We start from the raw sequence: 55,653 nt of genomic DNA on the forward strand, positions 1-55,653 counted from the left end.
GCTTGGCGAGCGCGACCCGCAGTTCCGGATCTACCCTGTCCAGCGTCATTGGCCCGGTGATCGGCTTGCTCATCGGCATCTCCCTTTGTGGGAGATCAGTCTTGCCGCCGCTTGTCCCAGTGGTCCAGTTCGTACGCGATCGAAGCTTCGACCAGGCCCTCCCAGATCGCACCGATCGCCTCGACGGGCAGGTCCAGCGCCTCGGCCCGAGCCTTCGCGTTGGCGATCACCTCGGCCTTGCGCCCCTCGTCTCGCACATGCCCGCGGTCTGGTTTGATCCGTGCGGCCGCGCGCATGTAGGCGAACCGCGTCGCAAGCATGTCGACCAGCTGGTTATCGAGCGCATCGATGGCGGCGCGCACTTCACGCATGGACTGGCAAGCATCGGGCGGCAGCGTAGTGTCGCTAGTGAATGAGGACATGGCGCAAGCCCTAGCTTCCACGCCCGCAGCCGTCGAGGGGGCCGCGTGCTTGACTTTCGGGCGCTGCACGCTAAACGCGCGCCTTCACTTGGACCTCGCCCGTCACAGCGGGTGGGTTCGTCCGTTCGGCCCCGCACTCCGGTGAAGCGGTGGCCGCGCTCTAAACGAGCGGTGCGACCCGGAAACTTTGGACGGGGCCACGGTGGCGCCGTCAGCAGATAGACGAAGGACGACTTATGTCGAAGCGCCATAGCGCCAAGCACAAACTCGATCGCCGCATGGGCGAGAACATCTGGGGCCGTCCCAAGAGCTCGGTTAACCGCCGCAGCTACGGTCCCGGCCAGCACGGCCAACGCCGCAAGAGCAAGGTGTCGGACTACGGCATCCAGCTGCGCGCCAAGCAGAAGCTGAAGGGCTACTACGGCGACGTGACCGAGAAGCAGTTCAAGGCGACTTACGCCACTGCCTCGCGCATGAAGGGCGACACCGGCCAGAACCTGATCGGCCTGCTCGAGCAACGCCTGGACATGGTCGTGTACCGCGCCAAGTTCGCGCCGACCATCTTCGCCGCGCGCCAGATCGTTAGCCACGGTCACATCCGCGTCAACGGCGTGAAGTGCAACATCGCCAGCCGCCGCGTCTTCGTGGGCGACGTCATCAGCCTGGGCGACAAAGCCAAGGAAATGGCGCTGATCATCGAAGCGCAGGGCCTGGCCGAGCGCGAAGTGCCCGACTACATCTCGCAGGACGGCACCGACAAGATCACCTTCGTGCGCGTTCCGACGCTCGACGAGGTGCCTTATCCGGTGAAGATGGAGCCCAATCTGGTCGTCGAGTTCTACTCGCGCTGATCTGAGTTCTCTCACTCTGAAACACGTTGGAGGCGGCCTTTGTGGGCCGCCTTTTTCGTGTGTGCGCATGACCTCCTGGCCGCGCTATCGTTGCCCCTACGGGCACGAGAAAGCCTGCCGGATCAGGTGGATGCGGGGAACCTGAACGCGGCTGAAATGTTAACTCGATATCATGTCCAAGTATCGCTTCATCACCCCTCACCGCGCCGGCAAGTGGTATTCCGATCTCAGCCTCGCAAAGCGCTTCGCCCATGTGATCGGTGCCGGCTTCCTCGACAATCGCAGTGGTGAGTTCGTCGCTTATCCGGGCACGAAACTGGAAGTCGCCGGAGCGATGCTCCGCGACTGAATCCCCACGCGGGCCCGTTCGGCCCCGATGACATGAGCGCGCCTCACCCGCTCATCCTCCTTTGAGGGGGGATACCTGGACGGGGTCCACTCACGCCAGCGTAGCCGCGCTGTATGGGGCTCTTCCCACCTGAACCCTGCCACTCAGGGCAAGCAATTACGATGAGGCCTTAGCCTCTCGGATTTGCGCCCCAGCTTCGTTCAGAGGTGAAGTCGCGGGCTGAAGCTCTACAGTCCTAAATTCTTGCGCAGGAACGCGTCGCTTTCGGAGAGAAGGCGCTTGCGAGCAGCGGCGTCTTCCAACTGGTGATCGAGGCCGGTGAACTCGACCAAGGTGACCTCCTTGCCGGCCGATTGCAGGCTGCTCCGCATCAGCCGCGACTCGCCGATGCCCACGTTCTGGTCCAGATCGCCGTGAAACATCAGCACCGGCGCCTTGAAGGCCCGTGCATTCTGCGCAGGTGATCCCTCTCGCACGTGCGGACCCTGCCCGATGAAGCGCGAGACCAACGCGCCCGAGGTGTATTGCGAGGCCTCCTGGCGCCAGCGCTCCAGATCGGTCACCGGTGCAATCGCGACGATCGCCTTGAACAGGTCCGGATCGAGCACCGCACTCTGCAAAGCAGCATAGCCGCCATAGGACCAGCCCACCGCCGCCAGCTTGTCGGGCGCAGCGATGCCCTGCGCGACGAGCCAGCGCCCGGCGTCGTTCACGTCTCCGACCGCCACGCGCCAGGATTGAAAGCCGTTCTTCTGGTACCAGGCCGAGCCATAGCCTGAGGAACCGCGATAGTTGGGCTGGATCACGGCATAGCCGCGCGCGGCATAGAACTGCACCAGCCAGTCGAAGCCCCACTCGTCGCGTGACGATGGTCCGCCATGCGGCATGACGATCGCGGGCAGCCCCTTGCCCGTGCTGCCCACCGGAAGCGTCAGATAAGCAGGAATGCTGGTGCCGTCGGCCGCCTTGTAGGTGATGTGCTTCATCGGCGCGAGCGTCAGGCCATCGACCGCGCTGCGCATCGGCAGGATCTCCTCCAGCTTACGCGATGCCTTGTCGTACAAGTACACCATTCCCGGATTGGTATCCGACGCGGCGACGATCAGCAGCTTGCTCTCCCCGTCGCTCGCGTCCACGATGTTGACGAGAGGCTGACCCGGCAGCGCCTTGCCCAGCGCCGCACTCAGCTTGCGCAGTTCCGGGTCGAAATACTCGGTCGTGCGCCGCTCCGTAGCGTAGCTGGCGCCGACCACGCGGGCGTCGCGACCGATGCGGATCAGCCCGTCGATGTCGACATCCGGACGGGCCAGCACCAGCTCCTTCTTCAGCGAAGGATCGAGTGCGATGCTGTAGAGCGCCTGATAGCCGTCCTTGTCGTCAAAGCCGTAGACCACGTTCTTGCCGCTATCGACGGCATAGGGATTGAAGCCCTGCCCCTCGCCCTCGACGCTCACGATGGAGAGCGGGGCCCACTCGCGCGAGTTGAGCGGACGGTAGGAATAGCGAACACGGCCGGAGAGGTATCCAGTGCCAGCAATCGCCTGCGAGCCGACGATCCGGATCGCGCCATGTCCATCCGAGATGTACTCCACGGCATCCTGGCGTGCCCGCTCAACGATGGTGCGGCGCAAGGTCACGGTATCGAGCGCCTCGACACCCAGGCCCTTGGCATCCGATCCGATGTACGAGCCGGTCGTCCGATCGGGCACGAACTGGCGCGAGACGAGCACGGTGCCGGGCTGTTGCGCAACGTCCCAGTCGAGCACGGTGCCGCCGTTCTGCATCGTCCCTTGCGCGTTCAAGCTGTCGCGCGCAGTCAACTTGACCAGCTTGGTACCGTCGGCATCGATGGCAAGGTTGCGGGTATACCCCAGGAGCAGCCCCGCATCGTTGATGATCCCGTGAACGGTGCAGACGATGCGCTGATCGGTCGACCAAACGCAGGCGGTCAGCTGCCCGTCCTTGCGGTCTGCACGCATGATCGACTTGAGCGTGCTGTCCCCCGCGCGATCGACGACGAGCAGAGCCTGGCCGGTCGCAGTCGGGGCAATGATCGCAATTTTGTTGCCATTGGGAGAGATGCTGATGTCCTGGATGCCCGGCATCGCACCGAAGCGCGCAGCCAGATCGCTCTCCTGCGCCATGGCGGCGTACGGCACCAGTGCAGCGCCGGCGAGCGCCAGCGCAAATCGCTTCATCTTCATGGAATTCCCCCGGTAGTCGCACGCCAATTTGCCGTAGCCGCGCACCGGGTCAATCACTTAGTGCCGCATTTTCAACCGGTACGCAGGTAATCCCGGCGAAATTGGACCGCGAATCCGGCAAAACGCTGTTCCCCGATGGCGTCGCGCATGGCTTGCATCAGTTGCTGGTAGAAGCTGAGGTTGTGCTCGGTCAGCAGCATGGCGCCTAGCATCTCGCCCGACTTGATCAGGTGGTGCAGGTAGGCCCGCGTGTAGGTTGTGCAGGTAGGGCAGTGGCAGCGATCGTCCACTGGCCCCGTGTCCTCGGCATGCTTGGCGTTGCGCATGTTCAGCGGGCCGTTCCAGGTGAAGGCTTGGCCGTTGCGGCCCGAGCGCGTGGGCAGGACGCAGTCGAACATGTCGACGCCGCGCTCGACCGCGCCAACCAGATCGTCGGGCTTGCCCACGCCCATCAGGTAGCGCGGGCGGTCGGCGGGAAGCTGGCCGGGCGCAAAGTCCAGCGTCGCGAACATCGCGTCCTGTCCCTCGCCGACTGCCAGGCCACCGATGGCGTAGCCGTCGAAGCCGATCGCGGTCAGCGCATCAGCGGATTCGCGGCGCAGGCCTTCGTCGAGCGCGCCCTGCTGGATGCCGAACAGGGCCGAGCGATCCGCGTGCTCGCCGCCGGCGTCGAAGCCGTCGCGGCTGCGCCGGGCCCAGCGCATCGACATCTCCATCGATCGCGCGATCGCATCGCGGCCCTGCTCGACCTTGGGGCATTCGTCGAAGGCCATGACGATGTCGGAGCCCAAAAGCCGCTGGATCTCCATCGAGCGCTCGGGGCTGAGCAGGTGGCGCGAGCCGTCGAGGTGGCTGGCGAAGGTCACGCCTTCTTCGGTAATCTTACGCAGATCGGACAGGCTCATCACCTGATAGCCGCCGCTGTCGGTCAGGATCGGGCGGTCCCAGTTCATGAAACGGTGCAGTCCACCCAGGCGCGCCACTCGCTCGGCGCCGGGGCGGAGCATCAGATGGTAGGTGTTGCCCAGGATGATGTCGGCGCCCGTCGCGCGCACGTCCTGCGGCTTCATCGCCTTGACCGTCGCCGCGGTGCCGACCGGCATGAATGCGGGCGTGCGGATCTCCCCACGCTTCATGGCAATGCGGCCGGTGCGGGCACGCCCGTCGGTGGCGTGGATGTCGAACGCGAAGCGAGTCATGAAAGTCAGAAGCCGTAGACGAGAGTGAAGCGTGAGAGGGTATCTGTCTGGCGAGAGCCGTCCGGCGGGTCGCTGTCGTGCTCATAGCGATAGGAGACCCGCGCCTTGAGGCCCTTCAGCATGCCGGCCTCGATCGCGGTGGTCGAGGTAAAGGTGCTGTTCCGGTCTTCAATGTAGGCGCTCGCCTGCTGGGTCAGGCGGATCGCCTTGGTGGCTTTCCACGCGAAGTCGAGCGAACCGAGCGCCGAGGTCGTTGTGCGCGAGGGTTCGTCGACGAAGTTCGTGAAACGCAAGGCCGGGCCGCCTTCGAACGAAAGCTTCAGGTCGTCGGTGTTATAGACGCGGTAACCGAAGCCGGGCGAAAGGGAGTAACGGCTGGTGTAGCCCTGAAAGCGGTCGTTCTCGTACTGCACCAGGCCATAGGCGTAGAAGCGGTCGCTCAGCGTGTAGCGGGGGTTGTACGAGGCCAGGTATTGCTCTCGCGAGACGACGCCGCTGGTCTTCTGGTAATCCGCGGTGAACTGCAGCTTGTGCTGCCAGTAGACGCCGACCCGCTCCAGCTTGAGGCCAACCGAGACACCTGCGCTGCTGGTGTTGCCAGTGGAGTTGAAGGCGCCGATCTCGCCCTCGCCCTTCCATAGCTGCAGCGGCCGCGCGGCGAGCACCCGCTCGCGCTCGTTCTCGGCCTTTTCAGCCGCGACGAGCTTGTGGGAGTCGTCAAACTTCTGCTTCATCGCGTCGATTTCGGCGGCGTCCTGCGGCTGCGTCTCCTTCGCAGCCTTCACCACCGCGTCGACCGCCTTGGCGTCATCGGTGCGCATCGCCGCTTCCAGCATCGCGCGCACGGGTCCGGGGAGTTCGGCGCGCGCGGGGGTGGCGGCAGCAGCGAGGCAGCAGGCGAGGACAGCGATACGGGCGGACATGCCCAGGGATTCTACCCGCTTAGTTACGCAGACGCCACCCGGTGCGGAAAATGAACGCGATCAGCGCCACGCAGGCTGCGAGGAACGCTAGAGTCAGGCCGAGCGAGACCCAGATCGACACGTCCGACGTGCCGTAGAACGTCCAGCGCAGGCCGTTGACGAGGTAGACCACCGGGTTGGCCATCGCGACCGTACGCCAGGGCTGGGGCAGCATGCTGACCGAGTAGAACGTACCGCCCAGGAACGTCAGCGGCGTCAGGATCAGCATCGGCACGACCGACAGCTTCTCGAAGCTGTCGGCCCAGATGCCCAGGATGAAGCCGAACAGCGAGAAGCTGGCCGAGACCAGCAGGATGAAGCCCAGCGCATAGAACGGGTGGACGATCGTGTAGTCGACGAACAGCGTGGCGGTGAGCAGGATGATCGCGGCCAGGATCAGCGACTTGGTGGCCGCCGCGCCGACGAAGCCGACCAGCGTCTCGCCGACGCCAACCGGGGCGGAGAGCAGCTCGTAGATCGCGCCGGTGAAGCGCGGCATGTAGATGCCGAAGCTCGCGTTGCTGGTGCTCTCGCCCAGGATCGTCAGCAGCAGCAGGCCGGGCACGATGAACGCGCCATAGTTCATCCCGTTCATGCCGCCCTGCATCTGCCCGCCGATCGCCGCGCCGAAGACGACGAAGTAGAGCGAGGTGGTGAGCACCGGCGCCAGGATCGACTGCATCGCCGTGCGAAAGGCGCGCAGCAGTTCCTGCTTGTAGATGGTCCAGGCGCTGCGGGCGTTGAACAGGCTCATGCCGCTTGGCTCCCGCCTTCGACGAGATCGACGAAGATGTCCTCCAGACTGGATTCGTGCTGGTCGATGGCGACGTAGTCGATCCCCTCGCGAGTGAGCAGCTTGGTGATCTGCGCCACGTCGGCCTTGCCCTGCCCGGCGCCGTCACCGCCACGATACGTCAGCGTGGAGTGGTCCTCCGACAACGTAACGGAATAGGATGACAGCGACGGCGGCACGGCACCAAGCGGTTGCGCCAGGGCGATGTGCGCCTCGGTGCGGCCCATGCGCTTCATCATCGCGTCCTTGTCGTCCACCATCAGGATCTCGCCCTGGCGGATGATGCCAACCCGGTCGGCCATCTCCTCGGCTTCCTCGATATAGTGGGTGGTGAGGATCACGGTGGTTCCACGCTCGCGCATCTGGGCGATCTGCTTCCACATGTCGCGGCGCAGCTCGACATCGACGCCGGCTGTCGGCTCATCCAGGAACAGCAGCTCGGGCTCGTGCGCCATGGCCTTGGCGATCAGCACCCGGCGCTTCATGCCGCCCGACAGCGCGCGGATCTGCACGTCGCGCTTGTCCCACAGGCTGAGTGACTTGAGGATGCCCTCGATGCGCGCCGGATCCGGCGTGAGGCCGAACAGCCCCCGCGAGTGCGTGACTGAGCGCAGGACCGGCTCGAACATGTCGGTCGCCAGCTCCTGCGGCACGAGCCCGATCCGCGCGCGCAAGGTGCGCCAGTTGCGCCCCATGTCCTCACCAAAGGCACGGATGGTGCCGCCGGTCGGACGCACGAGGCCACAGACCGCACCGATCAGCGTCGTCTTGCCCGCGCCGTTTGGCCCCAACAGGGCAAAAATCTCGCCCTTGCGGATGTCGAGATCGACATTCCTGAGAGCGGTGAACCCGCCCTTGTAGGTCTTGGTGAGATTGCGGATTTCAAGAATGGGTTCCATCGCGGACATAGATGGCTCGCAGGCCGCTATGTTCCAAGCTCCCTGCCGCAATATGTCAGGGGAGCAGCAGCGACGAGTCCCCGTATGAGTAGAACCGGTACTCGCTTGCGATCGCATGCGCATAAACCGCCTGCATCCGCTCCAGTCCCATCAGCGCCGAGACAAGCATGAACAGGGTCGAGCGCGGCAGGTGGAAGTTGGTCATCAGGCCGTTGATGGCGCGGAAACGATAGCCGGGCGTGATGAAGATCGAGGTGTCCCCTTCGAAAGGGGCGATCGTGCCGTCTTCATGCGCGGCGCTCTCGATCAGGCGCAGGCTGGTGGTGCCGACCGCGATCAGGCGGCCGCCGGCGGCACGCGCGGCGTTGAGGCGGGCGGCGGTGGCCGCGTCGAGGTGGCCCCATTCGGCATGCATGCGGTGCTCGGCGGTATCCTGCGCCTTGACTGGCAGGAACGTGCCCGCACCAACGTGCAGCGTCAGCGTCTCGCGCGCGATCCCGGCGGCGTCGAGGGCGGCTACAAGCTCAGGCGTGAAGTGCAGCGAGGCAGTCGGGGCGGCGACGGCCCCATCACGGGCGGCAAACATGGTCTGGTAGTCGCTGCGGTCCGCCTCGTCGGTGGGGCGCTTGCCAGCGATGTAGGGCGGTAGCGGCATACGCCCGGCCCGCTCGAGCAGAACCTCGACTGGTTCGTTGCCCTCGAACATTAGGGTCCAGCTCCCGTCCTCGTGCCGCTGCTCGGCGATGGCGGAGACATCGGCGGGAAAGGCGATGCGGTCGCCCTCGCGCAGCCGCTTGGCGTTACGAACGAAGGCCTGCCAGCGGCGCAAGTCGATCCGCTTGTGCAGCGTCGCGCCGATCCGTGCCTCACCGCGCTGGCCTTCGAGCTGGGCGGGGATGACGCGCGTGTCGTTGAACACCAGCACGTCGCCCGCCCGCAGCAGCGAAGGGAGATCGTGCACGTGGCGGTCCGCGAACGGCGCCGTCCCGTCCACCACCAGCATCCGTGCAGCATCGCGCGGTTTGACCGGACGCAAGGCGATGCGCTCGGGCGGTAGCTCGAAATCGAAGAGGTCGACGTCCATCGGTCTGCTTAGGGCGTAGCGAGCCCTGCGATCAGTCCGAGCTAGACGTGCTGAGTTGCGCTGCGCTCGCTATCGGCGCCGCGGGGCTGACCGGAGCGGCAGGCGCCGACTTGTTCTCGCTCGCGAGCGAGGCATGCAGCACCTTGGTCGGGTTCGCAGGCGGTTCGCCGCGCTGGATCGCGTCGACGTACTGCATGCCGCCGATCACCCGGCCGAACACCGTGTACTTATGGTCGAGCGCGAAGCGCGGGTAGAACACGATGAAGAACTGGCTGTTGGCGCTATCCGGATCGTTGGTGCGCGCCATCGAGACCGTGCCGCGCAGATGCGGCATGGCGTTGAACTCGGCCTTGAGGTCCGGCAGCTGCGAGCCGCTCTGCCCGGTTCCGGTCGGGTCGCCGGTCTGCGCCATGAACCCATCGATCACGCGATGGAAGATCACGCCGTTGTAGAAGCCCTGCTTGGCCAGAGTCTTGATCCGCTCGACATGGTTGGGCGCCCACTGCGGCATCAAGCGGATGGCGACGCGGCCGCCGTCGGACAGGTCCAGCAGCAGCACGTTGTCTGGATCATGCGAGATGTCAGTGTCGATCACCGTGGGCAAGGCCGGCACCTCGGCAGTCACCGGCGCCTTCTTCTTGGCGTCCGCGGGTGAGCTGGCGAGCGCAAGCCCCATCATCATGCCCATCATCGTCGACACAAGCAGGCGGGATTTCATCGGCAACTCTCGGATCGTGCGAGGCATCTTGGGGGGAGCCGCGACTGGGGAACACAGATGCTGGCGCGATAGAACCAAGCCGCTGTCATGGCAATGAACGGAAACAATGCGTCGGCGTCAGATCGCTCGAGTCGTGCGGTCAGTAATCGCCCCGGCGCCCCAGCGTCTCGATCCGCCCGACGACGTCTTCGCGCACGGCGGGGCTGACGAACCTGGCGATATCACCGCCGAACAAGGCGATTTCCTTGACCAGCTTGGAGGCGATCGGCTGCAGGCCGACATCAGCCATCAGGAAGACCGTCTCGATGCCGGCATTGAGCTGCTGATTCATGCCGGCCATCTGGTACTCGTACTCAAAGTCGGCGACCGCGCGTAGACCGCGGATAATCACGCTGGCGCCCTGCACCTCGGCGAACTTCATCAACAGCGCATTGAACCCGACCACCTCGACGTTATCGAGGCCCATGGCCGCCACCTCGCGCTCGACCATGGCGATCCGCTCCTGGGGCGTGAACATCGGGTCCTTGGAGGGATTGGTGGTCACGCCCAGGATCAGGCGGTCGACGAGCTTCGACCCGCGCCGGATGATGTCGGCATGGCCCAGCGTAATCGGATCGAAGGTGCCAGGATAGACTCCGGTGCGCTGCCCCGACATCAATGATCCCTCTCAACGATATAGCGCGCCACCGCCCGCAGCAGGTCCGCCTCGGAGCCATGGTTCGCCAGGTGCGCCAGTGCCTGGTCGACCAGCATGTGCGCTCGCTGGCGCGCGGGTTCGGCGCCGAGGAGCGAGACAAAGGTCTCCTTGCCCGCGCCCGCATCCTTGCCGACCGCCTTGCCGGCCAGTTGCGCGTCGCCTTCGTGGTCGATCAAGTCGTCGACGATCTGGAACGCCAGCCCTATGTCCCGTGCATAGCCGCGCAAGTGGGTGCGCCCCTCGGGCGGCACGCGGCCCAGGATCGCGCCCATCTCCACGGCCGCGCCAAGCAAGGCGCCAGTCTTGAGCTGCTGCAGGCGGGTGACGGTCGGCAGGTCGAACTCGCTGGTCTCGGCGACCAGGTCCATCATCTGACCACCGGCCATGCCCTGCCAGCCGCTCGCGAGCCCGAGCGCACGGACGAGTTCGATACGCACGAACGGGTCCGCGCTGGTCGCCGGATCGGACAGGATCTCGAACGCGAAGTCATGCAGGGCATCGCCTGCGAGCACGGCGGTGGCTTCGTCGAAAGCAAGGTGCAGGGTCGGCTTGCCATGGCGCAAGGCATCGTCGTCCATGCACGGCAGGTCGTCGTGGATGAGCGAATAGACGTGGATCGATTCGATGGCGCAGCCCGCGCGCACCGCCGCGTCACGGTCAACGGCGTACATCGCCGCGGTGGCGCACAGCAGCAGCGGGCGAAGGCGCTTGCCCCCACCCATCGCCGCATAGCGCATCGCCTCGACAAGGCGCGCCCGCGCGTCGGCAGGCACCGGCAGCAGCAGGTCGAAGGCGTTGTCGATCTCGCCCGCGATGCGCGCCAGTGCGTCGGGCAGCAGCGCCGCGCTCACGTCTTGAGCACTTTCGTCGCGAACCGAGGCCAAGGCTCAGCGGCCCACGGCATCGAAAGGTTGGGTGGATGCAGGCAGACCATCAGGCCCTGCCACGATCTTCTCGATCCGCGCCTGCGCCGCATCGAGCCGCGCCTGGCAGTGCCGCCGCAGCGCCTCGCCGCGTTCATAGAGCGTGATCGAGTCGTCGAGTGGAACGTCGCCGCTCTCCAGCGCCCGCACCACGTCCTCCAGTGCGCGCAGCGCATCCTCGAAGCTCATCGCGGCGATTTCGGGCGTCTGGGTCATCGTGCGCAGCAATGGCGTTGCCCGCGGCGCGGGTCAAGCGGCTGCACGGAAGGACGTGGGGCATGGCAAGTGAGGCGTGGGGCCCGACTGCGGAGAGCTCTCCTCACCCTAGCCACCCCGCCGCTCTCCCGCTAAGGCGCGGCCCATGTCCGGAATCACCCCTGAGATCGTCGAGGCGCACGGCCTCAACCCCGAGGAATACCAGCGCGTGCTGGACGCCATCGGGCGTGAACCGAACCTGGTGGAGCTCGGCATCTTCTCGGTCATGTGGTCCGAACACTGCTCGTACAAGTCGAGCCGCGTGCACCTGAAGAAGCTGCCGACGACCGCGCCCTGGGTGATTTGCGGCCCTGGCGAGAACGCGGGCGTGATCGACATCGGGGACAATCAGGCCGCCATCTTCAAGATGGAGAGCCATAACCATCCCAGCTACATCGAGCCCTATCAGGGTGCGGCGACGGGCGTCGGCGGCATCCTGCGCGATGTGTTCACGATGGGTGCGCGGCCGGTCGCCAACATGAACGCGCTGCGCTTCGGCCGTCCCGACCACCCGAAGATGAAGCATCTGGTGCAAGGCGTGGTCCAAGGCATCGGCGGCTATGGCAACTGCGTGGGCGTGCCCACCGTCGGCGGCGAGACCAACTTCCACAAGGCCTATGACGGCAACATCCTGGTCAACGCGATGACGGTCGGCATCGCTCAGCAGGACAAGATCTTTTACTCGGCCGCTACGGGCCTGGGCAATCCGATCGTCTACGTCGGGTCCAAGACTGGGCGGGACGGCATCCACGGCGCCACCATGGCGAGCGCCGACTTCGATGAGCACAGCGATGAGAAGCGCCCGACCGTGCAGGTCGGCGACCCTTTTACCGAAAAGCTGCTGATCGAAGCCTGCCTCGAACTGATGGCGACCGACGCCATCGTCGCGATCCAGGACATGGGCGCGGCCGGCCTCACTTCGTCCTCGGTCGAGATGGCGAGCAAGGGCGGCGCGGGCATTCGCCTGAACATGAACGCGGTGCCCTGCCGCGAAGAGGGCATGACGCCTTACGAAATGATGCTGAGCGAGAGCCAGGAGCGCATGCTCATGGTGCTCCAGCCCGGCAAAGAGCCGATGGCCGAGGCGATCTTCCGCAAGTGGGAGCTCGACTTCGCGGTGATCGGCGAGGTGACGGATACCGGCCATATGGTGCTGGAGTTCGACGGCGAAGTGGTGTGCGACATCCCGCTCGGACCGCTGGCTGACGACGCACCCGAGTACGAACGGCCTTATATCACGCGCGAAGAGTATGCCGATTGGGCCGCGGTCCTGCCGCTCGGCGATGTGCCCGACACCACCGATGTCGCAGGCGATCTCGTCAAACTGATGGGCACGGCCGACCTCGCCTCACGCAGGTGGATCTGGGAGCAGTACGACAGCCAGGTCGGCGCCGACACGCTGCAGAAGCCCGGCGGCGATGCGGCCGTCGTGCGCGTTCACGGCTCGAAGAAGGCGCTGGCGATCAGCACCGACTGCACACCGCGCTACGTCTACGCCGATCCTTACGAGGGCGGCATGCAGGCCGTGGCCGAAACCTGGCGCAACATCAGCGCGGTCGGCGCAAAGCCGCTGGCGATCACCAACTGCCTCAACTTCGCCAATCCGCAGCGGCCCGAGATCATGGCGCAGATCGTCCACGCCTTGCACGGCATGGGCGAGGCTTGCCGCCAGCTCGACTACCCGATCGTGAGCGGCAACGTCTCGCTCTACAACGAGAGCAAGGCGACTGGCGGCGGCTCGGCGATCCTGCCGACGCCTGCAATAGGCGGCGTCGGACTGCTCGACGACCACGAGGGCATGGCGACGATCGCCTTCAAGGCTGAAGGCGAGACGATCGTCCTGATCGGTGGCGAGAGCGGGCACCTCGGCCAATCGCTCTGGCTGCGCGAGATCTTGGGCCGTGAGGAAGGCCCGCCGCCGCCTGTTGGCCTCTCGCTCGAGAAGCTCGCGGGCGATACGGTGCGCGAGCTCATCGAGCGCGGGCAGCTCACAGCGGTGCACGACTGCTCGGACGGTGGTCTGGCTGTCGCGCTGGCGGAGATGGCGCTGGCGAGCGGCATCGGCTTTGCCGTTGCTGCGCCGGAGGACATGGTGAGCGAACCGGCATTCTGGTTCGGCGAAGACCAGGCGCGCTATGTCGTAACCACCAACGATCCAGTTGCCGTGCTCGATGCGGTGGAGAGCGCTGGCCTGGTAGCCGTCGCGCTCGGCGAAACCGAAGGCGGGACACTCACCTTCCGCAGCGTCCACGGCGAGAGCGCGAGCGATCTGACAACCTTGCGCGGGGCGCACGAGGCGTTCTTCCGCGATTGGATGGACAGCTAAAGCCCTCGCACCCGCCAAGCCTGCCTAAGACGAAGCCAGCACGTTCACCGTCAGCGCCAGGATGCCGAGGTTGAACGCAAACGCGAACAGCCCGTGGAAGGTCGAGACGCGCCGCATCGCACAATGGGTAATGGTGATGTCGGCCGTCTGGCAGGTCATCCCGATCACGAACGCAAAGTTCACGAAGTCGGCGAACTCGGGCTCGTAGTCGCCGGGGAAGTCGAGGCCCCCGTGGTCACCGCCGGTGGCGGCCGAGTAGAACAACCGAGCGTAGTGGAAGGCATAGACTAGGTTGGCGAACGTCCAGCTCGACAGCAGGGTCGAGACCAGCAGCACGATATGCCAGACGTCCAATCCCTGCTTGTCGAGGATCAGGATGCCGAGCGCGGTCAGCACCACGACGCTGATCACCGCCGTCAGCACCAGCAACAGGAACTGCCCGGCGTCGTCGCGCTTGGCCTCCACGCGCATCTCGTCCGGCTTGCCGCTGCGCCACAGTTTGATGCACGAGAGGGTGAAGGCGAGGACCGCAAGGTCAAAGCCGATCAGGATCGCGATGTCGATCTTGACGAACCGGCTCAGCACCGCCGAGCACACCGCCAGTGCAACGAGAAACAGACGATAGCGCGGATGGCCGTTGCCGAGGAAACGAAGCGCTCCCCTGCCCCGGCCGCCGCCCTCGGCCACGTCAGCCGACCCAGTCGCGCATGGGCACGCCGAGCAGCTTGAGCACCTTGGTCAGGTCTCCGCGGTCGATGCGCCCGTTGGCGGCGGCGCGTGCCTTGGGTTTGGCGTGGTAGGCGAAGCCATAGGTCGCCGCCTCGATCATCGGGATGTCGTTGGCCCCGTCGCCGATCGCCATCGTGACCACGTCCTCGCCCAGCGCCTCGGCCTCGCTCAGCAGCGTCGCCTTCTTGACCGCGCTGTCGACGATCGCACCATCGAGGCCGCCACTCAGCTTGTCCGCCGCGACCTCCAATCGGTTGCCGACCACGTATTCGAAGCCCAGCTGCTCGGCGACCGGATCGGCGAAGTGGTGGAAGCCCCCGGTGACCAGCACCGTGCGGCAGCCGCGCGCCTTCAGCGTCGCCACCAGGGTCTTGGCGCCCGCCATCGGCACGATGCGGCTTGCCAGGCACTCAGTGATCGCGCTCTCGGGCAAGTCGGTCAGGAGTCCGACGCGCTCGCGCAGCGCGGACTCAAAGTCCAGCTCTCCCTGCATCGCGCGCTCGGTGATGGCGGCGACCCGGTCCTTGAGGCCGGCGAAGTCGGCGAGTTCGTCGATGCACTCCTGCCCGATCATGGTCGAATCCATGTCCGACACAAAGACGCGCGGAAACACGATATCATCGTTGGCGACCAGCATGTCGGCCGGCGCAAAGTGCTGGTCGAGCACGTCGAGCATGGCCGCTCGATCGTCATCCGGAGAGGTGATCTCCAGCGTCTCTCCACAATGATCGAGCATGGCGACGCCGGCCAGGCGCACGCCGCGTGCTTCCAGGTCCGCACGCGCCGCTTCGATCCTTGCGGACAGGCCTTGCGTGTCTGCTATCAGCCGAGCGATGAGCACCGAAACTTCCTCTGATTGGTTCGCGCGACCCGACCCGTCGCGGCCGCCGCTGGCGCTCATCGCAGGGCCGACCGCCAGCGGCAAGAGCGATTGTGCCGTCGCGCTGGCGCAAGCGCTTGAGGCGCAAGGTCGACGCGCGGTGGTGATCAACGCCGACAGCGCACAAGTCTACGCCGATCTCGAGGTGCTCAGCGCGCGGCCTTCGGCAGCCGATATGGGCGGCATTGAACACCGGCTGTTCGGCACCTGGGACGGCGCGCAGACTTGCTCCGCCGCAGACTGGGCGATGGCTGCCCGGCGAGAGATCGACGCGGTGCATGCCGAAGGTGGCGTGCCGGTGCTGGTGGGCGGGACCGGGCTCTATATCCGCACCCTGCTGGACGGGATCGCCCCGGTTCCGCCGATCGATGAAGCGGTGCGTGCAGAGGTTCGAGCCCTGCCCGTCGCCGACGCCTACGCGGCGCTGATCCGCGAGGATCCGGAGCGCGCGGCCAGGCTCGCTCCCGCCGACACGACGCGGGTTGCGCGCGCTCTGGAAGTGATCCGATCGACCGGGCAGACGCTTGGGACGTGGCAGGCGCAGACCGAAGGCGGCATCTGCGATCGGGTCAGCGTGCGTGCCGCCATCCTGCTGCCCGCGCGCGAGGCGCTTTACGCCCGCTGCGACCTGCGGTTTCAACGCATGATCGAGCGCGGCGCACTCAACGAGGTCGCACGCCTGCTGCAGCGACAGCTCGACCCCGATCTGCCCGTCATGCGCGCGATCGGTGTGCCCGAACTCGCCGCCTACTTGCGCAACGCGGCGAACCTTGAGGACGCGATCGCCCGCGGCGCTCAGGCGACCCGCAATTATGCCAAGCGCCAGTTCACGTGGTTGCGGCACCAGCCGCCGGCCGAATGGCCGCGCATGAGCTTCGAAGATTTCGACGAGCCGGATCACCTAGCAACAATATTACACTCTTTTGGGTTGACCGGACATATTTGATCACCTAGGCGCCGCCTAACCGCTCGAACATCAAGAGGCGGTAGGGAGAGGATGCGACCCGGCCCGCCATTGTGGTGCCGGGTCCATTTCATTAAGAGCCCGGTCAGCCTTCCGGCGGCCAAGGCGCAAGAACAGATCAGACGCCTCAAGAGTAAGGACAAGTGTTGTGAGTGAAGAGCGCAGCGGCGCGAACATCCTGGTCGAAAGTCTCGTGCGGCAGGGAGTCGAATTCGTATTCGGCTACCCGGGCGGCGCGGTACTGCCGATTTACGATGCTTTGTTCCAGGACGAGCGCATTCGTCATGTCCTGGTCCGCCACGAAGCCGGCGCGGCTCATGCGGCCGAGGGCTATGCCCGTTCCACGGGCAAGCCTGGGGTCGTGCTCGTCACCTCGGGCCCAGGCGCGACCAACGCGATGACCGGCGTGGCGGATGCGTTTCTCGACTCGATCCCGCTGGTCGTCATCACTGGCCAGGTCCCGACTGCGCTGATCGGCTCGGACGCGTTCCAGGAAGCCGACACCATCGGCATGTCGCGCCACTGCACCAAGCACAACTACCTGGTGCGGGACCCGGCCGAACTTGCGTCGATCATCGACGAGGCCTTCCAGATCGCCACGACGGGTCGCCCTGGGCCGGTGCTGATCGACATTCCCAAGGACGTGCAGATCGCCCAGGCCTTGTGGCACCATGGCGCGCCGCAGCGGCGCAACCGCTACTCGCCCAAAACCGAAGCCCCGTCCGCCGACATAGCGCTGGCCGTCGACATGCTCGCGGCGGCGACGCGCCCGGTGTTCTACACAGGCGGTGGCGTCATCAACTCGGGTCCCCGCGCCTCTGCACTGCTGCGTGAGCTACAGGAGAAGGTGGGCGCGCCGGTTACCTCGACGCTGATGGGCCTGGGTGCGTTCCCGGCTGACAGCAAGGACTGGCTCGGCATGTTGGGCATGCACGGCACCTTCGAAGCGAACATGGCGATGAACCAGGCCGACCTGATCCTGTGCGTCGGCGCGCGCTTCGACGATCGCGTCACCGGACGGCTCGACGCGTTCTCGCCTGACAGCAAGAAGATCCACATCGACATCGATCGCTCCTCCATCAACAAGACGGTCGAGGTCGACCTGCCCCTGGTCGGCGACTGCGCACTGGTGCTGGAGCAGATCCTGGCCGAATGGGGCGGCCGCAACGGCCAGGACCTTACGGCCTGGCACGCCTGCGTCGATCAGTGGCGCAGCCGCAACAGCCTATCCTACCCGCGCTCGGCCGAGGCGATCGCCCCCCAGTACGCGGTGCAACGCCTCTTCGAGCTGACGCGTGATCGCGATCCGATCATCTCGACCGAGGTCGGACAGCACCAGATGTGGGCGGCGCAGCACTTCCACTTCTTCGCGCCGAACCGCTGGCTGACTTCGGGCGGCCTCGGCACCATGGGCTACGGTCTGCCCGCAGCCATCGGCGCGCAGTGCGGCGCGCCCGACAAGCTGGTGATCGACATCGCTGGCGACGCCTCAATCCAGATGAACATCCAGGAGATGGGCACCGCCACGCAGTACCGCCTGCCGGTCAAGGTGTTCATCCTCAACAACGAGTGGATGGGCATGGTGCGCCAGTGGCAGGAACTTACGTACGAGAGCCGCTACTCGAACTCGTACTCGGACAGCCTTCCCGACTTCGTGAAACTGGCCGAGGCCTACGGCTGGAAGGGCATCCGCATCGAGGACGAGAGCCAGCTGGACGCCGGCATCCAGGCGATGATCGACCATGACGGCCCCGTCATCGTTGACTGCCTCGTCGCCAAGGACACCAACTGCTTCCCGATGATCCCCAGCGGCGCGGCGCACACCGAGATGCTGCTCCACGGCGACGAAGTGGTCGGCACCGTGAGCGACGAAGCCAAGGCGCTGGTCTGAGGACACTGATACCATGAAGATCCACAAGGCCGCGGAGGAGCGGCACGTCCTCACTGTGACCGTCGACAACGAGGCGGGCATCCTGGCCCGCATCGCCGGCATGTTCACCGCGCGCGGTTATAACATCGACAGCCTGACCGTGGCCGACATCACGGACAACCACTCGGTCAGCCGGATCACCATCGTCACGCACGGGCCGCAGAACGTGGTCGACCAGATTCGCCACCAGCTCGAGCGCCTGGTGCCGGTGCACAAGGTGGTCGATCTCACCGAGAACGGCCCTTACGTCGAGCGCGAGCTGGCGCTGATCAAGGTCGCCGGCACCGGCGAGAAGCGGGTGGAGGCGCTGCGCGTGGCGGAGATCTTCCGCGCCCGGCCAGTCGACACCACCACCGAGAGCTTCGTGTTCGAACTGACCGGCGCGCCCGACAAGATCGACAGCTTCGTGGCACTCATGCGCGATCTCGGCCTGGTCGAAGTCGGCCGGACCGGCATCGTCGGCATGATCCGCGGCGCCACCGAAGCCTGAACCCGTAACTCGAACCTAGTCCCAATCCCCTCGTCACCCTGAACTTGTTTCAGGGTCCATCTCTCCGGATAGCCCTGGGCCAGAAGGCGGGATGGATGCTGAAACAAGTTCAGCATGACGAATTCACGCAAGGAACCACCGAGATGAAAGTCTACTACGACGCCGACGCCGACCTGAATCTGATCACCGACAAGAAGATCGCGGTGCTCGGCTACGGCAGCCAGGGCCACGCCCACGCGCAGAACCTGCGTGACAGCGGCGTCAAGGAAGTCGCCATTGCCCTGCGTGCCGGATCGGCGACCGCCAAGAAGGCTGAGGACGCCGGCTTTAAGGTGCTGTCCAACGCCGAAGCCGCCAAGTGGGCCGACATCCTCATGATCCTGGCGCCCGACGAGCACCAGGCGGCGATCTACGCCGATGACCTGCACGCCAACATGAAGCCGGGCGCTGCGCTCGCCTTCGCGCATGGCCTCAACATCCACTTCGGCCTGATCGAGCCGCGCGCCGACATCGACGTGATCATGATCGCGCCCAAGGGCCCGGGCCACACCGTGCGCTCCGAGTTCCAGCGCGGCGGTGGCGTGCCCTGCCTGATCGCCATTGCCCAGGATGCGACCGGCAACGCGCATGACGTTGCCCTCGCCTATGCGTCGGGCGTGGGCGGCGGCCGCTCGGGCATCATCGAGACCAACTTCCGTGAAGAGTGCGAGACCGACCTGTTCGGCGAGCAGGCCGTGCTCTGCGGCGGCGCCACGGCGCTAGTTCAGGCCGGCTTCGAGACGCTTGTCGAGGCGGGCTACGCCCCTGAGATGGCCTACTTCGAATGCCTCCACGAGCTGAAGCTGATCGTCGACCTGATGTACGAAGGCGGCATCGCCAACATGCGCTACTCGATCTCGAACACCGCCGAGTACGGTGACATCACCATCGGCCCGCGCATCATCACCGAAGAGACCAAGAAGGAAATGAAGCGCGTGCTGGAGGACATCCAGTCCGGCCGTTTCGTGAAGGCTTTCGTGTCTGACAACCGCGCCGGTCAGCCTGAGCTCAAGGCCGCCCGCAAGGCTGCCCAGCGCCACCCGATCGAGGAAACCGGCTCGAAGCTGCGCGCGATGATGCCCTGGATCAAGGCCAACGCGCTGGTCGACAAGGCCAAGAACTGATCGCCAAGCCACGGGTGACACCACCCGAAACGCTTTGACATGGAACCTCCTCCGGGGCAGCAGGTTGCGCGAGCAACTTTGCTTCCCCGGAGGAACTCCATGCGCCGCATTCTCGCTTCCGTTGCCGCTCTCGCCATCATCGGCACCGCGCCATTGTGGGCTCAGGGTGCGCCATCCGCTCCGGGCCAGAAGAACGCCGCGCTGATCACCGGCGGCACCTATCAGGCCGATCCGGCCCACACCCTGGTCGAGTGGGAGCTGAGCCACCTCGGATTCTCGCCATACTTCGGCATCTTCGGAGATGTCACCGGCACACTGACGATCGATCCCAAGGATCCGCAGAACGCCAAGGTTTCGGTGACGATCCCGATCAGCAAGGTGACCACCGCCAACTCGGCACTCACCGCGCACTTGCTGCGCGCGCCCAAGGACGCAGCCGGCAAGCCCGACTTCTTCGGCCCCTCGCCCGCCGACGCGACCTTCGTCTCGACGTCGGTTAAGCCCACCGGCACGGGCAAGGCCAATGTGACCGGTAACCTGACGTTCAACGGCGTGACCAAGCCGGTGACCCTGGCGACCACCTTCTACGGGGCCGGCAAGATGCCTGCGCAGATGGGCGGCTCGGAGAACGTCGGCTTCGAGGCGACCAGCACCATCAAGCGTAGCGACTTCGGCTTCAGCAACATGGTGCCGATGCTGTCGGACGAAGTGAAGCTGAAGATCGCTGCGGCGTTCACCAAGAAGTGAGCCGGCTTGGCCTCGCTGCGAGCATGGCGGCATTAGCCACGCTCGCAGGCTGCGCGGCGCAAGGTGAGGCTCGCCCCGAGCCCGCCTCCACTTCGCCACGGCCGCCCCTGCCCGGCGCTCCTCCACCGCCGCCCCCTCCTCCTGCGCCGGTCGGAAGCGATGCGTGCGGCGCGTCCAAGGTGGCAAGTTACATCGGTGTGCAGCGAACCGATGAAGTGATCGCCAAGATCAAATCCGCGTCGGGCGCGCAGGCGCTCCGGGTGGTCGGTCCGCACGATGCCATGACGATGGACTTCCGCGAGGATCGTCTGACGGTGACTACCGACGAGGCCGGCCGCATCAAGACACTGCGCTGCGTCTGAATGTCCGTCGAACCGGGTCAAGCCCGGTTCGGCGCTGGCCAACTCCACCCTTTACTTTCGCGGCTCCGCTCGCCATAGGCAGCACCATGTCTCTCCAGCTCGGCCTCCTTCTGCGACTTACCCGCCCTTGGGCGTGAGACCGCGCGTCGGCTGATCGGCGCGCTCGGCGCCCAGGGGATCGAAGCCACACGCACCCGCCAGACCAAGGCCGCAGAATACCCGAGCGAGACACTCCCATGACCATGCTGAAAAACCCCTCGGTCAAGTACCGACCGTTCCCGCAAGTCGATCTGCCCGATCGCCAATGGCCCACCCGCACGATCACGCACGCCCCGCGCTGGCTCTCCACCGACTTGCGCGACGGCAACCAGGCGCTGATCGACCCGATGGGCGCGGAGAAGAAGACGCGCTTCTTCGACCTGCTGGTAAAAGTCGGCCTGAAGGAGATCGAAGTCGGCTTCCCCGCCGCCGGCTCCACCGAGTTCGACTTCATCCGCGGGCTGGTCGACACCGGCCGCATCCCTGAGGACGTGCTGGTCCAGGTGCTCACCCAGAGCCGCCAGGACCTGATCGAGACCTCGTTCGCGAGCCTGGCAGGCGTGCACGCGGCCATCGTCCACCTCTACAACGCGGTCTCGCCGCTGTGGCGCCAGGTGGTGTTCGGCATGGAGCGGCACGAGATCCGCGCCATTGCCGAGAACGGCGCCAAGGTCCTGCGCGACCAGGCGGCCAAGTATCCGCAGACCAAGTGGCACTTCGAGTACAGCCCGGAGACGTTCTCCACCGCCGAACTCGACTTCTCGCTGGAGTGCTGCGAGGCGGTGATGGACATCCTCCAGCCCAGCCCCGAGCACCCGATCATCCTGAACCTGCCGGCGACGGTCGAGGCGGCGACGCCCAATATCTACGCCGACCAGATCGAATACTTCTGCCGCAACCTGCCCAACCGCGAGAGCGCGGTGATCAGCTTGCACACCCACAACGACCGCGGCACCGGCGTGGCGGCGGCCGAATTGGGCCTGATGGCGGGCGCTGATCGCGTCGAGGGTTGCCTGTTCGGCAACGGTGAGCGCACCGGTAACTGCTGCCTCGTGACGGTTGGCCTCAACCTCTACACGCAGGGCGTCGACCCCGGCCTCGACTTCTCGGACATCGACGAGGTGATCCAGACGGTCGAGTACTGCAACCAGCTCAAGGTAGCGGAGCGTCATCCCTACGGCGGCGAACTGGTGTTCACTGCATTCTCCGGCAGCCATCAGGACGCGATCAAGAAGGGCTTTGCGGCGCAGGAAACGCGCAATGACCAGCTCTGGGCGGTACCCTATCTGCCGATCGACCCGGCGGACCTTGGCCGCAGCTACGAGGCGGTGATCCGCGTCAATTCGCAGAGCGGCAAGGGCGGCTTCGCCTGGGTGATCGAGCAGGATCAGGGCCTGAAGCTGCCCAAACGCATGCAGGCGCACTTCTCGCGCCATGTGCAGGAACTGGCCGACGAGCTCGGCCGTGAACTGCAGGCGAGCGACATCTGGGACGTGTTCCGGCGCGCCTACCGGCTGGATGGGGAACAGCGCTACCAGCTGATTGACTGGGATGAGGGTCGCACGTCCGATGGCACGCGCCTGTTCTCGGGCAAGATCGGCGTCGAGGGGCGCGAGCAGTCGGTATCGGGCCGCGGCAATGGGTTGATCTCGTCGGTCACCGCGACGCTGAAGGACAGCTTCGGCGTCGAGCTCGAGGTCAAGGATTACGCCGAGCACTCAATGGGCCAGAGCTCGGACGCACGCGCGGCGGCTTACGTCGAGTGCGTGCTGCCCGATGGGCGGACAGTATGGGGTGTGGGCATCGACGAGGATGTCGCCACAGCCAGCGTGCGCGCTGTGCTGAGCGCGGCCAACGCAGCTTGAACCGATCTCCTCTCCCCGCCGGGGAGAGGATACGGGTGGCTCAGCCCTTCTTCGGCAGCTTGATCTCGGCCGTTCCGGTGCACATCGTGACGCCGCGCTGGTTGACCATCTTGTGCTTGACGTGGATCAGGTTGCGACCTTCCTCATCCACCGTCTTGTCGATCACTTCGGCGGTCTGGATGGTCACATCGCCCGTCAGTGCCGGCCCGCGATAGTTGGCGGTCGAGTGCACCACGCCGCCGTGCTCGCCGGCCCATCCCGACAGGTAATCCGTCACCCAGCTGCCCATCGAGGCGCCGTAGCCATAGCCGCGCGGCATGCCGATCTTGCGGGCGAACTTGGGGAACAGGTGCCCGCGCGAGGGGCCGAAGTAGGCGCCATCGGTAAGCCACGGGTTGACCAGCATCATGTCCGGATCGTTCTCGTGACCCGCCATTTCGGGCGTGAAGCCCATCGCGAGGAGGTCCTGCTTGCGCAGGTTCATCGAACCCCAGGTGTTGACGATGAAGGCGCGCCACTCGGTGGTGAAGCTGGCGATCGAGTGCGGGCCGAACACGCGCTCGGGCAAGTCGTCGCCGACCTGGACGTCGTCCCACCAGCGCTCCTTGTGGCCGAGGTCGTGCAGCATCTGCACCCAAGCGAACTTACGGTCCATCAGCGCGTCGAGCTCCTCGTCGCCCCACTCCGGCTCGTCGAAATCGTCCTGGTTGACCTTGTCGCCGCCGGCCGCCGCCGAGTAGCGGATCGAGGTGGAGCGCTGCTTGGCGATGGGGTCGCCGTGCTGGTTGGCATAGTTGTTGTCGCCGCGCTGGAACACGGTCGGACCAAAGCCCGTGTCCTTCACGGTGTAGTCGAACGGAATGCGCGTATTGGTGATCGTGTCGCCGGCAGACACCTTCGCGTCGTAGAACCACCACTCGTCGCCGCCGAACAGCAGGTGCGAGTTGGGCAGGCAGCCGACGCAGGCCGGGGCGGCGCCGTGGCCATCGTCGGTCGCGATAGCGAAGCTTTGCGGCGCCACGATCTTGCCGTAGCGGCTCTCGGCGGCGAACTTCGGATCGTAGTGCAGCAGGTTGGGATAGTGCATGGCGTGCACCCAGCGGCGAATGTCGTTGTTGCCGATCGGCTCGCGCAAGGTCGAGGTGTCCATAACCTTGCCCAGGTAGTTGTCGATATCCGAGGTATCGAGCGTCTGCGTCGCCATGGTGTTCTCCCTCTCTTCCGGCCGCCTGTGTAATCGACAGTGCTGCCTATTACATGGTGCGTAGGCGAGGTCACGTGCTAACCGTCACGTCTGCCCGGCATCGCGCGTGCGTCTCTCGACAGGGCTGCGCGCGCGCACTATGCGACGATTTAACCGCACGATTAAACGGAGCCGTCGATGCCTCTGCCCGCGCCCTTCTCGCAGCTGCGCCTGCCGGTGATTGCCGCGCCGATGTTCATCGTGTCGAACCCTGCACTGGTCATCGCGCAAGTACGCGCCGGCATCGTCGGCAGCTTCCCCGCCCTGAATGCCCGGCCAGCAAGCCAGCTCGACGAATGGCTGCACGAGATCACCGAGGCGACTGTGGGATGCGCCGCACCCTTTGCGGTCAACCTGATCGTGCACAAGACCAACAACCGCCTGGAGGAAGACTTGGCGATCTGCGCCAAGTGGCGGGTGCCGCTGGTGATCACCTCGCTCGGCGCGCGCGAAGATGTGAACGCGGCGGTGCATGACTGGGGCGGCATGGTGCTGCACGATGTCATCGACGACGCTTTCGCACGCAAGGCGATCGCCAAGGGTGCGGACGGACTGATCGCCGTGGCGGCCGGCGCCGGTGGGCATGCCGGATCACAGTCACCCTTCGCGCTGATGCAGGAGATCCGCAGCTGGTTCGAGGGACCGGTCGCGCTGTCCGGTGCGATCGCCAACGGTCGCTCGATCCTGGCGGCGCAGGCGCTGGGCGCGGACTTCGCCTATATCGGCACGCCGTGGATCGCGACGCCCGAGGCGAATGCGGTAGAGGGATACAAGCAGGCCATCGTCGATGGGCATGCCGCCGACATCGTCAACTCGAACCTGTTCACCGGCGTGCACGGCAACTATCTGCGCACATCGATCACGGCCGCCGGCATGGACCCCGACAACCTGCCCGAGGGCGATGTCAGCACCATGAACTTCGGATCGGGCGGGACTTCGGCAGCCAAGGCCTGGCGTGACATCTGGGGCTCTGGCCAGGGTATCGGCGCTATCGAGGCGGTGGAGCCGGTGGCAGCGCGGGTCGAGCGAATGGCAGCGCAGTACGATGCTGCAGTCGCGGAACTGGCGGCGAAGACGCAGCGGGGCGATTAAGATCCTTCGCTGCAAGGGGAGGCGGCAGACGCGTAGCCGCTGACAAAGGGGGAGTCACCGCTGGCGGAGTGCTCGACGGAGAAGGTTGCACCCCTCTACCACCAGCTGCGCTGGCGGTCCCCCTCCCCTTGCAGAGGAGGATCTAGACTTCGGAGAACTCCACCACCGGCCGGCTCTCACGCGTGCCCTTGTAGCGCGCGTCCGGATCGTTGGCGTCACCGGCGATCACGACGTGGTCGTCATGGACTTCCAGCAGCGTGCCGACGAACGGGAACCCATCGAGGCTCCCGGTGACACGATAGCTGACGGTGTCGCCGGCCTTGAACGTCGCCGGATCGAAGTTGAACTCGAAGGGGCAGGCCTCGCCCGTCTCACCCATGCCTTGCATCGCAACTCTCCTTTGCCCGCCAGACTACCGCACCGAGCCGCACTGGATCAAACGCAAAAGGCCGCCCCGATCGGAGCGGCCTTCGGCATGTCGGCACTGAGGCGTTGCGCTTAGCCGACGATCTCTTCGGGCTTGAAGAAGTAGTCGATCTCGATCTTGGCGTTCTCTTCGGAGTCCGAACCGTGGACCGAGTTGGCTTCGATGCTCTCGGCCAGTTCCTTGCGGATGGTGCCCGCGTCCGCGTTCTCGGGGTTGGTGGCGCCCATGATGTCGCGGTTGCGCTTCACGGCGTCCTCGCCCTCGAGCACCTGCACGACGACCGGGCCCGAGATCATGAAGCTGACCAGGTCGCTGAAGAACGGACGCTCTTTGTGAACCGCGTAGAAGCCCTCAGCCTGCTCCTGGCTCATCTGGATGCGCTTGGACGCGACCACGCGCAGGCCGGCTTCCTCCAGCATCTTGGTGACGGCGCCGGTCAGGTTGCGGCGCGTGGCGTCGGGCTTGATGATCGAGAAGGTGCGGGTCACGGCCATGGGAGTTCCTTGCAGAGAGGCTTTTGTCAGGTTGCGCGCGCCCCTAGCCGGGTCGGCGCAGCGAAGCAAGGCGCAGGCTTACGCCGCCTCGATCCAGCGGCCGCCGTCCTGCTTCCAGAAGTGGCGCTCGGTTCCTTCACGCCCGCGCAGCTGGCGCCAGACGCCGCGGGCGCCTTCCACCGTGCGGTCGTCGAACAGCAGGAAGGTGCGCGCGAAGTTCGTCGCCTCCTCGCGCCAGGTGCCATCGGCTAGAGCGAGAAAACGCGCGCCGTTCGCCGGCTCGAGCCGGTCGGAGAGGAGCACGGGCTGGCGCTCATCGTGCGCCCCGCCGGCGCGACCGTTAGCGAGGAAGCTGTCCGACACGGCCCAGAGCCCCACACCGATCCGTCCGAGTTGCGCATCGTCGCTTGAGACCACCAGCATCCGCTCGCCCGCTTTTAACGTCGCGCGGGCGAGCAGCGGCAGGGCGACCTCCACCGGATCGCGCGAGAGCTGGTAGAAGTCGACGCGCATCGGGACGGCCGCCCTGACGATCAACCCTCGATCGTGTTGCGCACTAAGCGATCGAGCAGGCGCACGCCAAAGCCGGTCGCGCCTTTGTCCCAAGTGGCGCCGGGCTTGTCGGCCCAGACGGTGCCGGCAATGTCGAGGTGCGCCCAAGGCGTGTCGTTCTCGATGAAGCGCTTCAGGAACTGCGCGGCGGTTATCGAGCCACCGAAGCGGCTACCGACGTTCTTCATGTCGGCGATCGGGCTGTCGATCATCTTGTCGTAGGCGGGGCCCATCGGGAAGCGCCACAGCGGCTCGCCCGTCGCAGCGCCTGCTGCGGTCAGGTCCGCTGCCAGTGCATCGTTGTTCGAGAACAGGCCGGCGTACTCATGCGCCAACGAGGCGATGATGGCGCCGGTCAGCGTCGCCAGATCGACGATGCGCGTGGGCGCGAATTCGCGCTGAACCCAGGTCAGCGCGTCGCAGAGAACCAGGCGGCCTTCCGCGTCGGTGTTGATTACCTCGATCGTCTGGCCGGACATCGAGGTCACGACGTCACCGGGACGCTGTGCCTTGCCGTCGGGCATGTTCTCGACCAGGCCGCACACACCGACGACGTTCGCCTTGGCCTTGCGCAGCGCCAGGGCCAGCATGGTCCCGGCGACTGCACCGGCGCCGCCCATGTCCCACTTCATGTCTTCCATGCCCGCGGCCGGCTTGATGCTGATGCCGCCGGTGTCGAAAGTCACACCCTTGCCGACAAACGCGATCGGCTTCTCGCCGGCCACGCCGCCCTTCCACTCGATCACGAGCAGACGCGCCGGCCGGGCAGAGCCTTGCGCCACGCCGAGCAGCGAGCCCATGCCGAGGTGCGCCATCTCGTCCTCGTCGAGGACGCGCACGTCCAGGCCCGTGCCTTCGTACCGCGCACGCGCGCGCTCGACGAAGCTCTCGGGATAGATCACGTTCGCAGGCTCGGTCACCAGTTCGCGGGTGAACTCCACGCCCTTCGCCAGCGCTTCTTCATCAGCCCAGCGCGCATCGATCCCAGCAGGCGCGCCGATCACGTCGATCTGCTGCAGGCTCGGCTTGCTGTCGTCGCTCTGCTTGGTGCGGTACGCATCGAAGCGCCAGGCCCGCAGGCGCGCACCCAGCAGCAGCGCGACGGTTTCATCCTGCGACAGGCCTGCACCATCCAGGTCGATCGCCAGCGAGCTTTCGCCCGAGGTCAGGTACTTGCCGACCAGCGCGACACCGGCCTTCTCGGCGGCAGTGACGCGGTCCTCGGCACCAGCTTCGCCCAGGCCGGCCAGCACGACCCGGCGCACACGGCCATCCCGCTCGGCGAAGCCCTCGAAGACTTGCCCGGCCTTGCCGGCGAAGCGCGACTGGCGTGCCGCCTCGACCAGCACCGCTTCGAATTGCGCAGGCACGGCATCCTGGTTGACGAGATGCACGAGGATGCCTGCGCTCGACTTCGCACCGGCATCAAGGAATTGAATCTGCATGCATTCTCCTCACGGACTTCATCTTGTCTGGCGAGCGGGATCGTACCCGCGGCGGCGGGCTGTCGCAAAGGACGTACCTGCGCCTCACCGGCGGATTGCAGTTAAGCGCGGGCGATGCGATAGGCAAGCCATGCCCCCCGCCCAGCCGCACTCGCTGCAAGCCCATAACTGTCTCTTGCGGCCCCGCTGCTTGCGCTCGCTTTCGCTGAGTGCCTTGGCTGCGAGCCTGGTCGCGCTGGCGATCCCCGGATCGGCCTGGGCTCAGGATCTTACCCGGCCGCTGCCCGATCAGCCGATGTCAGTGCCGCCTGCCCCGCCACCGGCGACCAACGCCAACGAAGTTCCGGTCGCCTTCGCCGCCGACAAGGTCGAGTACGCGCAGAACTCGCAAGACGTCACCGCCACCGGCAACGTCGTCCTGCGGCGCGACGACCAGTCGGTGCGTGCGGATACGGTGACCTGGAACCAGCAGAGCGGCCAGATCGTGGCGACCGGCAATGTCCGCCTGGTCGACGAGAACGGCAACCAGCTCTTCACCGACCGGGTGGAGCTCACCGACGAACTCAAGACGGGCGCCATGGAAAACCTGCTGATCGCCTTGCGCCAGGGCGGCCGCCTCGCCGCCGTGCAGGGCCGCAGGATCGAGAACGGCAAGGTCATCCTCAACAAGGCCGCCTACACCGGCTGCGCGGTCGAGGATAACGACGGCTGTCCCAAGACGCCAAGCTGGCGCGTCACCGCGAACCAAGTCGTCTACGATGAGGCGGCGGAGCGGATCACATTCAAGAACGCCCGGCTCGAACTGTTCGACCTCGTCAAGCTACCCCTGCCCGGCCTTCGGATCTCCACAAGCGGCGGCTCCGTCGGCGGATTTCTCGTCCCCGATTTCCGCGTGTCGCCGTCGAACGGCATCGAGGTGAGCGACTCCTACTACTGGCAGATCGCGAAGAACCGCGATCTTACCGGCACGCTCTATGCCTATTCCAAGGTCGCGCCGATGGTCAGCGGGCAGTATCGCGCGCTAACGTCGAAGGGTGCGTACCAGATCACCGGCTATGCGACTTCCAGCAGCCGCATCCCGATCAGTGGCGGGACCGGCGCATCGGATCGCAGCTTTCGCGGCTACGTCTTTGCCAACGGGCGCTTCCAGCTCGACCCGAACTGGAGCGTGACGACTTCGATCCGCCGCGCCAGCGACCGCACCTTCCTGCGGCGCTACGACATCAGCCGCGACGACCGGCTCCGCTCGATGGTGGATGTCGAGCGGATTGACCCGAACAGCTATCTCTCGATCTCCGGCTGGGCGACCCAGACGCTGCGGCGCGGGGTGGATCAGGGCCAGGTGCCTCTCGCCCTGCCCTTGCTCGACTACCGCCGCCGCTTCGACGATCCCGTGCTCGGCGGCAAGTTCGAGACGCAGGTCAACACGCTCGCGATCAGCCGCAGCGACGGTCAGGACACGCAGCGCGCCTTTGCCAAGGCGCAGTGGTCGCTGCGCAAGCTGACGGGCATGGGCCAGGAGGTAACCCTCACCGGCCTGGCGCGCGGGGATGTCTACCACTCGAGCGATAACGACCTTACCCTGACCGACCTGTACCGTGGCCAAGCCGGCTGGAAGACCCGCGGCATCGCGACGGCGGCCGTCGACGTCCGCTGGCCGCTGGTCGGATCGGTGTTCGGGGGAACGCAAGTGCTGACACCGCGGGTGCAGCTGGTGGCGACGCCCAAGACCGCCAACCTCTCGATCCCCAACGAAGACGCACGCGCGATCGACCTGGAGGACAGCAACCTCTTCGCGCTGAACCGCTTCCCCGGCTACGACCGGATCGAAGACGGAGTGCGCTTCACCTATGGCGTCGACTGGCAGTTCGAGCGGCCCCGCTGGCGCGTGAAGGCGAACGTTGGGCAGTCGGTGCGGCTTAGCAACCGCGAGTCCATCCTGCCGGATGGCACCGGGCTCTCCAACAAGACATCGGACATCGTCGGTCGGACGGAAGTTCGCTATCGCGACTGGATCACGGTCACGCACCGCTACCGCGTCGACAAGGACAGCTTTGCCGTCCGCCGCAACGAGATCGACGCGACCGTAGGCAACAGCCGCACGTATGCCGAGATCGGCTATACCAAGCTGAACCGCGACATCGACGAGGTGGAGGACCTGCGCGACCGTGAGGAACTGCGCTTTGCCGGGCGTGCGGCTTTCCTGAATTACTGGTCGCTGTTCGGCTCGGCCGTGGTCAACCTGACAGACCGTAGCGAGGACCCGACCTATGGCTCGGACGGTTTCCAGCCGCTGCGCACCCGCATCGGCGCCGCGTATGAGGACGACTGCCTCCAGGTCTCGCTGACCTGGCGCCGCGACTACCAGGCGACCGGCGACGCTCGGAAGGGCAACTCGTTCCAGCTTGGCTTCGCGCTCAAGAACATCGGCTTCAAGTAAGCCGGCGCCGGCGCTGGGCTGCCCTTGCCTCACCGTTGTGAGCCTTGTGCAATCGCGCTATCGGTGGTGCTCATTTTCAGTTAAGCCGCGCCCCTGCAAGGCACGAGACAAGCGTGCAGGGGCCGTTTCGGCATGAGCGAAGCACGCGGATCAGGCCGAACCATCCGGCCCAGGACGGGATAGAAGACACGGTGAAAACCAGCATTCGTAATGGCTTGAGGACCGGTTCGCTTGCGATGGCCGGGCTCGCGAGCGCGCTCGTGACCCCGCTGGCGTCTGCCCAGCAGGAGCCGGCCCAACAGGAGGCCGGCCAGCCGGCCGATGCCCAGGGCAACATCACGATCCCTGATAACGTAAAGATCTTCGCCCAGAACAATCCCAACCTGCGCCGCGCCACCGCTGTGGTGAACGGCGATGTCGTCACCGGCACCGATGTGGACCAGCGCCTGGCGCTGATCCTCGCGGCGAACGAGAACAAGCCGAGCGACGACGAAAAGAGCCGCCTGCGCTTGCAGGTGCTGCGCAACCTGATCGACGAGACGCTGCAGATCCAGGCGGCCAAGGCGGCCGACATCACGATCAAGGACGAGGAGGTCAACCAGACCTACGCACGGGTTGCGGGCCAGAACTTCGGTCAGAACCCCGGCGCGATGGACGCGTACCTTGCGCGCGTGGGCTCCTCGCCGGCATCGCTCAAGCGCCAGATCCGTGGCGAGCTGTCATGGCAGCGGCTGCTGAGCCGCAACGTGGCCCCCTTCGTCAACGTGTCGGACGATGAGGTGAAGGAGGTCATGAACCGCCTGCAGGCCGCAAAGGGCACCGACGAGTACCGCATCGGCGAGATCTATCTGGCTTCCACCGACGAGGACGACGCGCAAGTCGGTGAGAACGCACGCAAGATCGTCGAGCAGCTGAAGCAAGGCGGCAGCTTCGTCGCCTATGCACGCCAGTACTCGCAAGCCTCGACGGCGGCGGTCGGTGGCGATCTGGGCTGGATCAAGCTCGCGCAGCTGCCTACCGAACTCGCCACCGCTGCGAGCGAAGTGCAGCCCGGCCAGCTGGTCGGTCCGATCAAGGTGCCGGGCGGTTATTCGATCATATACCTGATCGACAAGCGGCAGGTCCTCACCGCCGATCCGCGTGACGCGGTGCTGGCGCTCAAGCAGGTCTCGATCAACTTCCCGGCCGGCACCACCGAGGCGCAGGCGACCGCGCGCGCAAAGACGTTCGCCAGCGCCATGCAGAGCGCCAAGGGTTGCGGCGCTGTGGATGAGGTGGCGTCCAAGCTCGGCGCGCAAGTGGTCGCCAACGACCAGGTCCGCGCGCGCGACTTGCCCGGGCCGCTGCAGAACGCCGTGCTGTCGCTCAACGTCGGTGAGACCTCGCCGCCGTTCGGCTCGATCCGCGAAGGCGTCCGCGTGCTCATGCTTTGCGGTCGCGACGATGCACCTAACGCTGCCGGCCCTGATTTCGATCAGCTGATGAACCAGATGGAAGACGACCGCATCAACAAACGCGCGCAGATGTACTTGCGCGATCTCCGCCGCGATGCGGTGATCGAGTACAACTGACGCGTGGGATGACCGGGCCCGCGCCGCTTGCGATCTCGCTGGGCGATCCCGCGGGCGTCGGCCCGGAATTGATCGCGGAAGCATGGGTGCGTCGCGATGCCGAGCAATTGAGCCCGTTCTTCGTCTCCGGGGGCGCCGCGGTGCTCCAGGCTGCCGCGCAGCAACGCGGTCTTGCCGTGCCGCTCGTCCGCATTACGGATAGCGTTGAGGCTCCGGCGGCGTTCGGGCATGGCGTGCCCGTCCTTGGCGAGCATGAAGCTGAATACCGGCCCGGCCTGCCCGACGAGCAAGGCGCCCTCCTCGCGATCGCTTCGCTGGCGCAGGCCACGGCGTTCGCCGTGAGCGGCAAGGCCGGCGCGATCGTCACTGGTCCCATCGCCAAGTCGCACCTCGCGCGCCACGGTTTCACACAACCGGGCCAGACCGAGTTCGTCGCCGACGCCAGCGGTACTGCGCGCGAGGTCGCCGTGATGATGCTCGCTGGCCCGTCGCTACGCACGGTCCCGCTGACAGTCCACACCGCGCTCGCCCAAGTTCCCTCCTTGTTGAGCGTCGACCTGATCGTTCGCCGCGTGCAGGTGGTCGCCGCTTCGCTTGCGCGCGACTTCGGCCTCGCGAAGCCGCGCATCGCCGTGACGGGCCTCAACCCGCATGCCGGCGAAGACGGGCGCATGGGCACCGAGGAGCGCGACGTCATCGCCCCTGCGCTCGAACTCCTGCGCGCAGCCGGGCTTGCCGTGACCGGCCCGCACCCCGCCGACGCCTTGTTCGCCGCACACGAGCGGGGGCGCTACGACGTCGCGGTGTGCATGTACCACGACCAAGCATTGATCCCGATCAAAACGCTCGACTTCGACCAAGGCGTGAACGTGACGCTCGGCTTGCCTATCGTGCGCACTTCGCCCGATCATGGCACGGCCTTCGCGATCGCCGGCACTGGAGTTGCGAGCGCCGGCGCAACGATCGCGGCGATCCGGATGGCGGGCGAATGTGCTGCTCGGCGCTCGCAACGCATCGCCGGCTGATCCAGCGATCCCCTCGACTCTGCAAGGCACTGCGGCTTAGGGGGGACGGGTGAACCCCGACCTCCCACCCTTGCGTGACGTGATCGCGCGCCATGGCCTGTCGGCCAGCAAGGCGCTCGGCCAGAACTTCCTCTTTGACGAGCAGTTGTTGGACCGCATTGCCGCCGTGCCCGGAACGCTCGATGGGCACCAGGTGTTGGAGGTCGGTCCCGGGCCGGGCGGCCTCACCCGCGCACTCCTGCGTGCCGGCGCGCAAGTTACCGCGATCGAGATGGACCGGCGCTGCCTTCCTGCCCTGGCCGAAGTGGAAGCGGCGTTCCCGGGCAAGCTCAAGGTCATCCAGGGCGACGCGCTCAAGATCGATCCCGCCACCTTGTTCGACGGCCCTTATGCGATCGTCGCGAACCTGCCGTACAACGTGGGCACGGCGCTGTTCACCGGCTGGCTCACCGGCGAGAGCTGGCCTCCGCAATGGTCGTCACTGACGCTGATGTTCCAGGAGGAAGTCGCCCGCCGCATCGTTGCCGAGCCGGACACCAGTGCATATGGACGGCTGGCTGTGCTGGCGCAGTGGCGCTCGCAGGCGAAGCTGGCGATGAAGGTGCACCGCAGCGCCTTTACGCCGCCACCCAAGGTGATGTCCGCCATCGTCCATGTAGAACCCGCAGGCGCGCCCGAGGGTGTGTCGATGCGCGTGCTCGAACGCGTGACGGAAGCTGCCTTCGGCCAACGGCGCAAGATGCTGCGGCAGAGCCTCAAGGGCGTGAGTGGAGCCATTGCGGCGCTGGAAACACTCGGCATAGACCCGCAACGCCGCGCGGAAACTCTCACCGTTGCCGAGTTCGTAGCCATCGCACGGCTGCTGAGCTGAGCATCATTTCTTCTGATTTCTCCTCAGCAAGGAGAGGATCAGAGAAGGTGTAGCCTATCCTGAGTTTACTGGAACCGCAGCGCGCTACGCTCGCCGACCAGCGCCCGCAGCATGCCTCCGATCCCGCGCAGAGCGCGCGGCTCGGGGATGAACGCGACAGGCACGGCATGGCCCTCCAGCAGATCCGCCACGCTGATGGGATCGCGCAAAGCGATGCCGCAGCAATCGGTACCGCGCCAGCGAACCTGGCCGACGAGTTCCATTTCGCCCACGATCAGTGTCACCCGCGTGCCCCGGACCGGCGGCTGGGCAAGAGCAGCCAGCACGCCGCGTGACGAGGCGTTCAGCAACATCGCCTCGCCTTCGAACTCACCGATGCGCATCCGCGCCTCGACGGCGATGCGTGTGCGTTCCTCGCCCCTTTGCCTATGGAAGATCACGGCAGCTCACCCCATGCTACAACCCGTCTGCAGCATGGGGCGAAGGAGGTTAGTGTCCGGTTAACGCCTCACGCGTCGACCAGCGCCGATTTCTTCTTTAGGCGCCACGCATGGAGCAGCGGCTCGGTGTAGCCGTTGGGCTGCTCGACGCCCTTGAACACCAGGTCGCACGCGGCCTGAAATGCCAGCGAGCGCTCCCAGTTGCCAGCCATCGGTTCGTAGAGCGTATCGCTCGCGTTCTGCGCATCGACCTTGGCAGCCATGCGCTTGAGCGAATCCAGGACCTGCTCCTCGCTGCACACCCCGTGGAGCAGCCAATTCGCCATGTGCTGGCTCGAGATGCGCAGCGTGGCGCGATCTTCCATCAGGCCGATGTCGTTGATGTCGGGCACCTTGGAGCAGCCGACGCCCTGGTCGATCCAGCGCACCACGTAGCCGAGCAACCCTTGCGCGTTGTTGTCGAGCTCCTCGCGCACTTCGTCTTCCGACCAGTTGGTGCCGTCCGCGAGCGGGATCGCCAGCAGCTCGTCGAGGCCAGGAATGGCCTCGGCCGCCTTCTCCTCCTGCACGCCGAAAACATCGACCTCATGGTAGTGCATCGCGTGCAGGGTCGCGGCCGTTGGCGACGGTACCCAGGCGGTGTTCGCGCCAGTCTTGGGGTGACCAATCTTCTCGACCATCATCGCTGCCATGCGATCGGGCGCGGCCCACATGCCCTTGCCGATCTGCGCCCTGCCCGACAGACCATGCTTGAGGCCAATCGCAACGTTGCGCTTCTCGTAAGCCTGGATCCAGCCGCTCGCCTTGATGGCGCCCTTGCGGATCATCGGTCCGGCACGCATCGAGGTGTGGATCTCGTCGCCGGTGCGGTCGAGGAAGCCGGTGTTGATGAAGACGATGCGGTCCTTCACTGCGTGGATGCAGGCGGCGAGGTTGGCCGATGTCCGGCGCTCCTCGTCCATCACGCCGACCTTGACGGTGTGACGCTGCAGTTCGAGCAAGTCCTCGACTGCATCGAACAAGTCATTGGTGAAAGCGCACTCTTCCGGACCGTGCATCTTCGGCTTGACGATGTAGATGCTACCCTGCCGGCTGTTGGCGAAGCGGCTGAGCTTCTTCACGTCCTGTGCCGAGATGGCGCTGGTGATCACCGCATCCATGACGCCCTCGGGGATCTCCGAGCCGTCCGGCAGCAGGATTGCCGGATTGGTCATCAAGTGACCAACGTTGCGCACGAACAGCAAGCTGCGCCCGGGCAGCGATACCGTCTCGCCCTCACTCGTCGTCAAGGCCTTGTCTTCGGCCAGCGCTCGGGTGAGCGTCTGGCCGCCCTTTTCGAACGTGTCGGTCAGATCGCCACGGATCACGCCGAGCCAGTTCGCATAGGCAAGCAGCTTGTCCTCCGCGTCGACCGCGGCAATCGAATCCTCGAGGTCTACGATTGTCGTCAGCGCGGCTTCAAGGACGATATCGGCGATGCCGGCCTTGTCGGTGCTGCCGACCGGGTGCGAGGGATCGATCACGACCTCGATCGCCAGGCCATTGCTGCGATACAGGCGGCCCTTCTGCGTGGTGCCGCGGTACTGCGCCGGCGTGGCGAGTTCGACGACGGCCACGTCATCGATATCGGCCCACGATCCACTCGCAAGCGGGACCGCCTTGTCCAGGAAGGCGCGTCCGGCGGCGATCACTGCAGCCCCGCGCACCGGGTCGTAGCCCTTGCCCTGCGCGGGCTCGGCGTCGAGCGCGTCGGTGCCGTAGTAGGCGTCATAGAGGCTGCCCCAGCGCGCGTTCGCGGCGTTGAGGAGGAAGCGTGCATTGAGCACGGGAACCACCAGCTGCGGTCCGGCCATCTCGGCGATCTCAGGATCGACCTTTTCGGTCGTGACAATGAAGCTTTCCGGCTCAGGAACGAGATAACCAATCTGCTTGAGGAACGCCTGGTACTCACCCTGGTCCAGCGGCTTGCCGGCACGCTCGCCATGCCAGGCATCGATCTGCGCCTGCAGCTCGTCACGCTTGGCGAGGAGCGCGCGGTTACGCGGCGCGAACTCGGACACGAGCGCTGTAAAGCCAGACCAGAATGACTGCGGATCCTTGCCGATCGGCGCCAGCACTTCGGTGTCGATGAACTGCGCCAGCTTGGCATCGACCTGCAGTCCGCTACGCTCAATCCTGTCCGTCATTCGTCCTCGCAACCATTCTCGCCGCGCGCCGATGGGCGCCAGCCTTGTGGAACACCAATGCTATCCTGGGGAAGGAACGAGAGGGCTATGACGCATGCCCCCTTGCTTGGCAACTGCCACAGCGCCGAGAGCGCGGAGACCGGGACGACAAGCTTTCGTAACTTGTCGGAAACCGTTACATGTAAGCTGGCCTTAACCGACGTAAGTCGCGGGAACGGCCGCCTGGCACGCTCGTTGCTATGTTGAGGCCGAACATGAGGACCGCAATGCTCAACAAGATCGGACGCCTTTTCGTCATCAAGACCCGGTGGGAGGCGTTCCTGATCATCTATGCGCTCGCGCTCGGCGCGGTGGAGCGCGGCAGCGTCTATCTCACGCGTTTTCCGGGATTTGGAGGCCAGTTGCTGTTCCTGGCTTGCACCGGCGCGGTGTTCATGGCCGGGGGCAAGATCCTCGACTGCCTGCGTCATGAGCAGACGCTGGCGGCGGCCATCGGTCCGGCGGTGAACGACAACGGCGCCGTGGTTGCAGCGCCTGTGGACGAGCGCAAGCAGGCGTAAGGCAAAGGCGCTGCTCACTCTCGACCGCCTGGACTGAGGTTATCGAAGCCAGCCGACGGCGATGTGGTTCTTCGGTGAGAGGGCAGAGGGCGAGCATCGACTAGCTCAGCCCGAGCAGTACTATCCAAGAGACATTTCTTCTCTTGGCAAGTGGAGCGCTTCTGTTGCCCGGTGCGCTCCGAACCGCTGGAATCCCTTCTGTTACCCGGTGGGTCCGACCGTGTTCTAACTTTGTAACTTCAGGGCGTTAGCCCCTAGAATTACGCCGCGAGAGCAAGTGCTTCGTTGTCGTTGGCACTTATTGGGTTTTGAGCCTTGAACGGGTTACTCAGCCCGGGCAAAAACAGCGCTTTTGAACACACGTCGATCCTAGTTCGGCCCCGTCATTTCTCCCGTCGAAACGAGAGGAGTGGTGGAGCCGCCGGGTACCGCCCCCGGGTCCGCTGTGCCTATTGCACGCCGCAATTTATCACCATAGCCGGTCGAAACCGGCAAGAGCTGATATAAGCGGTCGGTCGGGAATGTGAAGAGGCTGCGGATGGCCGTCGTGCCGAACGTTGATCTTCAGGCCTCGCGCCGCTTCAGCTCGGCCAGGATTTCCTTCAGAGTGTCGAGCTGCGGATCGGTCGCCACCTCTTCCGTCACCGAAGTGGCTGCTGCCACCTTCTTCTCGCGCTCCATCGTATCGACGACGCGGTTCACCGATCGCAGCAGCATGAACAGCACCGCGGCGATGATCAGGAAGTTGATGATCTGGGTGACAAAAGCACCGTAGCCGATCATCGCCACGCCCGCCGTCTTCAGCGCGGCGTAGTCGGTGAGGCTGCCCTTGTACGTGTCAGGTATCGCGCCCAAGCGGATGAAGTAGTTCGAAAAATCAATATCGCCGAATGCCCAGCCGATCACCGGCATGATGATGTTCTCGGTTAACGCGGTGACGATCTTCCCGAACGCGGCACCGATGATCACGCCGACCGCAAGATCAAGCACGTTGCCACGCGCGATGAACTTCTTGAACTCGTCCAGCAATGTCATTGCACGTCCACCATGTCGCTGTGCAGCCAAGCTGCCGCACGATCGTTCATGTGGCAAGCCGGGTTCGGGTTCGGCGTGCCGCTTGCACGAAGGGCCATGCTCGCTATCTAGTCGCACCAGGAGGGGCACGCATCACGCGAGCCTTTAGCCAAGGGATGCTTGCCCGATGTCGCAGTTCGTTTCCCGTGCTTCCACGATCCGTTCGCTTCGCACTCTCTTCGTCGCCGCTGCGGCTCTGAGCCTGGCCGCTTGCGGCTTCAACTCGGTACCGACCAAGCAGGAAGCCGCGAAGGCCAAGTGGGCCGATGTGCAGGCCGCTTTTCAGGAACGCGCGAACCTCGTCCCGAACCTTGCGGCGGTGGCCAAGGGCGCGGCCGAGCAGGAGAAGGCGATCCTCACCGGCGTTGTCGAGGCGCGCGCCAAGGCGACCAGCGTACAGGTGAATGCAAACGATCTCACCGACCCCGCCAAGATGCAGCAGTATCAGCAGGCGCAGGAGCAGTTCGGCCAGAGCCTCGGGCGCCTGCTCGTCAGCGTCGAGAAGTATCCGGACCTGAAGTCGATCACCAACTACCAGATGCTGCAGACGCAGATCGAAGGCCAGGAGAACCGCATCCGCGTCGCCGTGCGCGACTACAATGGCGCGGTCCAGGACTACAACACGGAGGTGCGCACCTTCCCGTCAATGATCGGCGCGAAGCTGCGCGGCGCCTCGCCGCTGGTGCCTTACCAAGCGGTTACGCCTGGCGCTGAAGTGGCGCCGAGCCTTGAAGGCAAGCTGTAAGGCGGCTCGGCAGGGTCTGCGGTCGTGAAAGCTTTCTTTGGCGCACTGCTGCTGTGCATCGGCGCGCTGCTGTCTCCTTCAGCTTGGGCGGAGCCGCAGTTCCCCAAATTGACCGGCCGGGTGGTCGATGATGCCAACATCCTCCCGCCCGATGTGGAGCAACGGCTGACGCAGAAGCTGGAAGGCTTGGAGCAGCAGTCGCGCCGGCAGTTCGTGATCGCCACCCTGCCAAGCCTCCAAGGCTATGAGATCTCCGACTACGGGTACCAGCTTGGCCGTGCCTGGGGGATTGGCAGCAAGGCCAACAACGACGGCGTGCTGCTCATCGTCGCGCCGAACGAGCGCAAGCTGCGCATCGAAGTCGGCTATGGTCTCGAGGGAGTGCTGCCCGATGGCATGGGTTTCCTGATCATCAACAACGACATCGTCCCGCGGTTCAAGGCAGGTGACATGCCTGGCGGTGTCGAGGCCGGTGCAGACGCCATCATCAAGCAGCTCTCCCTGCCGCCCGAGCAGGCGCAGCAGATCGCGGCGCAGTCCGTGCAGCAGAGCCGGCAGCGCAACCAGGGCGTGCCCCTGGGCACGATCATCTTCGGCCTCTTTATCCTGTTCTTCTTCATCCTGCCGATCCTGCGTGCCATGTTCGGCCATGGCGGGCGACGTCGCGGCGGGTTCGGTGCACCGATCATCTGGATGCCCGGCGGCTTCGGAGGCGGCGGTGGCGGCTGGGGCGGCGGCGGCGGTGGAGGCGGCTTCTCGGGCGGCGGCGGCAGCTTCGGCGGTGGCGGCGCGAGCGGGGGCTGGTGACATGAAGCAGGCGTCTTACCTCTCGGAGGCCGATCACCAGCGCATCAGCCAAGCGGTCGCGCGCGCAGAAGGCGGCACCGCGGGCGAGGTCGTGACCGTGCTGGCCGATCGCTCCGACGGCTATTCCGATGTCGCGCTTGCGTGGGCGGCGCTGATCGCCTTGATCTCGCTCGTTGCCCTCGCCATCGCACCCGGGTTCTACATGGGCGTGGCCGAGTGGTTCCTGGGTGGCTGGGTGCACGAGTGGACGCCGCGCGAGCTGTTCACGCTGGCCGCCATCGTGGCGACACTCAAGTTCGCCGGCATGGTGCTGCTCCTAATGATTCCCGCCTTGCGCTTCTTCCTCATCCCCGGACCAATCAAGGCAAAGCGCGTGCACGAGCGTGCCCTGCGCGCCTTCCGCGTCGGCGCAGAGCAGCGCACGTCCGGACGCACGGGCATCCTGATCTACCTCTCGATGCGCGAACATCGCGCCGAAGTGCTCGCCGACGCCGCGATCGCCTCCAAAGTCGATGCGGAGGTCTGGGCTGACGCGTTGGAGGCCCTGCTTGCGCAAGTGCGGCGAGGCGAGATCGCGGGCGGGCTGTGCGCCGCGGTCGAGAAGGTCGGCGCAGTGCTGGCCGTACACCTGCCGCGGCTCCCCGACGACGTCAACGAACTCCCGGACAGGCTGATCGAAGTATGAGCATCGACGACGCCGACGCCGCTGAAGAGGTTGTCTGGCAGGGCAAGTTCATCACCACCCGGCGCCGTGGACGCTGGGAATACGTCGGTCGCGCGCGCGGCATCCGCGCTGCGGTGATCCTAGCGGTCGACGACGAGGACCACGTGATCCTCGTCGACCAGTACCGTGTTCCGCTGGGCCGTCGCTGCGTCGAACTGCCGGCCGGCCTCGTCGGCGATCACGATGAAGGCGAGGAAACCACCGTCGCCGCCGCGCGCGAGTTGGAAGAGGAAACCGGGTATCGGCCGGGTCGCATGGAAGTGATCGGCGAGTTCTTCTCCTCGCCCGGCATGGTCAGCGAAAGCTTCACCTTGCTGCGCGCGCACGACTTGGTGAAAGTCGGCGATGGCGGAGGGGTCGAGAGCGAGGACATCACCGTACACCGCGTACCTTTGACCGAGATCGGCAAGGCTGTCGCGCATTGGCGCGCCGAGGGGTTCGCCATCGACGTGAAGATGCTGACGCTGCTCGGCCCGGGTATCCTCGGCTGAGGACCTCGCCTAGCATCTGCGCGCGTAAGCGGCGTTATGCCACCGAAGCAGAAGCGCTTAACGTTGCGGCGAAGGCAGCGGTCAGCTTGCGGCCGTACTGCTGCGAGCTGTGCCGCCAGTATCACCTGACCAGCCGCACCAAAGGCATGCGGCTGCCCGATTTCGAACGAAAGCGCCGCGCTCTATCCTTTCCCCGCCGGGGTGAGGTTAGCGAAGCTTGCTCCGCCAGGAGCTAGCGCAGCTTGGAGAGGGCTGCGTGCGCCAACTGCCCCCTCCAACTTCGGCTAAGTCGCTTCGCTCCCAAGCCTTCGTATCCTCTCCCGGCGGGGAGAGGATGAGGTCACAGCGTCGTGAAGATCGCGCCAAAGTCCTTGCCGCCGTTGCCGGCGTCGACGAACGCCTCGTAGATCTTCGTCGCGTGTTCGCCGAGAGGCACGGCGGCTCCGGCAGTGCCCGCACCAGCCATGGCGAGACGCAAGTCCTTAAGCATCAGCACCGAAGCGAAACCGCCCTGGTAATCGTTATCGGCTGGGCTCTTGGCACCGATGCCGGGCGCCGGCGTATAGTCGTTCAAGGACCAGTTATAGCCCGTCGACTTAGAGCTGATCTCGTAAAACTTCTGCGGATCGAGCCCCGCCTTCTCAGCCAGCGCGAGCGCTTCGCACGTGCCGATCATGTGGATGGCCAGCAGCATGTTGTTGCACATCTTGGCAACCTGGCCGCTGCCGATCGCACCCGCATGGATCACAGCCTTTGCCATCGGATCGAGCACGGCCTGCGCCTTTGCGAACGCCGCATCGCTGCCGCCGACCATGAAGGTCAGCGTGCCGCCGTTCGCCGCCGCGATCCCGCCCGAAACCGGCGCGTCGGCCATTTCGTATCCGGCTTGCTGCGCCAACTCGGCGACTTCACGGGTCGTGGCGAGATCGATTGTCGAGCAATCGAGGAACAGCGCGCCGGCGGGTGCTTTCCCGATCACATCCGCAGTGTAGACCGCTTTCACGATGCCGCCGTTCGGCAGCATCGTGACCACCGCTTCGGCATTCGCGACGGCATCGGGCACCGCGTTGAACGTGGCGCAGCCGTTCTCCTTTGCTCGCGCGAGTGCCTCTTCCGACAAGTCGAACGCGGCAACTTCGTGGCCGGCCTTGACCAGGTTCGCGGCCATGCCGCCGCCCATGTTACCCAAGCCGATGAATGCGATCTTCATGTGCAATCTCCAAGGAGACAGGCCACCCTGCCCCGTTCGTGTCGAGCAAAGTCGAGACACGCTGGCGCCGCGCTGACGTGTCTCGACTTCGCTCGACACGAACGGGGCAAGTGTGTGAGCTCAGGTAATCAGCGCCCCTGCCAAACTCCGGCGCGCTTTTCGACGAAGGCAGTCATGCCTTCGGTCTTGTCCTCGGTTGCGGTGAGGATCTGGAACATACGACGTTCCATCAGCAAGCCGGTGTCGAGCGTGGTCTCGAAGGCGATGTTGACCATCTCCTTGTTGATCATCGCGGCCAGGGGCGGCATCGCCGCGATATCCGCTGCAGCCTTGAGGGCGGTGTCTAGCAGCTGATCGAGTGGGACCACGCGGCTGACGAGACCGGAGCGCTCAGCCTCTTCCGCATTCATGTTGCGGCCTGTCAGGCACATGTCCATCGCCTTGGACTTGCCGACAGCGCGGGTCAGGCGCTGCGAGCCCCCCATGCCGGGCGCGACCGCCAGCTTGATCTCGGGCTGGCCGAACTTGGCCGTGTCGGACGCGATGATGAAATCCGCCATCATCGCCAGCTCGCAGCCGCCGCCGAGCGCGAAGCCGTTGACGGCCGCGATCCACGGCTTGCGCACTGCCTTGACCAGCTGGCTCGTCCACCCCGCAAAGAAGTCTTCGGAGAAGAACTCCGCGCTCGACTTCTCGACCATCTCCTTGATGTCGGCGCCGGCGGCGAAGGCCTTCTCGCCCGACCCGGTGAGCACCGCACAACCCTGAGACTTATCCGCTTCAAACTTCCCGAAGGCGTCGATGAGTTCGCCCAACACCGTCGAGTTCAACGCGTTGAGCGCCTTGGGCCGGTTCAGCGTGATCAGCGTGACCGCGCCCTTCTGCTCGACCAAGATCGTCTCGTAGGTGCTCATAGGGCTTTCCATTCCTCGTTTGCGGGCAGCGGCGCAAAGATCGCGTCCAGCTGCGCGGGGGTGACGCCCTCGGGCGTCGGCGGGTTCCATTTGGGCGCTTGGTCCTTGTCGACGATCACGGCGCGCACGCCCTCTGCGAAATCGGGCAACACCAGCACGCGGGCGCCGAGGCGGTATTCCATGGCCATGTTGTCAGCAAAGTCGGTCAGCTTCGCAGACTCGGCAAGCTGGCGCAGGGAGACCTTGCAGGCCTGCGGGCTCTTGGCGCGCAAGGTGGCGAGTTCCTTTGCCGCCCACTCGCCATCATCGGCTTCCAGGCTGGCGAGGATGTCCTCCAGCCTGTCGGACGCGAAGTGCTTGCGGATGAGCGCCGCCTGGTTCTCGATCTTCGGCTCCGGAGGCGTGATCGCCAGCGACGCAAGCACGCCGCCGATCTCGTGACCCGCCCCGATGCGCTGCTTCGCCTCGGGGAGTGCGCTGGCCGGCAGATAGTGCGTGGCGAGACCCGTCCACAGGCACTCGGCACCATCGAGGCGCGCGCCCGTAAGCGCCAGGAACTGGCCGAGCCGACCATCGAGGCGCGAGAGATACCAGCCGCCGCCAACGTCGGGGAACAGGCCGATGCCGGTCTCGGGCATGGCGAAGCGGGTGTTCTCGGTCGCGACGCGATACTTCGCCGGCTGCGAGATGCCGACGCCCCCGCCCATGGTGATGCCGTCCATGAAGGCGACCACGGGCTTCTCGTAGGTGAACAGCAGGTGGTTGAGGCGGTACTCGTCGAAGAAGAACGCGCGGCCCGCCACACCCTCGTCGGTCAGTGCCGACTGGCGCAGCAGGTTGATGTCGCCGCCTGAGCAGAACCCGCGGCCCTCGCTGTGCTCGACGATCACGGCCTTGATCTCGGCATTGTCGCGCCAGGCGAGCAGCGCCTCGGTCATGGCCAGGCACATGTCGAGCGTCAGCGCGTGAATGGCCTTGGGGCGGTTAAGCGAGAGAAACCCCGCGACGCCCTCGCGCCGAGTGAGCAGTTCGTCAGACATTGCGAACACCATTGCTTTCATGAACCGTGACCAGCGAGGTTGTACCCTCGGCTTCCTTCATCAGATCGAACACGAGGCCCTGCCCTCTTTTATATCGCAAGCTGACGTGAGATTGCGTGCGATGGCGAACCACCATGATGCTGCACAGGCAGATCGTCGCCACTGCGGCAAGGCCCGCTACCGCCGGAACCGCCGCCACTCCGGCCAGTACGACCGGAGCGGAGCGCGCCGCATTCACCAGAAGCGGGTTTGCCATCGCGTTCCTAGCTCACCTTTGTGCTTACTGGCGCAGCAGATCGCGCCCGACGATCATGCGCATGACCTGGTTGGTACCTTCCAGGATCGAGTGCACGCGCAGGTCACGCCAGAAGCGCTCGATCGGGTAGTCCTTCAGGTAGCCGTATCCGCCGAACAGCTGCAGCGCGTCGTTGACGATCGCCGAGCCACTATCGGTCGCCAGCCGCTTGGCCATCGCCGAGAAGCGCGACTTGTCGGGCGCGTTCGCCGTGATCTTGGCAGCCGCCATGTAGAGCAGCGCGCGCGCGGCCTCCAGGTCGGTCGCCATGTCGGCCAGCATAAACTGGGTGTTCTGGAAATCAGCGATCGGCTGGTCGAACTGCTTGCGATCCTTCACATACTGGATTGCCTCGTCGAGGCAGCGCTGCGCACCGCCGAGCGAGCACGCGCCGATGTTGATCCGGCCGCCATCAAGGCCGGCCATGGCGAAGCGGAAGCCCTCGCCTTCCTTGCCGACGAGATTGGCGACGGGCACCCGCGCGTCCTCGAAGATGACTTGCGCGGTAGGCGAGGCGTTCCAGCCGAGCTTTTTCTCGGGCGCGCCGAAGCTGACGCCGGGCGTGTCCTTGTCGACGACGAGGCAAGTGATGCCCTTGGACTTGTGCTCGCCGGTGCGGACCATTACGACATAGACGTCGTTGTAGCCGCCGCCCGAGATGAACTGCTTGGTGCCGTTCAGCACGTAGTGGTCGCCATCCAGCCGCGCCGTCGCCTTGAGCGCCGCGGCGTCCGAACCCGAACCAGGTTCTGTGAGGCAGTAGCTGGCGATCTTCTCCATCGTGACCAGCTCGGGCAGGTAGCGATCCTTGAGGTCCTGGCTGCCGTACGTGTCGATCATCCATGCGGCCATGTTGTGGATCGAGATGTAGGCGCTGGTAGCCGGGCAGCCGTAGCTCATCGCCTCCATGATCAGCGCCGCCTCGAGCCGCCCCAGGCCGATGCCGCCGCTTTCTTCCGAGACGTAGATCGCACCAAAGCCGAGCTCGCCCGCGGCCTTCCACACGTCCACCGGATAGTGATGCTTTTCATCCCACTCGGCCGCGAACGGCGTAATTCGGTCCTCGGTGAACTTGCGAGCGGTATCCTGGATCGCGAGCTGGTCTTCGGTCAAAGCAAACTGGTCAGTCATTCATCCCCCCCTCTTGTTGGTATCAGGGTGCTGCTATCAGGCGCAGCGGGTATACTTGAGCGGTCCAGGCAAGGCATCCTTGCCGGTGTCGCGCCGGATCAGCGTCTTGCCGCCGTTCTGGACATCGAGCGCGACATCCAGCGTCCAGGCCTGGCCCTCGCCCGAGAAGCCGAAAGTGCCGCGCAGGCTGTCATCGCCGGCATCCTTGACCTTGGCGAGCTTGGCGACGGCCTCGTAGAACTTGAGCTGTGTAGCCGAGACGGTGAGCAGCCCCTTCGCATCGCCGAGCTTGCTGGTGCAGTCCTTAGGTACGAGGCCCCAGCGACCGCGGATGGCTGCGGGGATCTCGTTCGCGGCGACGCTCTGTGTTGCGCTTGGCGTGGTGCTCGGCGTCGGAGAAGCCACAGGAGAACCACTCGCCGCCGGCGGTACGTCGCTAGCCTCGGACGGAGGTATCGGCGATGTCCGAACAGGCTGCAGATCGTCGCTGCTGCTCGGCTGTGTTGCAGGCTGCTCGGGGCTCTTCGAGCAAGCGGACAAGGTGAGTACAGCTGCCAAGGCGATCATCGGCAATGCTGCTTTCATCGACCTTTCCTCCCTCTCTCGCCACCCCCGCCAAAGCGGGGGTCCGTCTCCTGACGTCTCGTAAAAGGAACCACCTGGAGATGGACTCCCGCTTTCGCGAGAATGACGAAGGTACGGTTGAAGGTAGCCAGCTTCAGCCGACGGCTTCGATGATGTCCTTGCCGAACAGCGCTTCGTCGCTCGGAAGCGACTTGGGCGTGGCGAGCGGCTTGGACACCCAGGTCTCGTTGATCAGGTCGCGCCAGGTGATGTTGTTGTTGGTTGCGTTGCCGCCCCACGAGCCGCAGCCCAGCGAGAAGGTCTGGCGCATGCCGTTCCACAGGTTACCCGAGTTCGAGGCCGACTGCGGCTGGTTCACCATCACGCGGCTGGTCTTGGTGCCCTCGGCCAGCTTGCGGATGTTCTCATCGCTGTTCGAGTAGATGCCGCAAGAGTGGCCCTGGCCCTGATAGGCCTGGATGTTGTTGGTGAGCGCGATCGCCTCGTCGATGTCCTTGGCGCGGTACAGCGCCATGGTGACAGTCATCTTCTCGCCGGAGAACTTGAAGTCGGGGCCGAAGCCGGTCTCGGGCACGATGAAGAACGCGGTATTCTCCGGAATGGTGAAGCCCGCATAGTCGGCGATGAACTGCGGCGATTGCGCGACGACCTTGGCGTTGATGTGCTCGCCATCTTCCCAGATCGCGTTCTGCAACTTGGTCTTCTGCTCGCTGTCGAGCACCAGACCGCCCTTCTCCTTCAGCTTGCCCAGCATCTCGTCGTAGATCGCGTCGAGCAGGATCACCGCGTTGTCCGATGAGCACGAGGCCGCATAGTCCAGCGTCTTGGACAGCAGGATCTTGGCTGCCGCATCATCAAGGTCGGCGGTGTCGTCGACGGTGACCACCGCATTGCCGGCGCCGACGCCGAGTGCCGGGGTGCCCGACGAGTAGGCCGCCTTCACCATCGGCGTGCCACCCGTGGCGAGAATGCGGTCGCACTGCTTCATGACTTCGTTGGTGCGCTCGACCGAAGGCTGCTCGATCGCGATCACCAGGTCGGCCGGAGCGCCCAGCTTCACCAGCGCGTCGCGCATGAGGCCGCAGATCTTGGCGTTGATGAACTTGGCGCGCGGGTGCGGGCAGACGATGATCGAGTTGCGGCCCTTGACCGCGTTGATCGCCTTGATAACCGGAGTTGCCTCGGGGTTGGTCGAGGGCGAGAGCGCACCGATCACGCCGACCGGCTTGGCGATCTTGTAGAGATTACGCTCGTGATCTTCCTCGATCACGCCCACCGACTTGTCGTCGATGATGTCCATCAGCGCGGCGCGGGTCTTGACCGAGATCTTCTTGAACTTGCCCTCGTAGTTGCCGAGCTGGGTTTCCTCGACGGTCTCGCGGGCGATCTCCTCGTCCATGCCCGGCTTGGCGACAGCGTAGACCATGCCGCGGATCCAGGTGTCGACCTGCTCCTGCGTGGCATTCTCGATCTGCTGCTGTGCTGCGCGCGAGCGGGCGATCAGTTCCGCGACCTCGTCGGCGACGGACGGTCCAGTAGTTTCGGCGATCTTTTCAACGGTGGCCATGTTCGTCATCCCTTCAAGGCTGAGAGCCGCGGCAGGCGCCACGTCACGGCAGACCGAACTGCCTGGTCCTGCTCCCGATACACCTTCACGCCGTCCACTGCACCTTTCGGCAGCCGGTCGCAACTCTCTTCTTAACCGCGCGCTTAAACTGCTGCATGTGCAAAAAACGCTAGGTTAGTTTCATCTGGAGCACGCGTCTCCCGTGTCGACCTGCGGCGTCGGGCAGTACAGGATCGGTCCTTGCGCCCGTTGGCAAGACGGCGCCGACCTGCCATCGTGCGCGCGACGAAGCCGGGTCGACATGACGAATACCCCGTCGCTTTGGCGAACTAACATCGCGGGTGGAGACAGACGTGACGCAGACAACCATCGACGCAGCGGACTTCCGCAAGGTCCTCGGCAGTTACCCGACCGGAGTCTGCGTCGTTACGGCCCTGGACGGCGACAACAAACCGGCCGGGATGGTGGTGGGCAGCTTCACCTCGGTTTCGCTAGACCCGCCGCTCGTCGGCTTCTTTCCGGATAAGAAATCCACCTCATGGCCGCTGATCGAGAACGCCGGGCATTTCTGCGTCAACGTGATGGGCAGCGACCAGCAGGACGTGTGCCGCGCCGTCGGCGCCAAGGGTGACGAGAAGTTTGTCGGGGTCGAGTACACGCTATCCGAGCACAACCTGCCGATCATCGCCAACTCGCTCGCCTGCATCGAGTGCCGGCTCTACTCCGTCACCGAGGCGGGCGATCACTGGTTCGTCATGGGCGAGGTCCTGCGCATGGAATCGACTCGCGACGAGGATCCGATGCTGTTCCATCGCGGCAAGTACGGCGGCTTTGCCGAAGTGCTGTGACCGGCCTTCGCCGTTCACCGGCTTGACTCTCCCGCCAACGATGCTGTTCAGGTGTTCAGCAATTCGATGGGAGAGTAAGGCATGACACGTTCGTTGGAAGGCAAAGTCGCCGTCATCACCGGCGCGGGATCGGGGATCGGCCGCGGTTGCGCGCGTCGGCTCGCCGAGGACAAGGCCGCGATCGCGGTGTGGGACCTCAACCCGGACGGCGCGGCCGAAACCGTCTCGCTGATCGAGAGCGAAGGCGGCAAGGCCATCGCTATCACCGCAGACTGCGCCGACAAGGCCGCAATCAAGGCGGCAGCGGACGAGACCCGTGCGAAGCTCGGCCCGGTGTCGATCCTGGTGAACAATGCCGGCATCGCGCCCTTCACCGCCTTCACCGACATCGAGGATGACGAGTTCGACAAGGTGATCCGCATCAACTTGCGCGGTCCCTGGCTCGTGACCAAGGAACTGGTCGGCGACATGCTCGCGGCGAAGTGGGGCCGGATCATCAACATTACCTCATCCTCGACGCAGACCGGCTCGCCGATGCAGAGCCACTACGTCGCCTCGAAGGGCGGCCTGTTCGGCCTGACCAAGGCGCTTGCGCTGGAACTGGGCAAGACCGGGATCACCGTGAACCTGATCCCGCCGGGTTCGATCGACACTCCGATGCTCCGCGGCGCGCCGATCGACGGCGATGCCTATGGCGCTACCCTCCCCGTGGGGCGCCTGGGCAAAGTCGAGGATATCGCCGCGGCGTGTGCGTTCCTCGCGTCCGAAGAGGCGAGCTATTTCACCGGCCAGACGATGAGCGTCAACGGCGGCCGCTACATGGGCTCGGCCTGATCCTTGCGAAAGCGGGCTGCTTCGCCGTTTGAAGGCGTCGCAGCCCGCGTGCTTCAGTAACTGGCTGCAGGCCAGTAACTGGCTGCAGGCGCGACGGTCACTTCCAGCCCGTCGAGTTCGGGGCGCATCTTCACCTGACATCCCAGGCGGCTCGTCGGCCCCATGACGTCGGCGACCATGTCGAGCATGGCGTACTCGATCTCGTCGGGCTCTCCGGTCCGGCCATACCAGTCCTGTGCAACATAGACATGGCACGTCGCGCAGGCGCAGCCGCCGCCGCAATCGCCCAGGATCCCGGCGACGCCGTTCTGCCGTCCAAGCTCCATGAGGCTGGTGCCATCCTCGACATCGTCGAACCTGTGCACGACGCTGTCGACGTCGGTCATCGTGACCCTGAGATTACGCATCTACTCGCCCTCACTAGTATTCTTCCCACTATTCGCCCACGTGAATAGCTGTTCCCCAATGCCGCACGCCGGGACGATTTGCAAAGCGCCAAGTGGTCCCAGTGCTTGACGGGCGGCGAGGGGCATCGAACCATCGCACGCAAATCGAGGTACGGGAGAGAACACGATGAAACTGGGTTTCGCGATGCCGCACATGTTGCGGCTGAAGGCTACGATGCAGCCTTGGGAGGCCAAGGTGACCGGAGCCGACCAGACCCGGCTTGCCAAGTGGGCGGAGAAGCTCGGCTACGAGATGATCGCGGTGCCCGAACATCATGTGATCCCGCGCAGCCACATCGACTTGTCAGGCCCGTTCTACTTCAACGCCTACACGGCCATGGCTCACTTCGCCGGCGCGACCGAGACGATCCGCGTCAATTCGTGCATCGCCATCCTGCCGGCGCAGCATCCGATCGTCACGGCCAAGGCGCTGTCGACGATGGACTGGCTTTCCGACGGACGGGTGACGATCACCTTCGCAGTGGGCTGGCTGGAGGAGGAGTTCGCCCTCCTCGGCATCCCCTTCCACAAACGCGGGGCGATGGCCGAGGAGTACATCCAAGCCATCCTTGCGCTCTGGACGCAGGAGAAGCCCGAGTTCGAGGGCAAGTACGTGTCGTTCCACGATGTCGCGTTCGAACCAAAGCCGGTGCAGAAGCCGCACCTGCCGGTCTGGTTCGGTGGGGATGCCGATCCGGTGCTGAGCCGGGTCGCCCGCTATGCGCAAGGCTGGTGGCCATTCCTCACCAAGCCCGAGCTGATCGCCCAGCGTATCGACTTCATCCGCTCGCAACCCGACTACAACGGCCAGTTGGCCGACGTGTACTACGGGATGTCGACCAGCCGCGTCGGCGAGGGTCATGCGGTGATCGACGATCCCACCGCCCGGCCCGGCCAGACCAAGCAGGCGATCATCGACCGGCTCGGCTGGCTCAAGGCTCAAGGGGTGACATGGAGCTCGGTGCCGATCCCCGCGCTGTCGAGCATCGAGGGGTATTACGACTACACGCAGTGGATCGCGGAGGAGATCATGCCGGCGGTGCGATAACGGCGCCCCGGCTTGAGCTCACACGGCGGCGGTCTGGTCTGCGGCGATGTACATGCGGCAGATCAGGCCCTCGGGCCTGAACTCGACCTTGGTCGCCTGTTCGCCATGCTGGCCAAGGCCGCGCGCAATCAGGGTCTGGCCGAAGCCCGTCTTCTCGGGCGGGACGACCGGCGGGCCGCCATCTTCCTTCCAGACGATCTCGATACGCTCGCCTTGCTGCGCGGCGCTGATCGAAATGCGACCGCTCTCCCCCGAAAGCGCGCCATACTTGACGGCGTTGGTCACCAGCTCGTGGAAGATCAGGCCCAGCGCCACCGCCGCATCGGGCACCACCCGCACGCCGACGCCGTCGAGTTGCACCCGCTCGCTGCCGACGGTGACGAACGGCGCCAGCTCGGCATTGATCAGTTCCTCCAGCGTGAGGCCGTTCCACACGTCGCTGGCGAGCAGCGTGTGCGTGGCCGCCAGCGCTTCCAGGCGGCGGCCGAAGGCGGTGCGGAACTCGCCCATGTCCTTCGAGCCCGCTATCGTGCGATGCGCGATTGCCATGACCAGCGTAAGCGTATTCTTCACGCGATGAGTCAATTCGCCCATCAGCAGCGCCTGGCGCTTTTCGGTCGCGCGTCGTTCGGTCACGTCGGCGATGGTGACTATGCAGCCGAAGATGGTGTCGCCGGACTGGCGCAAAGGCGCCGCGCTCAACAGGACGTCGCGTGCGCGGCCATCGATGGTGAGGATCGCCTCTACCCCGCGGACGGCAGAACCGGCCAGGGCGACGCCTACGAGATCGCCGCCGGCCATCAGGCCCGAGCTGAGTGCGAAGCCGAGCGCGAAAGCTTCATCGAACAGCCGGCCGACGGCGCTGCCCTCATGGAAATGGCGCACGCCCGCGTTGGCGTGGGTGATGCGCCCCTCCTGGTTGCACACCAGCACCGCCTCGTTCGAGGAGGCCATGATCGCGCGGCCGATGCGGTCGCTTTCGTGCGCCGCAGCCGCCTCGATCCGTTCGGTTACATCGCTAAACGTCAGCGCATGACCGTGCCCGAAGCCCAGCGCGAGCGGAGCGACAGTTACTTCGACGTGGCGGTAGCCTCCGACGGAAGGTAGCGCGATCTGGCCGCTGCGCCGCGCATGGTCCGCATCCTGCAGCAGCTGGCGGACGGTGACCGCCGCGCTCTCGCCCAGAGCGGCGAGCAGGCCGCCCTTCTGCAAGTCCTTGGCGCTACGGCCGAACAGCATGCACAGGGCGGCGTTGGCGTAGATCAGCCTGCCTTGACCATCGAGCGCCGCTGCGCCGAGGTCCATGGCCTCCATGAAGGCACGGTAGCTGTCCTGGCCGCCGAGGGCGAAAACCTCGTCCTGCTCGGCGCCGCGAACCACGAGCGCGTCCACCTCGCCCTCGCGGATGGCGCGCAGGGTGTCTTCGGCTTCGTCGAGGCGACGGCGTAGATCCGCTTCGCGTTCGGGTGCTCCCGCGTCTTCGGGCGTGGCCACCTCAGCTCTCAACCTTGAGATGGACCAGGACCTTCTCCTCGTCCGACAAGTCGCCGATGATCTTCTGCACCGGCACCGGCAGCGAGCGGACCAGCGTGGGGATGGCGACGATGTTGTGCTCGCGGGCAAGCTGGGGATGCTCGCGCAAGTCGATCACCTCGACCTCGTAGTGCTCCTCCAGATGCTCGGTGACGATGCGTTCGAGATTGCGGATCGCCGCCACCGACTTGGGTGTCTGGCCAGCGACGTAGAGTGTCAGCTTCATCGGCTTGCTAGCAGGCCCCCTGCCCGTTTCGAGGCTCACGAGCTGCTACCTCCGCGTTGCGCCGCCATTTCGTCACGATCGGTCTGCGCTTGTGAGAGCAGTTCCGCTTCGTGCGCTCCCAGGCTGCGCAGCTCGATCTCGTCGGCTTCCAGCTCTGCGCGAAGGGCCTCGATCTGAGCCTGCGCGCGGCGGCGGCGCTGGTCTATCTTGTCCTGCAGACGCGCGAACTCGCCTCGCCTGATCGCCTCTTCGCGCCGCAACCTGGCTTCCGCCGCGCGCCGCGCAGAGCCGGTCAGCGCGCCGTCTTCTCCAAGGTAAGGTTCTACCAGCGATATCCCGTCGCCGCTCATCACGAACTCGCGCACCTGGTTGGAATGCGCGATGCCGCGGGCCTTGAGCAAGTAGAGCTCGCGGTTGAACTCGCCATTCACTTCGCGGTTGAGCAGCAGCACCCAGGCGTCCATCAGCGAGGACAGGCCGGCGTCGGTTTCGCTGACACGCTGGTCGTGTGCCAGGTGCGTGAACACGCCGGTGATGCCATGGCCCTTCAGATAATCGATCATGCGCAGCAGCATGGACTGCACTTCGAGCTGCTCGCCGCTGTCGAGGAATGCCGAGATCGGATCGAGCACCACAAGCGACGGGCGGTACTTCTGCACCTCGCGCAGCATGACGGCCAGGTGCATCTCCAGACTGTAGAACGTCGGACGCGCAGCGACGGTGCGCAGCAGGCCCGCATCGATACAGGGCTGCAGGTCGATGCCGATCGAGCGCATGTTGCGCACCGTCTGCGCTTCGGATTCCTCGAACGAAAAGTACAGCGCCCGCTCGCCTCGTGCACACGTCGACGATACGAATGCGGCCGCGATCGAGCTCTTGCCCGACCCGGCGACACCGCTCAGCAGGATCGAGCTGCCGCGGTGGAAGCCGCCGCCGCTGAGCATCGCGTCGAGATCTGCAATACCGGTGCTCACCCGCTCGTCATGGACCTGGTGGCCCAGGCCCAGCGAGCTGACCGGCAGCACGCTGAAGCCGTCCTCGCCGATCAGGAACGGGTATTCGTTGGTGCCGTGCGCAGTACCGCGATACTTGACGATCCGAAGCCGCCGCGTGGAAACCTGGTTGTGGACGCGGTGATCGAGCAGGATCACGCAGTCGGAGACGTACTCCTCCAGCCCCTGCCGGGTCAGCGTGCCGTCGCCGCGCTCGCCGGTGATGACGGCGGTGAGGCCCTTCTCCTTCAGCCAATCGAACAGCCGGCGGATCTCGGCGCGCAGGATCGCCGGGTTCTGGAAAGCCGAGAACAGGCTCTCGATTGTGTCGAGCACGATCCGCTTGGCCCCAATTTCCGCCACCGCGAGTTCCAGGCGCAGGAACAGCCCTTCGAGATCGTAGTCGCCGACTTCGGCCAGCTCGGACGGATCGATGGCGATGTGCTCGATGTGGACCATCTTGCGCGCGATCAGATCGTCGAGCTCGAAGCCGAGCGAGGCCACGTTGTCGACGATGTCGCCGGGCCGCTCCTCGAAGGTGACGAATACGCCGGGCTCGTTCTCCTCGCGCGCGCCGTTGACCAGGAACGTCGAGGCGAACAACGTCTTGCCGCAACCGGCCGAGCCGCACACGAGTGTTGGGCGCCCGCGCGGCAAGCCGCCGAGTGTCAGATCGTCGAACCCGTCAATTCCCGTCCGCGCCTTCGCGATGCCGTCCGTCACGCTACCCCGCTGTGTGCCTTGTGCTCGCGATCGCGTTAAGCCCGCTCGCACCTCTCGGCAATCGCATTGGCACAATCATCCGGTCGGCGCGTCCGGCAATCGTTCCAGCAGCGCAGCGCTAAACTGCGCCGGGCCGCCGCGGTTCCAGCGTGTTCCGCACGGACGATCATTTTCCCCCGGCGAGCAGCGCGACCTTGACGCGCCACCCGCCCTGCCCCGACTGTCGGGGCAAGATAAGGGAGAGACGATCGCCATGAACCCACCCCGGCCCAGGCCCAAGCTCGACCAGGAGAACCGTGCGTTCTGGACCGGTGGTGCAGAGGGCAAGCTGCTGATCGTGCACTGCCACGACTGCGGGCAATGGACGCACCCGCCCCGCATCCTGTGTCGCCACTGCCAGTCCGAGAACATCGCACCCGAAGCCGTCGCGGGCACGGGCGAGATCGACACTCTGACCGTCAATCACCAGCCCTGGGCCAAGGACCTGGAAGTCCCTTACGTGATCGCACGCGTCCGGCTCGACGGCGTGCCCGGCGTGTACCTCACCACCAACATCGTCGGCTCTCCGGTCGAGGACGTTCACTTCGACGACAAAGTCCGTGTCGTGTTCGAAGAACAGGACGGGATCTTCTATCCTCTGTTCGAAAAGCATGTCCCGAACACCGCCGAGGGGGTCGCCTGACCATGGCACGCGAAGCTTACATCACCGGCATCGGCCAGTCCGAAGTGGGCGTGCGCCTGCCGCGCCATCCGCTGCTGCTGACGCTCGACGCCGCGCGAGAGGCAATCGCCGATGCAGGCCTGACCTTCGACCAGATCGACGGCGTATTTTCATTCCCCGGCAAGGCGGCGGGCTACCTCGCCTTTTCGCCGGTAGGCACCGACGACCTGATCGAAGCGCTCGGGATTAAGTCCAAGTGGCAGATGGGCGCCATGGAGCAGCCCGCGCAGCTCGCCGCGATCGCAATGGCCGCCTGGGCGGTGAAGGAAGGCATCTGCCGCCACGTGCTGTGCTTCCGCACCGTCTACGAAGCGGGCGGCATGGCCGATCCCGGCACCTACATGGCCGGCATGAAGCAGGACACCGTCTCGGGCGCGTCGCAGTGGACCTCGCCATTCTGGGCGACTTCTGCGGCGTGCTGGACCGCGCAGTATGCCAACCGCCACGTCCACCGCTACGGGATGACGCGCGAGCAGCTTGGGCAGATCGCGATCAACGGCTC

At 65.4% G+C, this 55,653-nt stretch carries 58 protein-coding genes and 1 other RNA gene (2 of these 59 cut by a window edge); 25 read left to right on the forward strand and 34 right to left on the reverse strand.

The features are described 5' to 3' along the window. Positions 1-73 carry the 5' portion of an alpha/beta hydrolase gene (locus GV044_RS07490; RefSeq protein ID WP_201299028.1) on the reverse strand. It extends 866 nt beyond the left edge of the window, so only the first 73 of its 939 coding nucleotides appear in the window; its start codon is at positions 71-73; its stop codon lies beyond the left edge, outside the window. A 22-nt stretch (positions 74-95) separates the two neighbouring features. Next, entirely contained in the window at positions 96-422 is a 327-nt protein-coding gene (locus GV044_RS07495; protein WP_159867565.1) for a chorismate mutase, read from the reverse strand. A gap of 236 nt (positions 423-658) precedes the next feature. Here GV044_RS07495 and rpsD point away from each other — a divergent pair, with 236 nt between their 5' ends. Together rpsD and GV044_RS21810 are read left to right on the forward strand one after the other, a co-directional pair. Further along, a complete protein-coding gene (gene rpsD / locus GV044_RS07500) occupies positions 659-1,273 on the forward strand; it encodes a 30S ribosomal protein S4 (RefSeq protein WP_159867572.1) in 615 nt (204 codons plus the stop codon). 172 nt (positions 1,274-1,445) lie between these two features. Then, positions 1,446-1,622, forward strand: coding sequence for a hypothetical protein (locus tag GV044_RS21810; RefSeq protein WP_184242299.1), 177 nt, complete (start codon positions 1,446-1,448; stop codon positions 1,620-1,622). 227 nt (positions 1,623-1,849) lie between these two features. On the opposite strand, the gene GV044_RS07505 is transcribed toward GV044_RS21810, so the two are convergent. The 10 genes from GV044_RS07505 to GV044_RS07550 all read right to left on the reverse strand — a co-directional run bounded on the left by GV044_RS07505 (position 1,850) and on the right by GV044_RS07550 (position 11,317). Continuing rightward, positions 1,850-3,826: a S9 family peptidase gene (locus GV044_RS07505; RefSeq protein WP_159867575.1), complete on the reverse strand. Its 1,977-nt coding sequence runs from the start codon at positions 3,824-3,826 to the stop codon at positions 1,850-1,852. A 71-nt stretch (positions 3,827-3,897) separates the two neighbouring features. Continuing rightward, a complete protein-coding gene (gene tgt, locus GV044_RS07510) occupies positions 3,898-5,025 on the reverse strand; it encodes a tRNA guanosine(34) transglycosylase Tgt (protein ID WP_159867578.1) in 1,128 nt (375 codons plus the stop codon). Positions 5,026-5,030: 5 nt separating this feature from the next. Next, the gene (locus GV044_RS07515; protein ID WP_159867581.1) at positions 5,031-5,948 is read right to left on the reverse strand and encodes a YdiY family protein; all 918 of its coding nucleotides are present in this window, start codon (positions 5,946-5,948) and stop codon (positions 5,031-5,033) included. A 19-nt stretch (positions 5,949-5,967) separates the two neighbouring features. Continuing rightward, complete coding sequence (locus GV044_RS07520) at positions 5,968-6,741, reverse strand: ABC transporter permease (RefSeq protein WP_159867584.1); 774 nt, start codon at positions 6,739-6,741, stop codon at positions 5,968-5,970. Further along, the gene (locus tag GV044_RS07525) at positions 6,738-7,679 is read right to left on the reverse strand and encodes an ABC transporter ATP-binding protein (protein ID WP_159867587.1); all 942 of its coding nucleotides are present in this window, start codon (positions 7,677-7,679) and stop codon (positions 6,738-6,740) included. The genes GV044_RS07520 and GV044_RS07525 overlap by 4 nt, the downstream gene beginning before the upstream one ends. Before the next feature lie 55 nt (positions 7,680-7,734). Beyond that, positions 7,735-8,763, reverse strand: coding sequence for a tRNA preQ1(34) S-adenosylmethionine ribosyltransferase-isomerase QueA (queA, locus tag GV044_RS07530; protein ID WP_159867590.1), 1,029 nt, complete (start codon positions 8,761-8,763; stop codon positions 7,735-7,737). Between the two features lie 31 nt (positions 8,764-8,794). Beyond that, complete coding sequence (locus tag GV044_RS07535) at positions 8,795-9,481, reverse strand: peptidylprolyl isomerase (protein WP_159867593.1); 687 nt, start codon at positions 9,479-9,481, stop codon at positions 8,795-8,797. A gap of 139 nt (positions 9,482-9,620) precedes the next feature. Continuing rightward, entirely contained in the window at positions 9,621-10,136 is a 516-nt protein-coding gene (coaD, locus tag GV044_RS07540; RefSeq protein WP_159867596.1) for a pantetheine-phosphate adenylyltransferase, read from the reverse strand. After that, positions 10,136-11,029 (reverse strand): polyprenyl synthetase family protein, encoded by an 894-nt coding sequence (locus GV044_RS07545; protein WP_236554778.1) that lies wholly within the window; start codon positions 11,027-11,029, stop codon positions 10,136-10,138. The genes coaD and GV044_RS07545 overlap by 1 nt, the downstream gene beginning before the upstream one ends. A 36-nt stretch (positions 11,030-11,065) precedes the next feature. Next, entirely contained in the window at positions 11,066-11,317 is a 252-nt protein-coding gene (locus GV044_RS07550) for an exodeoxyribonuclease VII small subunit (protein WP_159867602.1), read from the reverse strand. Positions 11,318-11,462: 145 nt separating this feature from the next. Between GV044_RS07550 and purL the strand changes: the two genes are divergently transcribed. Further along, positions 11,463-13,682 (forward strand): phosphoribosylformylglycinamidine synthase subunit PurL, encoded by a 2,220-nt coding sequence (gene purL, locus GV044_RS07555; RefSeq protein ID WP_159867606.1) that lies wholly within the window; start codon positions 11,463-11,465, stop codon positions 13,680-13,682. A 24-nt stretch (positions 13,683-13,706) separates the two neighbouring features. Here the strand turns inward: purL and GV044_RS07560 are convergent, their stop codons facing one another. Continuing rightward, positions 13,707-14,369: a DUF1345 domain-containing protein gene (locus GV044_RS07560; RefSeq protein ID WP_236554780.1), complete on the reverse strand. Its 663-nt coding sequence runs from the start codon at positions 14,367-14,369 to the stop codon at positions 13,707-13,709. A gap of 1 nt (position 14,370) precedes the next feature. Next, positions 14,371-15,252, reverse strand: coding sequence for a phosphoserine phosphatase SerB (serB, locus tag GV044_RS07565; protein ID WP_159867609.1), 882 nt, complete (start codon positions 15,250-15,252; stop codon positions 14,371-14,373). On the opposite strand from serB, the gene miaA reads away from it, so the two are divergent. From miaA to leuA, 7 genes are all read left to right on the forward strand, one after another. Further along, positions 15,245-16,237, forward strand: a complete 993-nt coding sequence (miaA, locus tag GV044_RS07570; RefSeq protein WP_159867612.1) for a tRNA (adenosine(37)-N6)-dimethylallyltransferase MiaA — start codon at positions 15,245-15,247, stop codon at positions 16,235-16,237. The two genes, serB and miaA, sit on opposite strands and share 8 nt — an antisense overlap. A 166-nt stretch (positions 16,238-16,403) precedes the next feature. After that, positions 16,404-18,146 carry a biosynthetic-type acetolactate synthase large subunit gene (ilvB, locus tag GV044_RS07575; protein ID WP_159867614.1) on the forward strand — a complete coding sequence of 581 codons (1,743 nt, stop codon included), beginning with the start codon at positions 16,404-16,406 and terminating at the stop codon, positions 18,144-18,146. A 13-nt stretch (positions 18,147-18,159) separates the two neighbouring features. After that, positions 18,160-18,675 (forward strand): acetolactate synthase small subunit, encoded by a 516-nt coding sequence (ilvN, locus tag GV044_RS07580; RefSeq protein WP_159867637.1) that lies wholly within the window; start codon positions 18,160-18,162, stop codon positions 18,673-18,675. Between the two features lie 143 nt (positions 18,676-18,818). Further along, positions 18,819-19,838 (forward strand): ketol-acid reductoisomerase, encoded by a 1,020-nt coding sequence (ilvC, locus tag GV044_RS07585; protein WP_159871054.1) that lies wholly within the window; start codon positions 18,819-18,821, stop codon positions 19,836-19,838. A gap of 99 nt (positions 19,839-19,937) precedes the next feature. After that, positions 19,938-20,585, forward strand: a complete 648-nt coding sequence (locus GV044_RS07590; protein ID WP_159867640.1) for a YceI family protein — start codon at positions 19,938-19,940, stop codon at positions 20,583-20,585. 23 nt (positions 20,586-20,608) lie between these two features. Continuing rightward, positions 20,609-20,947, forward strand: coding sequence for an I78 family peptidase inhibitor (locus GV044_RS22515; RefSeq protein ID WP_256377250.1), 339 nt, complete (start codon positions 20,609-20,611; stop codon positions 20,945-20,947). A 236-nt stretch (positions 20,948-21,183) separates the two neighbouring features. Continuing rightward, the gene (leuA, locus tag GV044_RS07600) at positions 21,184-22,851 is read left to right on the forward strand and encodes a 2-isopropylmalate synthase (RefSeq protein WP_159867646.1); all 1,668 of its coding nucleotides are present in this window, start codon (positions 21,184-21,186) and stop codon (positions 22,849-22,851) included. A gap of 40 nt (positions 22,852-22,891) precedes the next feature. Here leuA and GV044_RS07605 read toward each other — a convergent pair whose 3' ends face one another. Next, positions 22,892-24,055 carry a MaoC family dehydratase N-terminal domain-containing protein gene (locus tag GV044_RS07605; RefSeq protein ID WP_159867649.1) on the reverse strand — a complete coding sequence of 388 codons (1,164 nt, stop codon included), beginning with the start codon at positions 24,053-24,055 and terminating at the stop codon, positions 22,892-22,894. Positions 24,056-24,232: 177 nt separating this feature from the next. Here GV044_RS07605 and GV044_RS07610 point away from each other — a divergent pair, with 177 nt between their 5' ends. Continuing rightward, positions 24,233-25,186, forward strand: coding sequence for a nitronate monooxygenase family protein (locus GV044_RS07610; protein WP_159867652.1), 954 nt, complete (start codon positions 24,233-24,235; stop codon positions 25,184-25,186). 142 nt (positions 25,187-25,328) lie between these two features. Here the strand turns inward: GV044_RS07610 and GV044_RS07615 are convergent, their stop codons facing one another. The 4 genes from GV044_RS07615 to GV044_RS07630 form a co-directional block, all read right to left on the reverse strand. Beyond that, entirely contained in the window at positions 25,329-25,574 is a 246-nt protein-coding gene (locus GV044_RS07615; protein WP_159867655.1) for a hypothetical protein, read from the reverse strand. A 110-nt stretch (positions 25,575-25,684) separates the two neighbouring features. Continuing rightward, positions 25,685-26,107 carry a nucleoside-diphosphate kinase gene (ndk, locus tag GV044_RS07620; protein ID WP_159867658.1) on the reverse strand — a complete coding sequence of 141 codons (423 nt, stop codon included), beginning with the start codon at positions 26,105-26,107 and terminating at the stop codon, positions 25,685-25,687. A 78-nt stretch (positions 26,108-26,185) separates the two neighbouring features. Then, positions 26,186-26,620 carry a DNA polymerase III subunit chi gene (locus tag GV044_RS07625; RefSeq protein WP_159867661.1) on the reverse strand — a complete coding sequence of 145 codons (435 nt, stop codon included), beginning with the start codon at positions 26,618-26,620 and terminating at the stop codon, positions 26,186-26,188. 20 nt (positions 26,621-26,640) lie between these two features. Continuing rightward, positions 26,641-28,104 carry a leucyl aminopeptidase gene (locus GV044_RS07630; RefSeq protein ID WP_159867664.1) on the reverse strand — a complete coding sequence of 488 codons (1,464 nt, stop codon included), beginning with the start codon at positions 28,102-28,104 and terminating at the stop codon, positions 26,641-26,643. A 130-nt stretch (positions 28,105-28,234) separates the two neighbouring features. Here GV044_RS07630 and GV044_RS07635 point away from each other — a divergent pair, with 130 nt between their 5' ends. From GV044_RS07635 to rsmA, 4 genes are all read left to right on the forward strand, one after another. Next, positions 28,235-30,544 carry an LPS-assembly protein LptD gene (locus tag GV044_RS07635; RefSeq protein WP_159867685.1) on the forward strand — a complete coding sequence of 770 codons (2,310 nt, stop codon included), beginning with the start codon at positions 28,235-28,237 and terminating at the stop codon, positions 30,542-30,544. Between the two features lie 236 nt (positions 30,545-30,780). Beyond that, entirely contained in the window at positions 30,781-32,115 is a 1,335-nt protein-coding gene (locus GV044_RS07640) for a peptidylprolyl isomerase (RefSeq protein ID WP_159867688.1), read from the forward strand. Positions 32,116-32,123: 8 nt separating this feature from the next. Then, complete coding sequence (gene pdxA, locus GV044_RS07645; RefSeq protein ID WP_159867691.1) at positions 32,124-33,140, forward strand: 4-hydroxythreonine-4-phosphate dehydrogenase PdxA; 1,017 nt, start codon at positions 32,124-32,126, stop codon at positions 33,138-33,140. A gap of 49 nt (positions 33,141-33,189) precedes the next feature. After that, positions 33,190-34,011 carry a 16S rRNA (adenine(1518)-N(6)/adenine(1519)-N(6))-dimethyltransferase RsmA gene (gene rsmA / locus GV044_RS07650; RefSeq protein ID WP_159867694.1) on the forward strand — a complete coding sequence of 274 codons (822 nt, stop codon included), beginning with the start codon at positions 33,190-33,192 and terminating at the stop codon, positions 34,009-34,011. A 65-nt stretch (positions 34,012-34,076) separates the two neighbouring features. Here the strand turns inward: rsmA and GV044_RS07655 are convergent, their stop codons facing one another. Both GV044_RS07655 and GV044_RS07660 read right to left on the reverse strand, forming a co-directional pair. Next, the gene (locus tag GV044_RS07655) at positions 34,077-34,451 is read right to left on the reverse strand and encodes a PilZ domain-containing protein (RefSeq protein ID WP_159867697.1); all 375 of its coding nucleotides are present in this window, start codon (positions 34,449-34,451) and stop codon (positions 34,077-34,079) included. Positions 34,452-34,519: 68 nt separating this feature from the next. After that, positions 34,520-36,637 carry a malate synthase G gene (locus GV044_RS07660; RefSeq protein WP_159867700.1) on the reverse strand — a complete coding sequence of 706 codons (2,118 nt, stop codon included), beginning with the start codon at positions 36,635-36,637 and terminating at the stop codon, positions 34,520-34,522. 266 nt (positions 36,638-36,903) lie between these two features. On the opposite strand from GV044_RS07660, the gene GV044_RS07665 reads away from it, so the two are divergent. Next, the gene (locus tag GV044_RS07665; RefSeq protein WP_236554787.1) at positions 36,904-37,197 is read left to right on the forward strand and encodes a hypothetical protein; all 294 of its coding nucleotides are present in this window, start codon (positions 36,904-36,906) and stop codon (positions 37,195-37,197) included. A 149-nt stretch (positions 37,198-37,346) separates the two neighbouring features. Here the strand turns inward: GV044_RS07665 and ssrA are convergent. Both ssrA and mscL read right to left on the reverse strand, forming a co-directional pair. Further along, positions 37,347-37,729, reverse strand: a transfer-messenger RNA (tmRNA) gene (ssrA, locus tag GV044_RS07670). Between the two features lie 32 nt (positions 37,730-37,761). Beyond that, on the reverse strand, positions 37,762-38,232 hold the full coding sequence (gene mscL / locus GV044_RS07675) for a large conductance mechanosensitive channel protein MscL (RefSeq protein WP_201299030.1): 471 nt from the start codon (positions 38,230-38,232) through the stop codon (positions 37,762-37,764). Positions 38,233-38,398: 166 nt separating this feature from the next. On the opposite strand from mscL, the gene GV044_RS07680 reads away from it, so the two are divergent. Genes GV044_RS07680 through GV044_RS07695 form a run of 4 tightly spaced genes read left to right on the forward strand, consistent with a single transcriptional unit; the run spans position 38,399 to position 41,038 of the window. Then, positions 38,399-39,016 carry a LemA family protein gene (locus GV044_RS07680; RefSeq protein WP_159867703.1) on the forward strand — a complete coding sequence of 206 codons (618 nt, stop codon included), beginning with the start codon at positions 38,399-38,401 and terminating at the stop codon, positions 39,014-39,016. A gap of 24 nt (positions 39,017-39,040) precedes the next feature. Further along, on the forward strand, positions 39,041-39,823 hold the full coding sequence (locus tag GV044_RS07685) for a YgcG family protein (protein WP_201299031.1): 783 nt from the start codon (positions 39,041-39,043) through the stop codon (positions 39,821-39,823). A gap of 1 nt (position 39,824) precedes the next feature. After that, positions 39,825-40,508: a TPM domain-containing protein gene (locus GV044_RS07690; protein WP_159867706.1), complete on the forward strand. Its 684-nt coding sequence runs from the start codon at positions 39,825-39,827 to the stop codon at positions 40,506-40,508. Beyond that, positions 40,505-41,038: an NUDIX hydrolase gene (locus GV044_RS07695; protein WP_159867709.1), complete on the forward strand. Its 534-nt coding sequence runs from the start codon at positions 40,505-40,507 to the stop codon at positions 41,036-41,038. The genes GV044_RS07690 and GV044_RS07695 overlap by 4 nt, the downstream gene beginning before the upstream one ends. 340 nt (positions 41,039-41,378) lie before the next feature. Here GV044_RS07695 and mmsB read toward each other — a convergent pair whose 3' ends face one another. The 7 genes from mmsB to GV044_RS07730 all read right to left on the reverse strand — a co-directional run bounded on the left by mmsB (position 41,379) and on the right by GV044_RS07730 (position 47,780). Continuing rightward, positions 41,379-42,248, reverse strand: a complete 870-nt coding sequence (gene mmsB, locus GV044_RS07700) for a 3-hydroxyisobutyrate dehydrogenase (protein WP_159867712.1) — start codon at positions 42,246-42,248, stop codon at positions 41,379-41,381. A 128-nt stretch (positions 42,249-42,376) separates the two neighbouring features. Then, positions 42,377-43,162 (reverse strand): enoyl-CoA hydratase-related protein, encoded by a 786-nt coding sequence (locus GV044_RS07705; RefSeq protein WP_159867715.1) that lies wholly within the window; start codon positions 43,160-43,162, stop codon positions 42,377-42,379. Continuing rightward, positions 43,159-44,202 (reverse strand): enoyl-CoA hydratase/isomerase family protein, encoded by a 1,044-nt coding sequence (locus GV044_RS07710; protein WP_159867718.1) that lies wholly within the window; start codon positions 44,200-44,202, stop codon positions 43,159-43,161. The genes GV044_RS07705 and GV044_RS07710 overlap by 4 nt, the downstream gene beginning before the upstream one ends. Then, entirely contained in the window at positions 44,195-44,440 is a 246-nt protein-coding gene (locus GV044_RS07715; protein ID WP_236554788.1) for a hypothetical protein, read from the reverse strand. The genes GV044_RS07710 and GV044_RS07715 overlap by 8 nt, the downstream gene beginning before the upstream one ends. Positions 44,441-44,482: 42 nt before the next feature. After that, positions 44,483-45,628 (reverse strand): acyl-CoA dehydrogenase family protein, encoded by a 1,146-nt coding sequence (locus tag GV044_RS07720; protein WP_159867724.1) that lies wholly within the window; start codon positions 45,626-45,628, stop codon positions 44,483-44,485. A 36-nt stretch (positions 45,629-45,664) separates the two neighbouring features. Continuing rightward, complete coding sequence (locus tag GV044_RS07725) at positions 45,665-46,213, reverse strand: hypothetical protein (RefSeq protein WP_159867727.1); 549 nt, start codon at positions 46,211-46,213, stop codon at positions 45,665-45,667. Positions 46,214-46,346: 133 nt separating this feature from the next. After that, a complete protein-coding gene (locus GV044_RS07730) occupies positions 46,347-47,780 on the reverse strand; it encodes an aldehyde dehydrogenase family protein (protein WP_159867730.1) in 1,434 nt (477 codons plus the stop codon). Between the two features lie 353 nt (positions 47,781-48,133). Between GV044_RS07730 and GV044_RS07735 the strand changes: the two genes are divergently transcribed. Both GV044_RS07735 and GV044_RS07740 read left to right on the forward strand, forming a co-directional pair. Further along, a complete protein-coding gene (locus GV044_RS07735) occupies positions 48,134-48,628 on the forward strand; it encodes a flavin reductase family protein (RefSeq protein ID WP_159867733.1) in 495 nt (164 codons plus the stop codon). A gap of 81 nt (positions 48,629-48,709) precedes the next feature. Continuing rightward, a complete protein-coding gene (locus GV044_RS07740) occupies positions 48,710-49,462 on the forward strand; it encodes an SDR family NAD(P)-dependent oxidoreductase (protein WP_159867735.1) in 753 nt (250 codons plus the stop codon). Positions 49,463-49,515: 53 nt separating this feature from the next. On the opposite strand, the gene GV044_RS07745 is transcribed toward GV044_RS07740, so the two are convergent. Then, positions 49,516-49,869, reverse strand: a complete 354-nt coding sequence (locus GV044_RS07745; RefSeq protein WP_159867738.1) for a 2Fe-2S iron-sulfur cluster-binding protein — start codon at positions 49,867-49,869, stop codon at positions 49,516-49,518. 166 nt (positions 49,870-50,035) lie between these two features. On the opposite strand from GV044_RS07745, the gene GV044_RS07750 reads away from it, so the two are divergent. Continuing rightward, a complete protein-coding gene (locus GV044_RS07750) occupies positions 50,036-50,956 on the forward strand; it encodes a TIGR03619 family F420-dependent LLM class oxidoreductase (RefSeq protein ID WP_159867741.1) in 921 nt (306 codons plus the stop codon). Between the two features lie 18 nt (positions 50,957-50,974). Here the strand turns inward: GV044_RS07750 and GV044_RS07755 are convergent, their stop codons facing one another. From GV044_RS07755 to kaiC, 3 genes are read right to left on the reverse strand one after another with little or no spacing between them, the layout of a single operon-like run. Further along, positions 50,975-52,450, reverse strand: a complete 1,476-nt coding sequence (locus tag GV044_RS07755; protein WP_159867744.1) for a sensor histidine kinase — start codon at positions 52,448-52,450, stop codon at positions 50,975-50,977. A gap of 1 nt (position 52,451) precedes the next feature. Next, positions 52,452-52,715 carry a circadian clock KaiB family protein gene (locus tag GV044_RS07760; protein ID WP_159867747.1) on the reverse strand — a complete coding sequence of 88 codons (264 nt, stop codon included), beginning with the start codon at positions 52,713-52,715 and terminating at the stop codon, positions 52,452-52,454. A gap of 35 nt (positions 52,716-52,750) precedes the next feature. Then, positions 52,751-54,430, reverse strand: coding sequence for a circadian clock protein KaiC (gene kaiC, locus GV044_RS07765; RefSeq protein ID WP_159867750.1), 1,680 nt, complete (start codon positions 54,428-54,430; stop codon positions 52,751-52,753). A gap of 253 nt (positions 54,431-54,683) precedes the next feature. Here kaiC and GV044_RS07770 point away from each other — a divergent pair, with 253 nt between their 5' ends. Then, on the forward strand, positions 54,684-55,112 hold the full coding sequence (locus tag GV044_RS07770) for a Zn-ribbon domain-containing OB-fold protein (protein ID WP_159867753.1): 429 nt from the start codon (positions 54,684-54,686) through the stop codon (positions 55,110-55,112). 2 nt (positions 55,113-55,114) lie between these two features. Next, positions 55,115-55,653, forward strand: partial view of a thiolase family protein gene (locus tag GV044_RS07775; RefSeq protein ID WP_201299032.1) — the start only. 628 nt of this gene lie beyond the right edge of the window; the window shows 539 of its 1,167 coding nt (coding positions 1-539); the start codon lies at positions 55,115-55,117; the stop codon falls past the right edge of the window.

This window comes from Novosphingobium sp. 9U (assembly GCF_902506425.1).
GTDB lineage: Bacteria > Pseudomonadota > Alphaproteobacteria > Sphingomonadales > Sphingomonadaceae > Novosphingobium.

Bases quoted from the DNA above. Each gene is read 5' to 3' on its own strand.
- GV044_RS07495 (WP_159867565.1), bottom strand. From the start codon at position 422: ATGTCCTCATTCACTAGCGACACTACGCTGCCGCCCGATGCTTGCCAG.
- rpsD (WP_159867572.1), top strand. From the start codon at position 659: ATGTCGAAGCGCCATAGCGCCAAGCACAAACTCGATCGCCGCATGGGC.
- GV044_RS21810 (WP_184242299.1), top strand. From the start codon at position 1,446: ATGTCCAAGTATCGCTTCATCACCCCTCACCGCGCCGGCAAGTGGTAT.
- GV044_RS07505 (WP_159867575.1), bottom strand. From the start codon at position 3,826: ATGAAGATGAAGCGATTTGCGCTGGCGCTCGCCGGCGCTGCACTGGTG.
- tgt (WP_159867578.1), bottom strand. From the start codon at position 5,025: ATGACTCGCTTCGCGTTCGACATCCACGCCACCGACGGGCGTGCCCGC.
- GV044_RS07515 (WP_159867581.1), bottom strand. From the start codon at position 5,948: ATGTCCGCCCGTATCGCTGTCCTCGCCTGCTGCCTCGCTGCTGCCGCC.
- GV044_RS07520 (WP_159867584.1), bottom strand. From the start codon at position 6,741: ATGAGCCTGTTCAACGCCCGCAGCGCCTGGACCATCTACAAGCAGGAA.
- GV044_RS07525 (WP_159867587.1), bottom strand. From the start codon at position 7,679: ATGGAACCCATTCTTGAAATCCGCAATCTCACCAAGACCTACAAGGGC.
- queA (WP_159867590.1), bottom strand. From the start codon at position 8,763: ATGGACGTCGACCTCTTCGATTTCGAGCTACCGCCCGAGCGCATCGCC.
- GV044_RS07535 (WP_159867593.1), bottom strand. From the start codon at position 9,481: ATGAAATCCCGCCTGCTTGTGTCGACGATGATGGGCATGATGATGGGG.
- coaD (WP_159867596.1), bottom strand. From the start codon at position 10,136: ATGTCGGGGCAGCGCACCGGAGTCTATCCTGGCACCTTCGATCCGATT.
- GV044_RS07550 (WP_159867602.1), bottom strand. From the start codon at position 11,317: ATGACCCAGACGCCCGAAATCGCCGCGATGAGCTTCGAGGATGCGCTG.
- purL (WP_159867606.1), top strand. From the start codon at position 11,463: ATGTCCGGAATCACCCCTGAGATCGTCGAGGCGCACGGCCTCAACCCC.
- miaA (WP_159867612.1), top strand. From the start codon at position 15,245: ATGAGCACCGAAACTTCCTCTGATTGGTTCGCGCGACCCGACCCGTCG.
- ilvN (WP_159867637.1), top strand. From the start codon at position 18,160: ATGAAGATCCACAAGGCCGCGGAGGAGCGGCACGTCCTCACTGTGACC.
- ilvC (WP_159871054.1), top strand. From the start codon at position 18,819: ATGAAAGTCTACTACGACGCCGACGCCGACCTGAATCTGATCACCGAC.
- GV044_RS07590 (WP_159867640.1), top strand. From the start codon at position 19,938: ATGCGCCGCATTCTCGCTTCCGTTGCCGCTCTCGCCATCATCGGCACC.
- GV044_RS22515 (WP_256377250.1), top strand. From the start codon at position 20,609: ATGGCGGCATTAGCCACGCTCGCAGGCTGCGCGGCGCAAGGTGAGGCT.
- leuA (WP_159867646.1), top strand. From the start codon at position 21,184: ATGACCATGCTGAAAAACCCCTCGGTCAAGTACCGACCGTTCCCGCAA.
- GV044_RS07605 (WP_159867649.1), bottom strand. From the start codon at position 24,055: ATGGCGACGCAGACGCTCGATACCTCGGATATCGACAACTACCTGGGC.
- GV044_RS07610 (WP_159867652.1), top strand. From the start codon at position 24,233: ATGCCTCTGCCCGCGCCCTTCTCGCAGCTGCGCCTGCCGGTGATTGCC.
- GV044_RS07615 (WP_159867655.1), bottom strand. From the start codon at position 25,574: ATGCAAGGCATGGGTGAGACGGGCGAGGCCTGCCCCTTCGAGTTCAAC.
- ndk (WP_159867658.1), bottom strand. From the start codon at position 26,107: ATGGCCGTGACCCGCACCTTCTCGATCATCAAGCCCGACGCCACGCGC.
- GV044_RS07625 (WP_159867661.1), bottom strand. From the start codon at position 26,620: ATGCGCGTCGACTTCTACCAGCTCTCGCGCGATCCGGTGGAGGTCGCC.
- GV044_RS07630 (WP_159867664.1), bottom strand. From the start codon at position 28,104: ATGCAGATTCAATTCCTTGATGCCGGTGCGAAGTCGAGCGCAGGCATC.
- GV044_RS07635 (WP_159867685.1), top strand. From the start codon at position 28,235: ATGCCCCCCGCCCAGCCGCACTCGCTGCAAGCCCATAACTGTCTCTTG.
- GV044_RS07640 (WP_159867688.1), top strand. From the start codon at position 30,781: ATGGCCGGGCTCGCGAGCGCGCTCGTGACCCCGCTGGCGTCTGCCCAG.
- pdxA (WP_159867691.1), top strand. From the start codon at position 32,124: ATGACCGGGCCCGCGCCGCTTGCGATCTCGCTGGGCGATCCCGCGGGC.
- GV044_RS07660 (WP_159867700.1), bottom strand. From the start codon at position 36,637: ATGACGGACAGGATTGAGCGTAGCGGACTGCAGGTCGATGCCAAGCTG.
- GV044_RS07665 (WP_236554787.1), top strand. From the start codon at position 36,904: ATGCTCAACAAGATCGGACGCCTTTTCGTCATCAAGACCCGGTGGGAG.
- mscL (WP_201299030.1), bottom strand. From the start codon at position 38,232: ATGACATTGCTGGACGAGTTCAAGAAGTTCATCGCGCGTGGCAACGTG.
- GV044_RS07680 (WP_159867703.1), top strand. From the start codon at position 38,399: ATGTCGCAGTTCGTTTCCCGTGCTTCCACGATCCGTTCGCTTCGCACT.
- GV044_RS07690 (WP_159867706.1), top strand. From the start codon at position 39,825: ATGAAGCAGGCGTCTTACCTCTCGGAGGCCGATCACCAGCGCATCAGC.
- GV044_RS07695 (WP_159867709.1), top strand. From the start codon at position 40,505: ATGAGCATCGACGACGCCGACGCCGCTGAAGAGGTTGTCTGGCAGGGC.
- mmsB (WP_159867712.1), bottom strand. From the start codon at position 42,248: ATGAAGATCGCATTCATCGGCTTGGGTAACATGGGCGGCGGCATGGCC.
- GV044_RS07705 (WP_159867715.1), bottom strand. From the start codon at position 43,162: ATGAGCACCTACGAGACGATCTTGGTCGAGCAGAAGGGCGCGGTCACG.
- GV044_RS07710 (WP_159867718.1), bottom strand. From the start codon at position 44,202: ATGTCTGACGAACTGCTCACTCGGCGCGAGGGCGTCGCGGGGTTTCTC.
- GV044_RS07720 (WP_159867724.1), bottom strand. From the start codon at position 45,628: ATGACTGACCAGTTTGCTTTGACCGAAGACCAGCTCGCGATCCAGGAT.
- GV044_RS07725 (WP_159867727.1), bottom strand. From the start codon at position 46,213: ATGAAAGCAGCATTGCCGATGATCGCCTTGGCAGCTGTACTCACCTTG.
- GV044_RS07730 (WP_159867730.1), bottom strand. From the start codon at position 47,780: ATGGCCACCGTTGAAAAGATCGCCGAAACTACTGGACCGTCCGTCGCC.
- GV044_RS07740 (WP_159867735.1), top strand. From the start codon at position 48,710: ATGACACGTTCGTTGGAAGGCAAAGTCGCCGTCATCACCGGCGCGGGA.
- GV044_RS07745 (WP_159867738.1), bottom strand. From the start codon at position 49,869: ATGCGTAATCTCAGGGTCACGATGACCGACGTCGACAGCGTCGTGCAC.
- GV044_RS07750 (WP_159867741.1), top strand. From the start codon at position 50,036: ATGAAACTGGGTTTCGCGATGCCGCACATGTTGCGGCTGAAGGCTACG.
- GV044_RS07760 (WP_159867747.1), bottom strand. From the start codon at position 52,715: ATGAAGCTGACACTCTACGTCGCTGGCCAGACACCCAAGTCGGTGGCG.
- GV044_RS07770 (WP_159867753.1), top strand. From the start codon at position 54,684: ATGAACCCACCCCGGCCCAGGCCCAAGCTCGACCAGGAGAACCGTGCG.